At 50.5% G+C, this 57671-nt stretch carries 58 protein-coding genes, 2 tRNA genes and 1 CRISPR repeat array (1 of these 61 running past the window's edge); of the genes, 53 read left to right on the plus strand and 7 right to left on the minus strand.

The features are described 5' to 3' along the window. The 15 genes from BN2106_RS16595 to BN2106_RS05620 form a co-directional block, all read left to right on the plus strand. Window positions 1-206, plus strand: a 206-nt coding sequence (locus BN2106_RS16595) for a hypothetical protein (protein WP_207641701.1), incomplete at its 5' end; no start/stop codon positions are given. Next, on the plus strand, window positions 206-616 hold the full coding sequence (locus BN2106_RS05550; protein WP_050697603.1) for a terminase small subunit: 411 nt from the start codon (window positions 206-208) through the stop codon (window positions 614-616). The genes BN2106_RS16595 and BN2106_RS05550, both read left to right, overlap by 1 nt. After that, complete coding sequence (locus tag BN2106_RS05555; protein ID WP_050697604.1) at window positions 603-1838, plus strand: PBSX family phage terminase large subunit; 1236 nt, start codon at window positions 603-605, stop codon at window positions 1836-1838. The genes BN2106_RS05550 and BN2106_RS05555 overlap by 14 nt, the downstream gene beginning before the upstream one ends. Next, window positions 1835-2044, plus strand: coding sequence for a hypothetical protein (locus BN2106_RS05560; protein ID WP_050697605.1), 210 nt, complete (start codon window positions 1835-1837; stop codon window positions 2042-2044). Before BN2106_RS05555 ends, BN2106_RS05560 begins: the two co-directional genes overlap by 4 nt. Next, window positions 2041-3642, plus strand: a complete 1602-nt coding sequence (locus BN2106_RS05565) for a phage portal protein (protein ID WP_050697606.1) — start codon at window positions 2041-2043, stop codon at window positions 3640-3642. Before BN2106_RS05560 ends, BN2106_RS05565 begins: the two co-directional genes overlap by 4 nt. Beyond that, on the plus strand, window positions 3643-5415 hold the full coding sequence (locus BN2106_RS05570; protein WP_050697607.1) for a phage minor capsid protein: 1773 nt from the start codon (window positions 3643-3645) through the stop codon (window positions 5413-5415). 344 nt (window positions 5416-5759) lie between these two features. Next, on the plus strand, window positions 5760-6317 hold the full coding sequence (locus BN2106_RS05580) for a phage scaffolding protein (protein ID WP_050697609.1): 558 nt from the start codon (window positions 5760-5762) through the stop codon (window positions 6315-6317). Window positions 6318-6340: 23 nt separating this feature from the next. After that, on the plus strand, window positions 6341-7216 hold the full coding sequence (locus BN2106_RS05585) for a hypothetical protein (RefSeq protein WP_050697610.1): 876 nt from the start codon (window positions 6341-6343) through the stop codon (window positions 7214-7216). Between the two features lie 123 nt (window positions 7217-7339). Further along, on the plus strand, window positions 7340-7690 hold the full coding sequence (locus BN2106_RS05590) for a head-tail connector protein (protein WP_050697611.1): 351 nt from the start codon (window positions 7340-7342) through the stop codon (window positions 7688-7690). Then, window positions 7690-8067 carry a hypothetical protein gene (locus tag BN2106_RS05595; protein ID WP_050697612.1) on the plus strand — a complete coding sequence of 126 codons (378 nt, stop codon included), beginning with the start codon at window positions 7690-7692 and terminating at the stop codon, window positions 8065-8067. The genes BN2106_RS05590 and BN2106_RS05595 overlap by 1 nt, the downstream gene beginning before the upstream one ends. Beyond that, window positions 8064-8531, plus strand: a complete 468-nt coding sequence (locus BN2106_RS05600; RefSeq protein ID WP_050697613.1) for a minor capsid protein — start codon at window positions 8064-8066, stop codon at window positions 8529-8531. The genes BN2106_RS05595 and BN2106_RS05600 overlap by 4 nt, the downstream gene beginning before the upstream one ends. After that, on the plus strand, window positions 8528-8989 hold the full coding sequence (locus tag BN2106_RS05605; RefSeq protein WP_154666435.1) for a hypothetical protein: 462 nt from the start codon (window positions 8528-8530) through the stop codon (window positions 8987-8989). The genes BN2106_RS05600 and BN2106_RS05605 overlap by 4 nt, the downstream gene beginning before the upstream one ends. Next, on the plus strand, window positions 8977-9501 hold the full coding sequence (locus tag BN2106_RS05610) for a hypothetical protein (RefSeq protein WP_050697615.1): 525 nt from the start codon (window positions 8977-8979) through the stop codon (window positions 9499-9501). Before BN2106_RS05605 ends, BN2106_RS05610 begins: the two co-directional genes overlap by 13 nt. Before the next feature lie 12 nt (window positions 9502-9513). Next, the gene (locus BN2106_RS05615) at window positions 9514-9933 is read left to right on the plus strand and encodes a hypothetical protein (RefSeq protein ID WP_050697616.1); all 420 of its coding nucleotides are present in this window, start codon (window positions 9514-9516) and stop codon (window positions 9931-9933) included. Then, the gene (locus BN2106_RS05620) at window positions 9933-10481 is read left to right on the plus strand and encodes a Gp15 family bacteriophage protein (protein ID WP_242846299.1); all 549 of its coding nucleotides are present in this window, start codon (window positions 9933-9935) and stop codon (window positions 10479-10481) included. Before BN2106_RS05615 ends, BN2106_RS05620 begins: the two co-directional genes overlap by 1 nt. 45 nt (window positions 10482-10526) lie before the next feature. Here BN2106_RS05620 and BN2106_RS15540 read toward each other — a convergent pair whose 3' ends face one another. Beyond that, entirely contained in the window at window positions 10527-11339 is an 813-nt protein-coding gene (locus tag BN2106_RS15540) for a DUF4352 domain-containing protein (protein ID WP_195891792.1), read from the minus strand. Window positions 11340-12279: 940 nt separating this feature from the next. On the opposite strand from BN2106_RS15540, the gene BN2106_RS05645 reads away from it, so the two are divergent. The 12 genes from BN2106_RS05645 (at window position 12280) to BN2106_RS05700 (ending at window position 24470) form a co-directional block, all read left to right on the plus strand. Continuing rightward, on the plus strand, window positions 12280-14502 hold the full coding sequence (locus BN2106_RS05645) for a hypothetical protein (RefSeq protein WP_050697622.1): 2223 nt from the start codon (window positions 12280-12282) through the stop codon (window positions 14500-14502). A 2-nt stretch (window positions 14503-14504) separates the two neighbouring features. Then, a complete protein-coding gene (locus BN2106_RS05650) occupies window positions 14505-14897 on the plus strand; it encodes a hypothetical protein (protein WP_050697623.1) in 393 nt (130 codons plus the stop codon). Further along, window positions 14894-16354 carry a hypothetical protein gene (locus tag BN2106_RS05655; RefSeq protein ID WP_050697624.1) on the plus strand — a complete coding sequence of 487 codons (1461 nt, stop codon included), beginning with the start codon at window positions 14894-14896 and terminating at the stop codon, window positions 16352-16354. The genes BN2106_RS05650 and BN2106_RS05655 overlap by 4 nt, the downstream gene beginning before the upstream one ends. A gap of 2 nt (window positions 16355-16356) precedes the next feature. Next, complete coding sequence (locus tag BN2106_RS05660) at window positions 16357-16833, plus strand: hypothetical protein (RefSeq protein WP_050697625.1); 477 nt, start codon at window positions 16357-16359, stop codon at window positions 16831-16833. Window positions 16834-16848: 15 nt separating this feature from the next. Beyond that, on the plus strand, window positions 16849-17331 hold the full coding sequence (locus BN2106_RS05665) for a hypothetical protein (RefSeq protein ID WP_050697626.1): 483 nt from the start codon (window positions 16849-16851) through the stop codon (window positions 17329-17331). Window positions 17332-17335: 4 nt separating this feature from the next. Next, window positions 17336-18700 carry a hypothetical protein gene (locus tag BN2106_RS05670; RefSeq protein WP_050697627.1) on the plus strand — a complete coding sequence of 455 codons (1365 nt, stop codon included), beginning with the start codon at window positions 17336-17338 and terminating at the stop codon, window positions 18698-18700. 11 nt (window positions 18701-18711) lie between these two features. After that, window positions 18712-19032 carry a hypothetical protein gene (locus BN2106_RS05675; RefSeq protein WP_050697628.1) on the plus strand — a complete coding sequence of 107 codons (321 nt, stop codon included), beginning with the start codon at window positions 18712-18714 and terminating at the stop codon, window positions 19030-19032. Beyond that, window positions 19025-19444, plus strand: coding sequence for a carbohydrate-binding protein (locus tag BN2106_RS05680; protein WP_050697629.1), 420 nt, complete (start codon window positions 19025-19027; stop codon window positions 19442-19444). The genes BN2106_RS05675 and BN2106_RS05680 overlap by 8 nt, the downstream gene beginning before the upstream one ends. After that, entirely contained in the window at window positions 19441-20211 is a 771-nt protein-coding gene (locus BN2106_RS05685) for a peptidoglycan recognition protein family protein (protein ID WP_050697630.1), read from the plus strand. Before BN2106_RS05680 ends, BN2106_RS05685 begins: the two co-directional genes overlap by 4 nt. Window positions 20212-20227: 16 nt before the next feature. Continuing rightward, window positions 20228-20722 (plus strand): phage holin family protein, encoded by a 495-nt coding sequence (locus tag BN2106_RS05690; RefSeq protein ID WP_050697631.1) that lies wholly within the window; start codon window positions 20228-20230, stop codon window positions 20720-20722. A 54-nt stretch (window positions 20723-20776) separates the two neighbouring features. After that, on the plus strand, window positions 20777-22798 hold the full coding sequence (locus tag BN2106_RS05695; protein ID WP_050697632.1) for an SGNH/GDSL hydrolase family protein: 2022 nt from the start codon (window positions 20777-20779) through the stop codon (window positions 22796-22798). Window positions 22799-22940: 142 nt separating this feature from the next. Beyond that, a complete protein-coding gene (locus BN2106_RS05700; RefSeq protein ID WP_050697633.1) occupies window positions 22941-24470 on the plus strand; it encodes a hypothetical protein in 1530 nt (509 codons plus the stop codon). A gap of 197 nt (window positions 24471-24667) precedes the next feature. Next, window positions 24668-25236: direct repeats of the CRISPR family, unit length 33 nt; unit sequence GAATTGACCTACGTAAAGCACGCAGAGGTTCGG. Window positions 25237-25301: 65 nt separating this feature from the next. On the opposite strand, the gene BN2106_RS05705 is transcribed toward BN2106_RS05700, so the two are convergent. Then, complete coding sequence (locus tag BN2106_RS05705) at window positions 25302-26012, minus strand: DUF4367 domain-containing protein (protein WP_050697634.1); 711 nt, start codon at window positions 26010-26012, stop codon at window positions 25302-25304. Then, window positions 26009-26584 carry a sigma-70 family RNA polymerase sigma factor gene (locus BN2106_RS05710; protein ID WP_050697635.1) on the minus strand — a complete coding sequence of 192 codons (576 nt, stop codon included), beginning with the start codon at window positions 26582-26584 and terminating at the stop codon, window positions 26009-26011. Before BN2106_RS05710 ends, BN2106_RS05705 begins: the two co-directional genes overlap by 4 nt. 557 nt (window positions 26585-27141) lie before the next feature. On the opposite strand from BN2106_RS05710, the gene clpB reads away from it, so the two are divergent. The 3 genes from clpB to BN2106_RS05725 all read left to right on the plus strand — a co-directional run bounded on the left by clpB (window position 27142) and on the right by BN2106_RS05725 (window position 32238). Further along, the gene (clpB, locus tag BN2106_RS05715; protein ID WP_050697636.1) at window positions 27142-29754 is read left to right on the plus strand and encodes an ATP-dependent chaperone ClpB; all 2613 of its coding nucleotides are present in this window, start codon (window positions 27142-27144) and stop codon (window positions 29752-29754) included. Between the two features lie 152 nt (window positions 29755-29906). Continuing rightward, window positions 29907-31076 (plus strand): 5-bromo-4-chloroindolyl phosphate hydrolysis family protein, encoded by a 1170-nt coding sequence (locus BN2106_RS05720; protein WP_050697637.1) that lies wholly within the window; start codon window positions 29907-29909, stop codon window positions 31074-31076. A gap of 25 nt (window positions 31077-31101) precedes the next feature. After that, window positions 31102-32238, plus strand: coding sequence for a toxic anion resistance protein (locus tag BN2106_RS05725; RefSeq protein ID WP_050697638.1), 1137 nt, complete (start codon window positions 31102-31104; stop codon window positions 32236-32238). A gap of 175 nt (window positions 32239-32413) precedes the next feature. On the opposite strand, the gene BN2106_RS05730 is transcribed toward BN2106_RS05725, so the two are convergent. Then, on the minus strand, window positions 32414-33151 hold the full coding sequence (locus BN2106_RS05730; protein WP_050697639.1) for a MerR family transcriptional regulator: 738 nt from the start codon (window positions 33149-33151) through the stop codon (window positions 32414-32416). Window positions 33152-33286: 135 nt separating this feature from the next. Between BN2106_RS05730 and BN2106_RS05735 the strand changes: the two genes are divergently transcribed. From BN2106_RS05735 to BN2106_RS05745, 3 genes are all read left to right on the plus strand, one after another. Then, window positions 33287-34207 (plus strand): helix-turn-helix transcriptional regulator, encoded by a 921-nt coding sequence (locus tag BN2106_RS05735; protein WP_050697640.1) that lies wholly within the window; start codon window positions 33287-33289, stop codon window positions 34205-34207. 102 nt (window positions 34208-34309) lie between these two features. After that, window positions 34310-35017 carry a zinc ribbon domain-containing protein gene (locus tag BN2106_RS16925; protein WP_050697641.1) on the plus strand — a complete coding sequence of 236 codons (708 nt, stop codon included), beginning with the start codon at window positions 34310-34312 and terminating at the stop codon, window positions 35015-35017. 70 nt (window positions 35018-35087) lie between these two features. Then, complete coding sequence (locus BN2106_RS05745; RefSeq protein WP_050697642.1) at window positions 35088-35504, plus strand: secondary thiamine-phosphate synthase enzyme YjbQ; 417 nt, start codon at window positions 35088-35090, stop codon at window positions 35502-35504. A gap of 356 nt (window positions 35505-35860) precedes the next feature. On the opposite strand, the gene BN2106_RS05755 is transcribed toward BN2106_RS05745, so the two are convergent. Beyond that, on the minus strand, window positions 35861-36694 hold the full coding sequence (locus BN2106_RS05755) for a deoxyribonuclease IV (RefSeq protein ID WP_050697644.1): 834 nt from the start codon (window positions 36692-36694) through the stop codon (window positions 35861-35863). 147 nt (window positions 36695-36841) lie between these two features. After that, on the minus strand, window positions 36842-37267 hold the full coding sequence (locus tag BN2106_RS05760; protein ID WP_242846257.1) for an Hsp20/alpha crystallin family protein: 426 nt from the start codon (window positions 37265-37267) through the stop codon (window positions 36842-36844). Window positions 37268-37569: 302 nt separating this feature from the next. Here BN2106_RS05760 and BN2106_RS05765 point away from each other — a divergent pair, with 302 nt between their 5' ends. The 11 genes from BN2106_RS05765 (at window position 37570) to eno (ending at window position 48808) form a co-directional block, all read left to right on the plus strand. Then, window positions 37570-38772, plus strand: a complete 1203-nt coding sequence (locus BN2106_RS05765) for a phosphopentomutase (protein ID WP_456236312.1) — start codon at window positions 37570-37572, stop codon at window positions 38770-38772. A gap of 37 nt (window positions 38773-38809) precedes the next feature. After that, window positions 38810-39523, plus strand: coding sequence for a purine-nucleoside phosphorylase (gene deoD / locus BN2106_RS05770; RefSeq protein WP_050697647.1), 714 nt, complete (start codon window positions 38810-38812; stop codon window positions 39521-39523). 95 nt (window positions 39524-39618) lie between these two features. Further along, window positions 39619-40704 (plus strand): BMP family ABC transporter substrate-binding protein, encoded by a 1086-nt coding sequence (locus tag BN2106_RS05775; RefSeq protein ID WP_050697648.1) that lies wholly within the window; start codon window positions 39619-39621, stop codon window positions 40702-40704. A 215-nt stretch (window positions 40705-40919) separates the two neighbouring features. Then, window positions 40920-42461 (plus strand): ABC transporter ATP-binding protein, encoded by a 1542-nt coding sequence (locus BN2106_RS05780; RefSeq protein WP_050697649.1) that lies wholly within the window; start codon window positions 40920-40922, stop codon window positions 42459-42461. After that, the gene (locus BN2106_RS05785) at window positions 42445-43572 is read left to right on the plus strand and encodes an ABC transporter permease (protein ID WP_050697650.1); all 1128 of its coding nucleotides are present in this window, start codon (window positions 42445-42447) and stop codon (window positions 43570-43572) included. The genes BN2106_RS05780 and BN2106_RS05785 overlap by 17 nt, the downstream gene beginning before the upstream one ends. Further along, complete coding sequence (locus BN2106_RS05790) at window positions 43562-44482, plus strand: ABC transporter permease (protein ID WP_050697651.1); 921 nt, start codon at window positions 43562-43564, stop codon at window positions 44480-44482. The genes BN2106_RS05785 and BN2106_RS05790 overlap by 11 nt, the downstream gene beginning before the upstream one ends. Before the next feature lie 36 nt (window positions 44483-44518). Next, window positions 44519-45184 carry a deoxyribose-phosphate aldolase gene (gene deoC / locus BN2106_RS05795; RefSeq protein WP_050697652.1) on the plus strand — a complete coding sequence of 222 codons (666 nt, stop codon included), beginning with the start codon at window positions 44519-44521 and terminating at the stop codon, window positions 45182-45184. Window positions 45185-45225: 41 nt separating this feature from the next. Continuing rightward, window positions 45226-45672, plus strand: coding sequence for a cytidine deaminase (locus tag BN2106_RS05800; RefSeq protein WP_050697653.1), 447 nt, complete (start codon window positions 45226-45228; stop codon window positions 45670-45672). Next, complete coding sequence (locus BN2106_RS05805) at window positions 45659-46990, plus strand: pyrimidine-nucleoside phosphorylase (protein ID WP_050697654.1); 1332 nt, start codon at window positions 45659-45661, stop codon at window positions 46988-46990. Before BN2106_RS05800 ends, BN2106_RS05805 begins: the two co-directional genes overlap by 14 nt. A 220-nt stretch (window positions 46991-47210) precedes the next feature. Continuing rightward, window positions 47211-47474: a DUF6514 family protein gene (locus BN2106_RS05810; RefSeq protein WP_050697655.1), complete on the plus strand. Its 264-nt coding sequence runs from the start codon at window positions 47211-47213 to the stop codon at window positions 47472-47474. Between the two features lie 53 nt (window positions 47475-47527). Further along, window positions 47528-48808 carry a phosphopyruvate hydratase gene (eno, locus tag BN2106_RS05815; RefSeq protein ID WP_050697656.1) on the plus strand — a complete coding sequence of 427 codons (1281 nt, stop codon included), beginning with the start codon at window positions 47528-47530 and terminating at the stop codon, window positions 48806-48808. Window positions 48809-48858: 50 nt separating this feature from the next. Here the strand turns inward: eno and BN2106_RS05820 are convergent, their stop codons facing one another. Next, on the minus strand, window positions 48859-49404 hold the full coding sequence (locus BN2106_RS05820; protein ID WP_050697657.1) for a glutathione peroxidase: 546 nt from the start codon (window positions 49402-49404) through the stop codon (window positions 48859-48861). Between the two features lie 295 nt (window positions 49405-49699). On the opposite strand from BN2106_RS05820, the gene BN2106_RS05825 reads away from it, so the two are divergent. From BN2106_RS05825 to BN2106_RS05865, 9 genes are all read left to right on the plus strand, one after another. Further along, a complete protein-coding gene (locus BN2106_RS05825) occupies window positions 49700-50371 on the plus strand; it encodes an RICIN domain-containing protein (RefSeq protein ID WP_050697658.1) in 672 nt (223 codons plus the stop codon). Window positions 50372-50533: 162 nt separating this feature from the next. After that, window positions 50534-51271, plus strand: coding sequence for a DUF2238 domain-containing protein (locus tag BN2106_RS05830; RefSeq protein ID WP_050697659.1), 738 nt, complete (start codon window positions 50534-50536; stop codon window positions 51269-51271). A gap of 140 nt (window positions 51272-51411) precedes the next feature. Beyond that, window positions 51412-52086, plus strand: a complete 675-nt coding sequence (sdaAB, locus tag BN2106_RS05835; RefSeq protein ID WP_050698432.1) for an L-serine ammonia-lyase, iron-sulfur-dependent subunit beta — start codon at window positions 51412-51414, stop codon at window positions 52084-52086. Then, complete coding sequence (gene sdaAA, locus BN2106_RS05840; RefSeq protein ID WP_050697660.1) at window positions 52086-52961, plus strand: L-serine ammonia-lyase, iron-sulfur-dependent, subunit alpha; 876 nt, start codon at window positions 52086-52088, stop codon at window positions 52959-52961. Before sdaAB ends, sdaAA begins: the two co-directional genes overlap by 1 nt. A gap of 161 nt (window positions 52962-53122) precedes the next feature. Beyond that, window positions 53123-54130: an alpha/beta fold hydrolase gene (locus BN2106_RS05845; RefSeq protein ID WP_050697661.1), complete on the plus strand. Its 1008-nt coding sequence runs from the start codon at window positions 53123-53125 to the stop codon at window positions 54128-54130. Between the two features lie 223 nt (window positions 54131-54353). Continuing rightward, window positions 54354-54427, plus strand: a tRNA-Gln gene (locus tag BN2106_RS05850). A 1-nt stretch (window position 54428) separates the two neighbouring features. Continuing rightward, a tRNA-Pro gene (locus BN2106_RS05855) sits at window positions 54429-54505 on the plus strand. A 601-nt stretch (window positions 54506-55106) separates the two neighbouring features. Next, the gene (locus BN2106_RS05860) at window positions 55107-57362 is read left to right on the plus strand and encodes an ATP-binding cassette domain-containing protein (RefSeq protein WP_050697662.1); all 2256 of its coding nucleotides are present in this window, start codon (window positions 55107-55109) and stop codon (window positions 57360-57362) included. Window positions 57363-57438: 76 nt separating this feature from the next. Continuing rightward, on the plus strand, window positions 57439-57671 hold the beginning of the coding sequence (locus tag BN2106_RS05865; protein WP_050697663.1) for a type 1 glutamine amidotransferase family protein. 385 nt of this gene lie beyond the right edge of the window; the window shows 233 of its 618 coding nt (coding positions 1-233); it begins with the start codon at window positions 57439-57441; its stop codon lies off the right edge, out of view.

Raw genomic sequence — 57671 nt, forward strand, 5'->3', positions numbered from 1 at the left:
CGGTGGATTACAGGAATGTGATAGCAGAATATGAAGCTGAAATAGCACTGATGGATGATAAATTATCGAAACTGAAGACCGGCCGCCAAGATGTGAACGCTTACATCATGCAGCTCATTTGTATGCGGGGAGATTTGTGCCAGCAACTCCATGAAGCGAGAGCTGCTGCAAGCAGAGGCCGGCCTCCGGATAGGGGGGATGATTGATGGCACGGCCATTGAAATACAAGACAGCGGAAGAGCTGCAAAAAGCAATTGACGCTTACTTCTTAGCATGTGAAGGGGAGCTGTTGAGGGACGATGACGGGAATCCGGTTTTAAACAAATGGGGAGCCCCTGTTATGGTTGGACAAAAGCCGCCTACGGTTACTGGGTTGGCACTCGCGTTAGGATTTACATCGAGACAGGCTTTATTAAATTATCAAGGACGAAAAGCATTTGTTGACACGGTTATGCGCGCAAAATCTCGATGTGAGGCATATGCAGAAGAAAGACTATATGACCGTGATGGCGCAATGGGTGCGAAATTTAGCCTTATAAACAATTTTAAAGGCTGGAGGGACAAACCAGAAGGACAGCAGGAAGACGAGGGGGTGCAGATCATTGACGACGTGTAGGCTATCGGAAATTCTGTCCCCGGCCTTCTATGAGCCGCACAGAGCGGTAAAGACGGGAATCAGGGAAATGGTCGCCACCGGCGGGCGTGGCTCTTGCAAGTCCTCCTGGGCGGGGGTAGAGACCGTTCTCCAGCTCCTGCGGTACCCGGATTGTCACGCGGTGGTGCTGCGAAAGATAGGGAACACCCTCCGGTCTTCCGTGTATGCGCAAATCTGCTGGGCCATTGCGGAGTTGGGCCTAACAAGAAAATTTCGCTGTACAGTTAGTCCCATGGAATGCACCTATCTGACCACCGGTCAGAAGGTGCTTTTTTTCGGGTTGGACGACCCAGGAAAGCTGAAATCCATCAAAGTTCCATTTGGGTATGTAGGTATTGCCTGGTTCGAGGAACTGGACCAGTTTGCCGGGCCGGAGGAGGTCCGCAACGTGGAGCAGTCTCTGTTCCGTGGCGGACCACACTCCATTTGCTTCAAGACCTTCAACCCGCCGGCCATGGCCCGGAACTGGGCGAACCGGTATGCGCTGGAAGCAAAAGCCGGGAAGCGGGTCTACCATAGCACCTATCTGACCACCCCGCCCGAATGGCTGGGACCGCGGTTCCTGGACGATGCCGAACATCTGAAAGCAACCAATGAGACGGCCTACCGACATGAGTACCTGGGTGAGGTTGTAGGCAGCGGTACGCAGGTGTTTGAAAATCTGCGTCTGGAGCCTATCACAGATGAGCAAATTCGGCAGTTTGATCGAATTGCTTCCGGTGTGGACTGGGGTTGGTATCCGGATCCCTGGGCCTGGAACCGGATGCACTACGATGCGGGCCGCCGGACCCTGTACCTGTTCGATGAGCTGACTCGACACCGGACCGGCAACCAAGAGACAGCGGAGCTGTTGCGAGAGCGCATTCCTGAGAATGAGATTGTCATTGCGGACAGCGCGGAGCCTAAAAGCATTGGGGACTACCGAAGCGCCGGGATACGTTGCAGAGGTGTCGAGAAGGGGCCAGGAAGCGTAAATTACAGGATGAAGTGGCTTCAATCTCTGCCGGCTATTGTCATTGATCCAGTGCGGTGTCCGGACACGGCGAAGGAATTCAGTGAGTATGAATATGAGCGAGACAAGAAGACCGGAGAAGTGCTTGAGGGTTACCCTGATTTAAATAACCATCACATTGACGCAGTTTCCTACGGGATGTTCCAGACCTGGAAACGGAGGGGAAAATGACAAAGATTAAAAACTGGCTTTTCGGCAAGTTCCTGCCCGCATGGTGCCGGGACGATCTGCTGGAGACGAACAGGCATCTTGTGGATGTTATTTCCGATTTGAAGCAGGAGAACGAACGCTTGAACGCCTACATAGACGGAATTCACGCTGCGGTTCGCCGCCAACCTCGCATAACCATAAACTGCGGGGAGGTGCATAAGACGTGAGTGTGTTTTCTGCGCTCTTTAATAGTAGCAAAGTGTATAATTTTGAACAGGCATTCGGTGTGAAGGATATAACCACTCAGGAGATGCGGACAGCTATACAGGATTGGGCGCTGCTGTACTATCAGACGGAAAGTACAGACAAGGAAGACCCCTGCCAGCGGTTGCCGGTGGCCATTGTATCCAAGCTGACCAAGACGGCCTTCTCAGAATACGAAGCGGCCAGCGACAATGAATATGTGACGAAGATCCTCCAAGCGTTGGAGGTGTGCCGGAAGAAGGCCATGCAGCAGGCGCTTATTGGAGGCCAGTGCTACCTGAAGCCTATCTTCACAGCAGGCGGCCTGTGTTTCAGCGTCGTATCCAGAGGAAACTACATGGCGCTGGGCCGAAACGAACGGGATGAGCTGACAGATATCGGTACAGCAGAACGAACCGTTCAAGGCAAAACCTACTATACGCTGCTGGAACGCCGCCAGGTGGATGCTGCCGGATATCTTACCATTGAGAGCAAACTGTATCAGTCCGATACCGAGAATGTTCTGGGTACACCGGTGCCGTTGGTAGCACTAGACAAATATGCAGCCCTCCGGCCGGTCAATGTCTTGCCGCAACCTGTTCACTCCCTGGGACTAATCCCCTTGCGAACACCCCTGGAAAACTGTGTGGACGGCAGCCCGGACCCGGTGAGCATTTACGCGCCGGCGGCGGGCCTTATCCACAACATCAACCACAACGAGGCGCAGATTAATGGCGAGTTCGAGCGAGGGGAATCCCGCATCATTGTTGGCGGCGACATGATGGAGATGGGAGAAGACGGGAAGCGCCGCCGGCTGAGGGACCATGTATTTACTGCTGTCGACGAAGACCCGGATGACATCGGAATCACCATCTTTTCCCCGGCATTCAGAGAGCAGTCGTTCCTTGCACGGAAAACAGAATATCTCCGCAATGTGGAATCCCTCATTGGTCTCAAGCGCGGCCTTTTGTCCGAGGTCGAGGCGGCAGAGCGGACCGCGACGGAGGTTACTTCCAGCGAGGGTGACTACAACCTCACAATTATTGACTTCCAGCAGATGTGGGAGAATGCAGTCCGGGAAGCAGTCCGGGTGTGTGAGATTCTGGGGCGAATGTACCAAGTATACAACGGCCCGGCTTTGGATCCGGAAAGGGAAGTCTCCATCGATTGGGGCAATGGTGTTCTCTATGATCGTGACAAAGCATGGATGGAACGAAAGGAGATGGTAGCGGCAGGGATGCTCAAACCCGAACTGGCTCTGGCATGGTACTTCAACCTTCCCTGCAAGACTTCTACACAATTAGCAAAGATCCATCGGGACTACATGCCAGAGATACAAGCGCTGCTTGGAGAGGACCTGCCGCTGGATGGATCACAGCAAGAAAGCAATGAGGACGTAGTAGACACCGCCGAAGACGTGGCCGGAAAAACGCTCAACGGAGCTCAGACGCAGTCTCTCATATCCGTTATTGCACAGCTGCAGGCCGGTCAGCTTACTGAAGGACAAGCTGTTAACATCGTTTCGGTGGCGATCGGCGTCAGCAAGGAAGAGGCTAGGCGGATTATCGAGGGGGCGGAATAAGTGCTGACGCCGGAGCAAATCGCGGCCCTCCAAGATGTCGCCAGTCATATTACGGACCCAATCAACGACTTCCTCATTGAGGACATCGCGCGCCGTATCTCAGAGGCCGGGCAGCTCACCAGCACAGCGGCATATCAGGTATGGCAGGCGCAGCAATTGGGTGTCAGCCAGCGGCAGCTGAAGAAGGAGCTGCGCAAGCGTCTGAAAGTCTCTCACCGGGAACTTCGGAAACTTCTTACCCAGACGGCGGAAGTGGGTTATGATTTTGACATCAAGCGTCTGCCGTTCGTGCAGGCCGTGCCATTCCACGCCAACGAGAGCTTGCAGCAGATCGTTGCGGCTGCGGTTGCGCTGGCGGGGAAGGACCTCGACAATATGACAAGGACCCTCGGAATGGTGGATCCATTTGGCAGGGCGCTGCCTTTGCAAGATGTGTATCGCTCCTGCACTGACTTCGCGTTCAAGCAGGTGTTAACCGGCGCCGCGGATTACAATACGGCCATCCGCACAGCCTGCGCCAATATCGCGAAATATGGCGTGCGGACGATCAACTATGAGAGCGGCGTCCATACCTCCCTGGAAGCTGCAGTCCGACGCAATATCATGGGTGGTCTGGGTCTCATGAATGAACAGATCGAGCAGCAGAACCACGACGACCTTGGCTGCGACGGCTGGGAGATTTCAGCGCACGCCAACAGCGCGCCGGACCACGAACCGATCCAGGGTAAGCAATACAGCGATGCGGAGTACACGGCACTGAACAACAGTCTTGTTCGCCGGATCGGCACGTTAAACTGTGGTCATGTAGCGTTCCCGATCATTCTGGGGATAAACAGCCCGCAGTATACCGCGGAGCAACTCCGGCAGTTTCGGGAAGACAACGAGAAAGGGATTACCTATCAAGGCAAGCATTACACGGGCTATGAGGCCACGCAGATGCAGCGGAAAATCGAGCGGTCTATCCGCGCGCAGAAGAACCGCATCCTGGTTGATGAGACCACAGGAGATGCCGAAAAACTTCAACCTGACCGGATCAGACTGCAACAGCTGAATGCGGAATACAAGCGGTTCTCCGCAGCCGCCGGTCTGCGCACGGAGCCTGAGCGGGCGCAGGTGGCTGGGTTTGGCCGCGGAGAGGCAGCGAGAGCCACGGCGGTCTATCGGCGGCAGGAAAGTATTGTGAGTTCTTTCAAAAGGAAAATGCAGGAGGCCGGTATATCTATAAAAGGATTTGATTCCTACGCTGGTGACGCAAGAATTCTGGAAGAAATGCAGACAGCATTCTCAAGGCTATCTGGACAATACCCAGAGGTGGCAGAAGGTCTTACCGTTGTTCTAAGTCACAGTACGGACAACACCACAATTGGATGGTATGACAGGAAGACACAATCTATTCATTACAACCATTCTTTGCTGAAAAACTGGGGTGAACTTCAGGAAGAATATGCAGAGTTGATGGAAGCTGGACATTTTCCTACGGGGACAGATGCCCGTGCATTCTTCTATCATGAATATGGTCATGCCGTGTGGGATACGAAGGAAATGGGGAGCCTGCGCAAACCGGTAGACAAAGTATTGCTACGACTTGGTTATGGGCATGTAAATGTTGGGCAACGAGAATTAGCGTTGAGACGGGAACTTTCCGCATATGCCACAACTGACACACGACCCGCATATCAAGAAGTAATTGCAGAGGCTTTTTCGGAATGGTATACTAGTAATAAACCAAGACGGTTTTGCCAAGAATTTTTAAAGGAGATGGGGATTATATGAGTTTATCTGATCACATTGTGAAGATGACATTTTTCAAGTCAAATCCGGAATGGGTTTGGTACGACGAAAATGAATTCCCTCATCTGACGGAGAAAGCGCCTTCTGAGGCAATAGAGTCCTATGAGTACTGGAAAAAGCATTATAAGAAGGCTCAAGAGACAGGAAATATCTTTTATTAAACCACCAACCTTCGGGACGGTAGTTTTTTCATATTCATTTTGATTCAGGACATCCGAAAGGGTGTCCTTTTTTATACCCAAAATTGACCGGCCCGACGTCGTAAAACTACGGGGCTGTAGGGGACGCGACCCCCGTCACCAAAGCGTAACAGAGAAAGGAACACAATGAAACGGGAGTTTCTACAGAATTTCAAGGTGGGTGACCAGACCCTGACCAAGGAAATTATCGACGCCATTATGGAAGAAAACGGCAAGGATATTGAGGCAACCAAAAAGCCCCTCGCAGACTATGAGGATGTCAAGAACCAGCTGGCCAAGGCCAACGAGACCATCAACGGCTTTAAGGACATGGACATTGAGACCGTGCGCAAAGAGGCCGAAGACTGGAAACAGAAGGCGGAGCAAGCTGAAAAGGACGCTGCTGCCAAGATTGCCAATATGGAGTTTCAGGGATTGCTGACTCAGGCTATCACCGCTGCCAAAGGCAAGAACGCAAAGGCCGTCACCGCCCTGCTGGACGTCGACACGCTCAAGGCCAGCAAAAACCAGGAAGCGGACATCAAGACCGCGCTGGAGGCCCTGAAGAAGGACAGCGGATACCTGTTTGAATCCGATCAGATCCCGCCGCCCTACGCCGGAGGGACCGGAACACAGAAGCTGATCGCAGGGCCAGACGCTGCGCTGCGCGCGGCTATGGGCCTGCCGGAACCCGAGACAAAATAATAAATTGAGAAAGAGGTAATTATATGCCAAACGCAATTGAACTGGCAAAAAGATTTGTAACAATGCTGGACGAAGTATACAAACTTTCTAGCCTGACAGGCGTGCTGGACGGTGCGTCTGATCTGGCACAGCAAGGTGCAAATGCAAATGAATTGGTCATCCCCATGCTGAGCATGCAGGGATTGGGCGACTACAGCCGCAACGACGGCTACATTAAAGGCGACGTCACGCTGACCAATGAGACGGTGAAATGCAACTTCGACCGCGGCCGTATGTTCAACGTGGATACGATGGATAACCTGGAGACTGCTGGTCTTGCCTTCGGCCGTCTGGCCGCGGAATTCATCCGTACCCAGGTGGTGCCTGAACTGGACGCCTTCCGCTTTGCTGCTTACTGCGGAAAAAGCGGTGTATCCAAGAAGGAAGAGACCATGGCGGACGGCGCCGCTCTGCTAGCCGCAATTCGTGCCGCGGTGAACGCAATGGACGAGGACGAAGTGCCCCAGACGGAGCGCTATCTGTTCATCACACCGACGCTGCTCGGTATGGTTCAGGACTTGGACACCACAAAGAGCCGCGAGGTTTTGCAGAACTTTGCGGGAACCGTGAAGGTTCCGCAAACGCGCTTCTATACTGCGATCAAACAGCGCAGCGGCAAAGACGCAGAGTCGGCCGGCGGCTACACGAAAGCGGAAGGCGCGGCGGATATCAATTTCATGATTGCGCATAAGCCCGCCGTGATCCAGTTTGAAAAGCATGTTGCGCCGAAGATCATCACTCCGGAAGTGAACCAGGACGCCGACGGGTACAAGTTTGGCTATCGCAACGTCGGCATCGCGGACCTGTATACAAACAAACTGGCCGGCGTTTACGTCAGCCATAAGCCTGCAAGCGCGTAAGGGAGGGGTATCTGATGGCAAAAGTAATCGGTTACATTCCGCCGAAAAAAGAGGCGCCCCGTCCCGTGGACAAAGCGCCTGAAGGGGAACAGAGACCGAAAAAATAAGGAAAGGGGCGCCGCTATGGTAGACTATCCATTCTACATAGACCGATACTGCGGAGACAATGCGATTCCCTTTGAGGAATTCTCCCGGCTGACCGCGCGAGCACAAGCTCAGCTGGACCGGTATAAGCGCATCTACACCGTGACGGCCCCGGATGCTGACAGCGAGAACATGGCGGTTTGCGCCATGGCGGACGCCCTCTACTATTACGAGACGGCTCAAAGTGGGGAGCTGGTTACCAGTTCCTCCATCGGGTCTGTGTCCAGCAGCCGGCAGGCGCCGCAGATAGACATCAGCCCCAAAGCGCAGGCTCGGGAGTTGTACCGGTGCGCGTGTCTCTATCTGGACATTAGCAGGGGGTGTGGCTGATGCTGAGCGTGCGAAAAAAGGACGGGCCACCGGTGGATTACTCCAAGTGCAACCAGATGGTGACGGTCTACCACTGGGACGGGAAAGAGACCTATACCCGAACCGTGCATGACCGTGCGTTATTGGATTTTCGCAAGACGCGGAATGTAGACAAGACCGGGAGCAGGGAAGCAAACACCTTCCTGCTGGTCATCCCCTGCGATTCTCAGCCGGTTTTTGTGGGGGATAAGGTGATTTTAGGGGTTGGCCCGGAAGTCGCCACACGTGAAGACTGGGCGGCTTTTATCCCCGCGAAGGTGCCGGGCCTGGTGGTGGTCCAGTACGTGGACTCGAAATATTGGCAGGGCCAAATGGTCCATGTGGAGGCGGGCGGGTGAATTTAGTTGGCAGAATATCGGTAAATATGCGGCCTGTGAACCAGATTTTGCAGGCCAAAGGGCTGACGGCGGGCGGGGACGTACAGCGGTTCCACACGGCGAACGTCCTGCGACGCATCGTGAAGTACATGCCATATAGAGAAGGCATGCTCATCAAACAGACGGTAGCATCAAGCCCCATATCTAAGCCGTACATTGTGGTGCCGGGTCCAGCGGCCCGGTATCTCTATTATGGCAAGGTGATGGTTGACCCGGTGACTAAGGCAGCGGGCTTTTTGGATCAGGACGGGCAGTGGAAGAGCCGAAAAGGTGTACCCAAAGTGCTGAGTAACAGAAACATAAAATACACCAAAGGCAAGAATCCTCTGGCAGGCCCTTTCTGGGACCGCCGCCTGAAGGCCGCCGAAGGGAAAGTATTGCAAACAGAACTGCAAAGGTACGTAAACAGAAAGGCGGGAAGATGATGACCGCGTTAGAGACAATCCGAAAGTGGATTTCAGCATACCCCGGATATGACATCCTGCATGATTTTCAGGTGGACTACACGGACCAGATTCCGGGCAACGGCGGCATGTACCCTTCCGGATTGGTGGAAGTGGACCGGCGGAAAGACATCATGGGCAATGTCACTGTGACCAACCAATACAATTTCGGCCTGTACTATGTATTCGAGAAGGCCCCGGGGGACGATACTGGCGCCGCGATCAACGCCGACTGGATCATGGACTTCCAAATGTGGGTGCAAGAGGAGTCCGTGATGGGACGCGCTCCGGTTTTCGGGGATGTGCCCCAGAATGAAAGAATCATGGCGCAGAACGGCGTCCTGTACGAGGCGGACGAGGAAGGCACGGCCACATACATGGTCCAGCTTTCCGCCCAATTTACTAAAAAATATGAGGTGATAAACAAATGGGTGACATGACTTTTAATACTGCTGCGGGAACCGTGGCGGAACGCAAACTGCTGATCCTGTACCTGAATACCGGAACGGAGGCGGAACCGGTTTGGAGCGCGATCGGTAAGCGCGTAGAGGACAGCTCTATGGAATACGACTGGGGCGAGGAATCCAAGACGGATATTTTCGGGATCAACTACACGACCATGAAGAAACCGACGATTACACAGACCTTCGACCCGTGTGAGCTGGATGCGGGCGATCTGGCGCAGCAGAAAATCTGGAATCTGGCGGTCAAGGACCAGGATGCCGCGGCGCTGGCCAACCAGGACTTGCTGGTAGTGCATTGCTATGCCGGCGCGTCAGAATCCTCTGTGTTTGCTGAGCGCTACAAGTCCTGCATGGTGAAGCCTTCAGGCTTGGGAGGCAGCGCGAACATTGGAATGCCGATCGACGTGACCTTTGGCGGAGAACGAGAGACCGGAACAGCGGCTGTTTCCAACGGGACGGTTACGTTCACAGCGACCACAGCGGCGTAAGGGGGCGGTGAGATGGCAGAATTAAATTTTGACACCGGCGTGGTCACGTTTACCGTGAACGGGAAATGTGACATAACTTTCAATCCGACAGACAGCGCCTTTGTCGAGCGTCTTTTCAACGCATTCGATACGCTGGACAAGAAGCAGGAATCCTACAAGGCAGAAATTGAGCGGATGGTCGATAAGCGGGAAGTTTTTGAAATCGCGCGCCGCCGCGACAAAGAAATGCGCGAGATTGTCGATGGTGTGTTTGGCCAGCCGGTGTGTGCTGCATTGTTTGACACTATGAATGTTTATGCAATGGCGGATGGCTTGCCCGTCTGGTGCAACTTTATGCTTGCGGTCATGGATGTCGTAGACACCACATTTGCACGGGAACAGAAGGCGACGAATCCCCGTATTGCCAAATATACCAAAAAATATCACAGATGATGTACGATTTGCCTGTGAGCGTGGAAGTTTGCGGTACAGAGTATGCGATCCGGTCGGATTACAGGGCGGCGCTCGATATTTGCGCCGCTCTCAATGACGCTGAGCTGGACGATCAGGACAGAGGGCTTGTCGTTCTGGATATTTTCTATCCAGACTTCACAGGTATGCCGCCGGAACACTACCAAGAAGCAATTCGGCAGTGTTTTTGGTTTCTTGGTTGTGGGGAGCAGCCAGCGGATCGCAAGGCACCGAAGCTGGTGGACTGGGAACAGGATTTCACATACATCGTGGCCCCGATAAACCGCGTGATGGGCCGGGAGATACGCGCCGTGGAGTATTTGCACTGGTGGAGCTTTATCGCTGCATATTACGAGATCGGGGATTGCACCTTTGCGCAGATCATCCGAATCCGCAGCCTAAGGGCGCGCGGGAAGCCTCTGGACAAATCTGACCGGGAATGGTATCAAAAGAACCGGCATCTGGTTGACATGCGGACAACGTATACCGCGCAAGAAGATGATTTGTTGAGGCAGTGGGTTGGTGGGTAAAAAGAAAACCGCCCTCCGTGGGGAGGACGGTTGCAAGGCTAAAGTTTATTCGTGTATAGCTTTAAATGTGACCTCGCTACTAAAGAATGACAGTACGTCAGGGTTTACTCGAATCTCGATTTCCTTCCAGTCCTTTGGAACTTCATAGGCAATTGTACCCTTCATTTTTTTGCCGGCCGCGACAGAACCGTCAAGCTGATCTATTTTCCCACCGTCGCTATTCAACAATCCGGTTATACTCTGTGATGTGCTATAACCATCCACGTAGGTTTCAAAACAGAGAATTGAACTAATGGAAAGATCTTTGTCGGAACTGTTATCAATTTCAAAGTTGCATTGCAAAAATACATATCCATCGTTAGGTTTTATGTACTTACTTCCTGCACTTTCGGTAATGCTCATCAGAGTCATTTTTACACCGCCGGATTCAGCGGTTTCTCCAACGCCAAAAGATTCCTTTTTTTCCTCGGAAGACGAAGGTGCTTCTGAAGAAGGTGTGCTGGAAGAAATTTGAGAACTTTCGTTGGTCGAAGAAACATTTTTATCGGGATCAATATTCCCTCCTCCGCCAAAGATTGAGCCAATTACACCAAGCACAACGATAACACCCAAAACAATAAGCCCGACTTTTAAGCAACCGCCTTTTTTCTTAGGCGGTGTGGTCTGATAAGGTACATACGGCGTAGGGGCAGGCGGAACTGAAGGCGAGGGAGTATGAGGCTGTGGAGGTTGGTATGTTGGCTGCTGATCGGGAGATGGAGTTTCATTTTGGCTTGAGATTGCCTGATCTGCCGCCGCTCCACAATAAGGGCAAAATTTTGAACTGCTAATATTTTTACCGCATTTCGGACAATACATAAATTCATCCCTCCTAAAATTCATTATTTGTTCACATTATATCCGGTTTAGACAATTTCTGCAAGGAAAAAATTTTTCCGGAATCTCTTGACTTGTTGTGTACACGGTATTATAATAAACGTGTACACAGAAAGAGAGGTGATAAGATGGCCCCACGTACAGGGCGCCCTCCCGTAGAGAATCCGAAAGACATACAATTGAAAATCAGAGCGGATAAAAAGACCATCGAAGATTTAGAGGCTTGCTGCAAAGCATTGCACACAACAAAGAGCGATGTTGTCCGCTTGGGAATCCAAAAAGTAAAAGCAGATGTAGACGCAAAAAAATAGCAATAACGCCGCACGACCAAGCACAAACGTTATTGCTATCACACCAGAGGTTTCCCATCTGATAAATCCATTATATCAGATGGGCCGACCTCCTGCAAGACAAAATGAAGGAGGCAAGATATAATGGCAGACCGCGTCTCGACGACATCCCGGTTGACCCTGGAGGGAAAAGGAATCATAATCCCACTCAAAAAATACCTACATAATGATGGCTTGGAGAGATCTATAAAAATGACACAGGAGATAATACGAGAGGCAAGGAGGGCAAGAGAGAGATATGGCGAACCGGGAGCGTACATAAAATCCCCGTGAGATTCACACCTAAAGAAGGCTTGTTATATTTCTCCTATGGGTTGCATCCATAGCAAAGTTAAGGTATGATAAAAATGAAAATTAGCGAATAAGCCAATATTCTGTGAAAATTGCACCAGACGCGAATGCGTTGTTTGGTGACTTTTGCTGTCAGGCTCCGCGTGAGCCTGTGGATTGAAACAATCAGTTTATCGACTGGGTGAACGACAAACTGGGTCAGGCTCCATGCAAGTCTCAAGAAAACCGCACTCCTTCGGGGGCGCGGTTTTCTTATACCCATTTTTAAGGAGGTGGTATTTATGCCGAACGGATCTTCGGATGGGTCTATTACAATCTCAACGCATCTTGATAATCAGGAACTCGAAAGGGAATTGAACAGCCTGACGCGAAAAATTGAAACCATCAAAGAGCGAATCAGTCGTATGCAAGCGGAAAGAACACCATTAGCGGAGCAATCCGCACAGATGGCTGCCAATTTGGACGAGGAAAAAGCACGTCTCGATCGGATGAAAAACGGGCCAGAGTATTTCTCAAGAAGTTCTATCCGTGAACAGGAAAGTGTAGTCAGGCAATTGCAAGCAGAATGGGACCGCGTACAAGGCCGAGTGGAAAGGTATGACACAAACATCCAAAACGCAACCCGGGAGCTAAATCGACAGAGAGAACGAGCAGGGAGCCTTTCACAACAACTTGCGGAGAGCGGAAGACAGTCGGATGTGATGGGCAATGCTATGAATAGGGCAAGCAAATACATGAACCAGTTTCTCAATCGCGTGAAAGCTCTTGCCCGTCGTGTGTTTATTTTTACTTTGATAACCACTGCTCTGCGGTCTTTAAGAACATGGATGTGGGAGACGATAAAGACCAACGAAGACGCGACAGCCGCAGTCGCCCGACTGAAGGCAGCTCTGCTCACACTGGTTCAGCCACTGGTAAACGTGGTTATTCCGGCCTTTATTGCTTTTGTCAATCTGTTAACGGATGTTGTATCAGCGATTGCCAAAGTGGTGGCGTCTCTGTTCGGCATGACATTAGATGACTCAAAACAGGGAGCGAAAGATTTGTACGATAAAAAGGCCGCTCTTGAAGGGGTCGGTTCAGCAGCAGAAAAGGCTGAAAAAAGTTTAGCGTCATTTGACGAAATCAACCAGTTGTCCAATTCTAGTAATTCTGGAGGAACTGGCGATAACGGAGCAAATTCTGAGATTGCGCCAGACTTTGAGTTTGATACAACAGGTGCAGATAATCTGCTTGGTATCATCGAGGCGATTGGTGCAGCATTACTGGCATGGCAAATCAGTTCATCGCTCGGGCTTGGACTAAAAGGTTTTTTGGGTATACTTTTGGCAATTTACTCAGCGGTGACATTTATTAAGGCAATGTTTGACGCTTGGACAAATGGTGTGACTTGGGACAACCTAAGAGATATGCTTTTAGGGGCTACAGGGCTTGCAATTGGTTTAGGGATCGCATTAGGGCCTGTGGCAGCAGGTATTAGCTTGATTATTACGGGTATCCTGATGCTCGCGACAGCCTTCGCCGATGCTGATAAAAACGGATGGAATATGCAAAATACATTGCTTGCAATTGCTGGCATTTTGGCGACGGGACTGGGGATTGCACTTGTGGTTGGCTCATGGATACCGTTGTTAATTGCAGCTATTGCCGCTCTGCTGCTGGCTATTGTGACGACTTTTGGCGATGGCGAAAAATTGATAGATGGAGCTAAAATGATTCTTGATGGATTCAAAGATTTTTTTGTCGGTATTTTTACTGGGGATATAGAAAAAGCCATCGGAGGAGTTGGAAAGATATTTGAAGGACTAAAGACTATATTTTTTGTTGTTATAGATGCGGTCAAAAATATGTTTATTAGCTTTTTGGACTGGTTTGACGAAAAGACCGGAGGAAAATTCCATGGTATCATCGAAACAATAAAAAGTATGGTGTCAAACTCGGCAGAGGCGATCAAATCAGTTATTGGAGATATGATCAATAACCTGAAGCAAATTTTTGTTGGAATAGTAGAGTTTATATCTGGTGTATTCTCAGGCGATTGGGATAGAGCTTGGCAGGGTGTGCAAGAAATATTCAAAGGAATTGTCAACAGCATGATCTCTTTATTTGAGAGGTTTGTTAATTTTGCTATCGATAGTGTCAATAGCATTATAAAAGGACTTAATTCTGTGGTATCTGCGGCAGGTGACTTTTTAGGGCTTGATTGGTCCATACCAACAATAGACCGGGTTCATATCCCCCGTTTGGCTGCTGGCGCCGTTATCCCTCCGAACCGCGAGTTCATGGCCATCCTGGGCGACCAAAAGAGCGGTACAAACATAGAAGCTCCCATGTCCACGATTGAGCAGGGCGTGGAAAACGTCCTGCGCAGGATGGGTGTCACGGGCGACTCCGGCGATACCACCGTGATACTGGAATTGGACGGCCAGCAGTTCGGGAAAGTCACCTACAAAGCGTACAACCGTGAAAACCGCCGCGTCGGTGTCCGTCTGGTGGAGGTGTAGCCTTGAATTATTGCAGGATAAATGGACAGGCGTTTGACGTCACCGTTGCCATATCGGACATCGAGGAGACCTTCAACGTCCTGGACGGGGAAAATGCCGGGCGTGTCATGACCGGCCGCATGGTGCGTGACATCATTGGGACGTACATCGGCCACAAGGTCACGTTTTTCAGTAGCAAGAGCCAGAAGGACTTCGACGCGCTCTGGGATTACCTGGTAGCCCATTCAGTAGACGATTCCGTGCAGCTGGAAGCCGCGGACGGCCAGAAAAGTATCTCATATGAGGCGTACTACACGTCCGGAACCAGAACACTGAAGAGCGCCGCGGACGGGGTGAACATTTGGGATGAAATTGAAATCAACTTTGTACCAATGGATGCGCAGGTGAAGCCATGAGTAAGACAACAGTCCTATACAAAGACATAGCGCCGGGGGCAGCGGAGGATGCGGCGGTTTCCACGTCCGCGGCCTCCACGTTTTCCGTTCCCGCGCGCTTACCGGAGGGCGTAACTCCGGAACCTATCATCAGCGGGGAGCTGAATCATTGGGGGCTGACCGGTGAGTTCGTTTCTTTGGACAGCCAGAGCCAGAAACTGGCGTTCTGGTCGACCGGTCAGAGCAACAGCAATTGCCAATTCTCCAGCCCGCCGGTAATCACCATCCGGTTCAGCCAGCTCTATTCTTCGGTAGGCGTCACGTTGGTCTTCGACCGCGCCGCCGGGGACTACTGCACGTCCGTCAACGTCAAGTGGTATCAAGGGGATACGCTTAAGGTAGACAAGCTGTTTGCACCGGATGCACCGTCCTATTTCTGCGAGCAGACCGTGACCAGCTACGACAGGATCATCATTACCCTGTTGGGAACCAACCTGCCGTACCGGTACGCGAAGCTGGAACAGATCCTTTTCGGGGTCTACCGGTACTTCGGCATGACTGAACTCCGGCGGGCTTCCATTGTCAATGAAATGAACCTGATCGCGGCGGAGCTGCCGGTCTCGACGATGAAATGGACGCTGGACAGCCGGGAGGACGTGGATTACATGTTCCAATTGAAGCAGCCAACGGAGGTTTGGAACGACGATCACCTGATCGGCGTGTATTATGTGGACGGTTACCGGCGCACAGCGAAATCGGTTTACGACATCGACTGCTATGATGCGTTCGGCGTACTGGGTGAGAGCCCCTTTACCGGCGGCGTCTACTCCGGGTATTCGGCGAGACAGTTGTTGCGGGACATCGTGGGCGCGGATTTTGAACTGGTGTTTGAAACAGCGGACACGAATCTGTCCGGTATCATCCAGCCATGCACACGGCGCGAAGCCATGCAGCAGGTCTTGTTTGCGTGGGGTGCCTGCGCGTCCACGGATGGGCGCGAAAGCATCCGCGTGTTTGTGCCCGGCGGTACCGCCGTGGAGATCGGGCAGGATCATGTCTATACCGGTGTAACCGTTGAGACAGCAGCAATCGTAACAGAGGTGCGGGTGACCGCGCACGAATATGTGGCGAGCAGCGACGGTAATGTAGAGTTTGGCGGTGTGAAGTATCAGGATAACCAGTCGGTATTTACGGTGACGAATCCCAATGTGACGGCGAGCGACAAGCAAAACGTCGTGGAGATCACCGACGCAACGCTGGTTTCGCCGGCCATAGGGCAGGCGGTAGCTCAGCGGGTATATGATGACTACACCCGCCGGAGCACAAACAAGGCAAAATTGATTTGGCGTGGCGAGCGGCTGGGAGATTGCATAACCGTCCCGAACGCTTGGGGCGGGACAAACACCGGGGAGATCGCCAGAATGGAGATTGCCCTGTCCAATACCGTTGCGGCAAGCTGTGACACGATAGGGGTGTAGATATGGCAATCATTGACGAGCTGGTAACAGACCGCACAGAAGGGGACATCGAACGCTGGCGGCTGCTGCACGGGAAAAGCTTCTCTGCCATGACGGCAGCGGAACGCACGGAATGGATAGCCGGCATGAAAGGCGCATACAACGCTGTGGACTTGAACCGGGTTGGGCAGGCCATGCAGTATATCGCGGGTCGTCTGCACGGGTACGGTTATGCCGTGGAAGTCGCCCCGAAAACAGACTGGGTGGTGACCGACATACCGAGTAAAGACCAATTGGACCGGTATGCGCACGACATTGCGGCGCTGCGGCAGGCGGTAGCTGTTTACGCTTCCACGCCGGGCGCGCCGGCGGATATGGAAAAATTAACATATCAAGAAGCAAATGACATTGAAAAAATACTGGTTGATCTGGACGAGATCATTACAAAAATCGCCGCTGCATGGTATTACAGCGGCGATTTTTATGCAGGGGAGGTATGACTTATCAAAGACAGGGTGCCAACCTATCCGGGCCGGGTGAAACTCACGCCGGTGACCGGGAAAAACGATACCTATGATATGACGAGGGCGGACGCCCCGACGGAGACAGGCACGCCGGTCAACAAGGCGACGCTGCTGCAAGACAGCACAGCGGCGCTGTATGGGCTTGGTGGTAACGCGGTGCCAGACGACGCCTTCCGCGCGGTGTATGAACAGAAAACCGACAGAAGTAGAACCATCACCGCGACTCTGAACCATGCTCAGTGGCAGGGGAGCAGCCCCCCATATACCTATCGTTTGAGCATTACAGGGGTGACCGCAACCAGCAATCAGGACATTGTGTTTTCGTCCAGTATCACCGCCAGCCAGCTTGCGGCGGCACAGGCGGCGAACATCCAGGACGGCGGTCAATCGGCAGGCGTCATCACGCTGAAGGCGTGGGGGTACAAGCCGGTTTCGGATATCCCGGTGCGCGTCATATTGAGGAGGGATACGTAATCATATGGCAAATATCATACACATGGGCGGCGGTGGAAGCGGAGGCGAAGAAGTCCACATGAATATCTTCTGCCAGCCGGATGAGCCGTCCAAAAAAGATGGCATCTGGATTCAGTGTCCAAACAGCGTGATACCTCTAAAATACATTGTCAAAAAGTATTTTGCTCAGTTCGGTAATTTTCTCGGCGACAAAGAAACGAAATATCGCTCAGTTGTTTTCAATTCCGACAATATAACGGATACCTATTGGTTTGAGGACCGGTTCTTGTGGAGGCCCTTTGTAGGAAATACGTCCATCTATTTCGTGGGGGCGGAAGTGAAGATCGGAAGAGATGACAATTATACATGGACGGAAAGCTCTCAATTGAATACCTTCTCAAAAAGCAGCCAGTCATTTACCAGAACATCAATACTGAGTGGTGGTTATACTGGAACAAATAGTTTGTATGGCGTGGAAGCCGGCACAAACGCGTTTGAAGTAAACGGATATTTTTATATCTATTCGTATTATCAGTCTTTCAGGGACGGGAACCCCTCCTCCAGTTCCTATGTTGCAAGAAAATATGACAAAGCGGGTATTGTTGATTCATCCACGAATTCCCTTCATAGCTTTCCTCATGATTATTTCGTCATAGGCAGTGTCAGAGAAGAGGTATATGCAATTGATTATGATAGTTTTCAGAATAGCACGACTTGCGGAGGCGTTATAAATAATGCTTGGTTATATAAGGTAGCACTGAATGGATTTATTCCATTGTTCACCTATACAGATAGGATTTCTTCACTTCCAACAACGCAAAGAGGGATTACGACCTATGATAGTAATTTCTATTTTGCAACAAAAAGCGCTTTGATAGAATACGATACAGTAACAAAAGAAGAAACAACCTATAGCTTTGCAAATGGGTATTCCAATGTTCCCAGCATAATAACTGTTGGATCACAGATTTTCGTTACGGATATGTCTCTGTCTTCAAAGAGAACTCTGCTGTTTGACATAAATACAAAATTGTTAACCCAAATTCCTCATAGCGACAGTCATTCTTATGCGGCAGAATGCTTTATGTGCCAAAATGATGACAGGGTTCTTATCTTCCCGGGCAGATACAAAGAAGATCAAGATAAGAGCTATAGGGATTCGGCGGACATGCAGGTGACTTCATTCGACATTACAAAGGATGTTCTGGAAAACAACACGGTTGCAATAGAGGACAATCCCATATATGATGCAATCTTCTATGAATCGGAAAACGGGGAATTGTATCTCCGTGGTCTATTTGGGGAGGTATGGCTTTACGAAAACGGCGACTATCAGGACTATCCGACCTATGTTGGGAACGGAAAAATCTGGAGGAAAGTAAAGAATTAAGGAGAGAGAAAATGAGATATACATACCGCATTTGGGACAAGGAATCAACGGTCAACGGATTTCCGGCTGATAAAGTGTTGCAGTCATTTGGCATCGATAAGGATGACCAGGTTTACATTTTGGTGGATTCGGATGGAGTCGACCGCGTGGTTCAGAGCATGCGAAGCGCTCCGTACCCGGGCACGACCATCGAGGAAAGTGCGCAGAATCACATTGATGCAATTCTGGCCGAGGACGAAAGGCAGCAAAGGCAGGAATTGACCATGGCGCAGACGATAGCCGCGCAGGAAGAAGCCCTGAAAATTATTACAGGAGGAACGAACAATGGATAAAGTTGACAAAGATCAATTGCTTGTGGAGGCCCGCCGCGTCCGCGCCGGTATCGAGGCCATGAGTGCCTTCGCACCGGACGCGCTGGCAATCCAGCATCCGACCTTATTCCCCGCGTGGATCAGCGACAGCCACGACTACACCATCGGCGACCGCGTACAGTACGGCGGGCTGCTTTATCGCTGCCTGACTGCTCACACGTCGCAGGCCAGCTGGTCGCCGGATGCGGCCCCGTCCCTCTGGGTGCGTATCGACGATCCGGCGATTGAGTGGCCGGAGTGGAGGCAGCCGACCGGCAGCACGGACGCCTACGCCAAAGGTGCCAAAGTCAGTCACAACGGTAAGCACTGGACCAGTGACGTGGACGCCAACGTGTGGGAGCCGCCGACACAGTGGACGGAGGTAACTGAATGAACGTTGTAAAAGATCTGCTCACGATCAACCCCTATAGCCGCCCGGGGACCAAGCTAGGCAAAGTGACCAAGATTGCCGTGCATTACGTCGGGAATCCGGGGACCGCAATGCAGGCCAATAGGGATTATTTTGAGAGTCTCAAAGTAGGAAAACGCAACAAAGCCGGTCAACTCATTTACGCGTCGTCTCATTACATAGTTGGTCTCTATGGTGCGGTCATCCAGTGCATCCCCGAAACGGAAATCAGTTACGCGACCAACCAGGCCAATCCGTACAGCATCAGCATCGAGTGCTGCCACCCTTCCGCCGATGGCAAATTTACAACGGCGGCGGAACGGGCGCTGGTTGTCCTCTGCGCGGATCTCTGCCAGAGGTACAAGCTTGATCCGCTACGCGACATCATCAGGCATTACGATGTGACAAAAAAGGTCTGCCCCAAATACTATGTTGATCATCCGGAGGCCTATGAGGCCTTCCGGCAGCGTGTGCGGGGCTTGATGGCTATCGGAATAGATACCACCATGGACGTTGTCCGGCGGCACGGAGACTGCTACACGGTGGCCATGCAATGCGCGGACAAGCCGGTGATCTATCCCGGCACCGCCGGTGTTGTGACGGTCTGCCCACCCTATCCCTACGACGGCGGTTGGCGAGCGAACATCGTCGCGATCGGCAAGGCCGGAGAGAGTACGGGGATTTACACGCGCCTTCCGGATCAAGATGATTCAGCAGGCGCGCTCAGGTTTGAGTTTAAAATTGTAGAATGAGAAAGGGTACATAATTATGAACGAACATATTGTGATTGGAATCAAAGCAACCATCACAGCGGCCTGCGCCGCCTTGTCCGCTTGGCTGGGCTGGTTTGGGTGGCTCGTCATTGCCTGGGCCGCCTGCATGGTGGTGGATTACATCACAGGCAGCGCGGCCGCATGCCGGGCGGGGGAGTGGAGCAGCGCGGTTGCCCGCGACGGTATCTGGCACAAGACGGGTGCAATCGTCGCGGTGGTCGCCGCAGTACTGACGGACTGGATGATCGGCCTGGTTGTAAATAATATACCGGCAGTCATCCTGCCGTGGGACTACACGGTGCTGCTGTGTCCTGTGGTCTTGGCGTGGTACATTTTGACCGAACTGGGATCGATTGTGGAAAACGCCGGCAAGCTGGGCGCGCCCGTCCCGGCATTCCTGGCCAGGATCATTGCGGCCTGTAAGGGCAGTGTGGACGCAGCGGGGGACAAGCTTGCGGGTGGAGACAGCGATAACAAAGAGGACCAGTAAAAACAAAGCCCTGCTTCTCATGAGGCAGGGCGATTTTCTATATGGAGGGATACCATGATTGTTTTAAACGAAGACTGGACGTTTACCTCAAAAGGAGGCAGCACCTCACTCGGATATGTAGGAGAAAACGAGGTCTGCACCCTGCAAATCCAAAAGCTTGGCACGGAGTTTATGGACTGGGATATCGTGTTGGATGTATCCCAGCCAGGTAAGAAGAACATATGGGCCGTGGAGAAAACAGAAGAAGCCGGTAATATGGTCCTGTCAGTTCTGATCAAACGTGAGTACATTGCTGCCGCCGGGAGCATCACGATCCAGCTGCGGGCTACGCATGAAGACGGTCGTGTGAAAAAGTCCGCGCAGCTCACGTTGTCCGTCAGTCCAAGTATCAACGCTCCGGATGTGGTTCCGTCTCCGTTACCATCGGAATTTGCGGAATATGAGCTGCGGATTCTGGACGTCAAGGAAGCGGTGGAGGCGGACGCGGACCGCGCCGCTAAGGCTGCGCTCTGTTCGCCGCAGATCGGCGAGAACGGCAACTGGTATACATGGAACAGTACAACGGGGGAACTGAGCGACACCGGGATTCCGGCCAGTGGCAATGCCGAATGGAACTTCTTTGGAACGACGCCCTGTCGGGTATCAGGTCCGTCCATCAGCGGGGTGAAAATGGTATCCTCCACGGAGTGCAGTTACCGGCTGTACTCCGATACCGTGAAGGATATGGACAGCGCGGGCCGGACGATGAACTGGCTATCGGAAAACCATTCAAATGGTGTTTATGTGTTTACCGTCACCATTGTAAATAATAAGCCCAGCGGGTGGTATCAGGTCTTCTGGTCCATGAAGTTCACCGGGCTGGAGGTAGGCAAAGCCTATAAACTGTACATCGATACAACAGGCCTTACGCCGGATTCGACCACGACAGGCATGTATTTTGGCCGTTTCCTTCTGGCCAGTGCGGTGGGTGGCTCAAAGGGCGAAACAATTATCAATACCACAGAAGTTGACCACGCCAGATTGAATTCCTGGGAGTTTACCGCGACAACGCCGGATGTGATCCTGGAATATTACGCGGGAAAGGAAATCTCGCAGCTGGTAAATGGATACAGCGTGCGTTTCAAGGATTTGTATATCAACTACGCGGACGCGGAGAGTGGACATGCTGCGATATACAGCGACGCCGGCACATTTACGGGCGAGAAAGTCTTCCTGGAATACACAGACGGCTTGAATTATACGGCGGACCCAGCCTGCTCCGTCTATTACACTGAGGCAAAGTCCAAGGTGTTTACCGTAAACGGTACGGAGCCGGACGATGAGGGAAACGTCAGTCTGCCGATCAGCCGCCTGCAGGGCAGAACGCTGGTCTGCATGGGCGATAGTATCACAGGTATGTTTGCACCGCCCGCAGATTATCCATCCGTTATTGCCCGGCTGACCGGTATGACGGTGCATAACTTGGGCATGGAAGGCTGCCGGATGTCATATCATCCGGATCGATATTATGACGCGTTTTGCATGTATCAGCTTGCGGAGGCAATTGCGTCCGGGGATTATGCGTATCAGGAGGCCGCAGTCGGTCATGTTGGCAGTTATGCCGCGGAGCGTGTCGCTGCTCTCAAAGCCATCGACTGGAGTAAAGTGGACTATGTGACCATCTTTTTTGGTACCAATGATATCCAGGGCGGCGTCGCACTGGACAATGCAGATGATCCGGATGGTTTCACTGGAGCCTACCTGAGCGCCTGCAGGTATGCGCTCAGGACCTTGTGGAATGCATACCCAAATCTCAAGATCATGCTGATCACGCCCATGTATCGTTGGTGGCCGGACGAGCAAACTGACAGTGACAGCAAGATGTTCGGCAGTCACCATTTTTATGATTTTGTGGATGGGCTGCTGGACGTGGCAAAGGCGTATAAGGTACCGGTTTTGGACTTGTACCGTACAGCGGGGATCAACTGGTTTAATCGGCTCTACTACTTCCCGACCATCGACGGCACGCACCCCAACGACTTGGGCCGCAAGCTGCTGGGTGAGAAGATCGCTGGGAAGCTCCTAAGCGAGTTATAATGGGGATAGAAAGACGAAAGCGCAGCCGTCCTTAATGGATAGCTGCGCTGCTTTTGTTATTAATAGCCAAAATACAAAATTTCTATTTGAAAATACTAAGCAGTTGTAGTATACTGTCGATAAAGAGAGGAGGAGACAAATTATGGCAAAAAAGTCAGATGATTCAACGTGCGTTCTGACGCTTCCTCTAATTATTGAAAAATGGCAGGCAGACAAAATCGACCGGCGTCTGGAAGCCGGTCGGCAGATGTATAACGCTTTGGTGGGAGTGATGCTAAAGCGCTACCGTAAACTTCAGCACACTCCTGAGTATCAAGAAATCATGCAAGGAATAAAGGATAATAGTAAAAATAATAAAGAGTTATGGAAAAGGCGGGATGGACTCCTGAAGGAATGGGGATTTGTATTAAGAGCAAAAGCTGGATTACCCAGTTTTGAATCAGAAATCGATCCCATGCGAAGACACTTTACCTGTATTCAGTCACATGTAGGTCATAGGATAGCCGCATCGGTGTGTGAAGCTTTTAAAGAGTTGCTAGAAGGAAAGGGCAGAAAAGTTCATTTTAAACGAAAAGGTGAATTGAATTCATTAGAAGGAAAGAATAACGAAACCAATATTAGATATGCCGATGGGGTTGTACAATTTAACGGACTACAATTAAAAGTAAAATTGGATAGTAAAAATATTTATGAATCAGAAATGCTGCAAAAGCGAGTAAAATATTGCAGAGTATTGCGTCAAAGAATTCGTGGAAAAAATAAATATTATATTCAGCTTGTTTTAGAAGGAACTGCTGCGGTGAAAAGAAAAAAGTCAGATGGGTCTTTTTCTCATATGAAAGGAAACGGACGAGTGGGTTTAGACATCGGCACGCAAACACTGGCAATCTGTTCCGATAAAAAGGTCGCATTAATTGAGCTTGCGGACCGGGTGGGGAACATTGAGGCTGAAAAGAGGCGGCTACAGAGAAAAATAGACAGAAGTCGAAGATCCTGCAATCCGGAAAACTTCGCAGAGGATGGACAAATTAGGCGGGGAATCAAATTGGAATGGAATCCATCACAACACTATAAAAAAGCAGTAGATGAATTGCGAGAGTTACAGCGTAAACAAGCAGCAATCAGGAAATATCAACACTATTTACTTGTAAATGAGATTGTAAGTTTGGGAACAGAAGTATATGTTGAGGATATGGACTTTGCTGCATTGCAAAGACGTGCAAAAAAGACTGAGAAAAATACAAAAGGACGATTTAAACGTAAAAAACGATTTGGCAAATCTCTTGCAAATAAAGCGCCTTCCATGCTGCTTACTATGTTGGATAATAGGCTGAAAGCGATAACAGGCCATGCCCACAATAAAGTTGATAAATGGGAATTTAAGGCCAGTCAATATGATCATTTGAGCAAAACATATAATAAAAAGAGTTTAAGTAAAAGAATTCATTGTTTAGAGAATGGAGATGTACTCCAGAGAGATTTATACTCAGCGTTTCTTATTATGAATGCATCGGAAGATTTGAAGTCACCAGATTCCGAAAGGTGTGAACGTACTTATACTAATTTTAAAGTAATGCATGACAACTATATAGAAATGTTGGCAAAATCAAATATTCATACTCTTTCCAGCATGGGAATCAATCAAATAACCAACGGTGCGAATGTCCAGTGAACATGAAAATGTAGGAGGATTCGCACCTAATATATGGGCTTTGAACCGGCCCACGCTGTCGATAACAGGTGCAAAGGTGTCTGCGGCAGTAAATTGTTTGGGGAAAACAGTCAGTGCTGTGTCCTGTTGAGACACAGAGAAGCTGTTGTACGTAAACACTGCATAGTTCTTGCTGGTTAGTTTTGTGTGTTTTTGCCGAATTGACCTACGTAAAGCACGCAGAGGTTCGGTCCCCTATAATGTGGATGTATTTATTGTTCTTTGGAATTGACCTACGTAAAGCACGCAGAGGTTCGGCCAAATTTAGAAGGTTGAAGTGGTGACGTGAAGAGAATTGACCTACGTAAAGCACGCAGAGGTTCGGGGTCTTTGGCTTTATCCCAATTATTCAGGCCACGGGAATTGACCTACGTAAAGCACGCAGAGGTTCGGGATTATGTACCTGCTTAGTAGGTCCATCTCGATGAATTGACCTACGTAAAGCACGCAGAGGTTCGGTCATTATCTGAACAATGAATATGTTGCACGGCAGGGAATTGACCTACGTAAAGCACGCAGAGGTTCGGGTATCCGTTTTAGAGCTTGTGATAGGTCCATATTGAATTGACCTACGTAAAGCACGCAGAGGTTTGGTATAAGCGCAAGCGTGAACACCTGCAAAACTGAGAATTGACCTACGTAAAGCACGCAGAGGTTCGGGTAGTGGCCGATGATTTTTACCCTATGATCGTGCGAATTGACCTACGTAGAGCACGCAGAGGTAATATTTCAATCGAATACATAGACAAAAAATATAACCGATAGGCCGCTATAGCCTATCGGTTATATTTTTTATCTCGGTGCGACACTTTGCGCCATGTCGATCATTGTTTCAGCACTCAGATCTCCTCCAATACTGAATATGATACCGTCAGCCTGCCACATCAGTTCGCATGGGTATTTCGGATCCGGTACATCATCGGCGTAGTAATATGTTTGCCCGTCGACAATGATCGGTGATTCGAGCGTGGATTCATCAACAGATCCGCTGCGCTGTTTGAAAATCATGCGCTTTGTCTGAGATCGGTATTCTATCTCAAACGCCTCCCCAGGCTCTCGATTTAATGGACCATACAGGGTAGGCATATATCCATGAGGGAGTTCGTACGGGACGTAAATGTCCCCAACGGTCATAGATCGTATGAACATCTCGTTTTTATCTATATCAGAAAAGATCGGTTCTTGTACGTCCGAGATGCTGAAATACAGGCCGTCATAATATTTGATGATCGCCTCACGGACAGCGGTGACTGTCATAGCAGCGATTAAAGCAGCAAGCAGAGCGGCGATAATGGCAATCGCTATGCGTTTGCCTACCTTCCTTGCTGTTTTGACAGGTCTTTGCAATATGTATTGTTCAGCTATGTAATCAATTCTGGCCATCGTTTCCGGGGATGGCTCAAAATCATCGCAAGCACCGGGAGGTATGGCGGCCAGGCTGTCGAGGAGCAGCATGTGCTGGTACTTTTCAAGCACGTGGATAGCATCGGACTTTTTATTCATAATCTGCCTCCCTTCATGCGGCTTTTAAGGTCTATACCGCAGTCGTCAAAATAAACACACATCTTTTTCAGGCCGCGTTCCCATTTTCGCTGAATAGCCTTTGCATTTTTGTTCAACAGGTGAGCAATTTCACTGAGCTTATATCCGTAGGCGATTTTTAGCGTGAAAATGTCCCTCGTTTCACGCGGCAGTGACAGCAGAAAGTCTCGAAAGAGCATCTTAAAATCCATATCGTCTTCTGATTCATTTTCCAAAATATCAAAGAAATTGTCTCCATCAGAGTCAATGGGAATTATTCTTTCGTGTTTTAAAACATCTTTAGCTAAGTTCCTGGCAACTGTAGCTATAAAGTTTTTAAGATGATCTTCAGATTTACAATGGTCGAAAAACTTATCAGGTGAGCTCATCATTTTTTCAAATACGGCTGCGGCAACTTCCTCTGACTTTTTGGAATCGTTTAAGATGGAATTTGCTGTATGTACAGCGAGGTTAAAGTACCGTAAAAATGCTGATTTTATTTTATCTGCATACTGGTTGGCCGAATCCGAGGGGCCAGTCAGCAAAATCCACAAAATAAGAACCTCCCAATGTGATATCAGTCTGAGTAACGATATCATATTGGGAGGTTCTATCATGTAAATGGTGTACAATTATCACAGGTAATATATGTCACGATTACACAATTATGGAATTTACTATAGGATGAACAATCTTATTCACTGCAACTGTCGTAAATCCGCATGGCGTCGATACACACGGCTTCTTTAAAATCTGCACCTGGTTCCTGCGGGGTGCATCCGCAATTATTTTCATCCATGGTAAATCCTCCTAACATCTGAAATAAGGTGTTTGTTGTGCGATAAGACCTTGTTTCTCTTTAACATTTTATGGAAGTGTGTTCTTTTTGTTACAGGAATTTTAGAAAAGAAATAGCGTGGCAGGGGTGCAGCGGCGTATAACGGAAATCTCTTTGGGTGAAACTTTTATCGGTTTACATAAAAGACTACGATTGTTCATATTGTATTCATAATTACTGTTTATAATTTTAGCAGTCTCAATGAAAGAGTGCTAAAAACGAAGCTTTGGCCCGCATGGGCGTTGAACGTTTTACAGATAGGAGGGGCAGAATATGAATGCTCAGAAGTTTACTCAAAAATCCCTGGAGGCGATCCAAGAGGCACAAAACCTTGCCATATCCAACAACAATATGCAGATTGAAGAGGAACACCTGGTTTGCGCGCTGTTGCAGCAGCAGAACGGACTGATCCCGCAGCTGCTGAAGAAGATGGGAATTGACAGCTTATCGGTGCAGCAGGCGGTGGAAGAAAAAATTTCCCGGATTCCGGGCGTCACAGGGCCGGGCCGTGAAGCGGGGAAAATCTATGTTTCCGGCGATGTGGATGCGGTGCTGATTGCGGCGGAAAAAGAAGCCGACCGCATGAAGGACGAATATGTTTCGGTGGAGCATATCATACTTGCCGTTCTGAACAGACCCAATCAGGCGATGCAGGATGTGTTTCAACGGTTCCATATTAAAAAGGATGCCTTCCTGACGGTATTGTCCTCTGTACGCGGAAATACCCGTGTGACAAGCGACAGCCCGGAGGAGACATATGATGCGCTTTCCAAGTATGGGCAGGATCTGGTAGAGCTGGCAAAAAACCACAAGCTGGACCCCGTGATCGGCCGTGATTCGGAAATTCGCAACGTGATTCGCATTCTTTCCCGGAAAACGAAGAATAATCCGGTGTTGATCGGCGAGCCCGGCGTCGGTAAAACGGCGATTGCGGAAGGCTTGGCGCTGCGTATTGTGCGCGGCGACGTGCCGAATAACCTGAAGGACCGCAAGCTGTTTTCCCTTGATATGGGCGCACTGATTGCCGGCGCAAAGTTCCGTGGTGAATTTGAAGAACGATTGAAGGCGGTCTTGAACGAGGTCAAAAAGAGCGAAGGCCGTATCATTCTGTTTATCGATGAGCTGCACACGATTGTAGGTGCAGGCAAGACAGAAGGCTCCATGGATGCCGGCAACCTGCTCAAACCGATGCTGGCACGCGGTGAGCTGCACTGTATCGGCGCCACAACACTAAATGAGTACCACCAGTATATTGAAAAGGACCCGGCACTGGAACGCCGTTTTCAGCCCGTCATGGTGGATGAGCCGACGGTGGAAGACACGGTTTCCATCCTGCGCGGCTTGAAGGAGCGCTACGAGGTGTTCCACGGTGTCAAAATTCAGGATCAAGCGCTGATTGCCGCCGCGGTTCTCTCCAACCGCTATATTTCCGACCGGTTCCTGCCGGACAAAGCGATTGATCTGGTGGATGAAGCCTGCGCGATGGTGCGCACGGAGATCGATTCCATGCCGACGGAGCTGGATGAGATATCGCGTAAAATCATGCAGCATGAAATTGAAGAAGCGGCTTTGAAAAAGGATACTGATCCGCTAACGCAGGAGCATTTGAAAGAGATTCAAAAAGAACTGGCAGATCTGCAAGAGCAGTTTAAAGAAATGAAGGCCAAATGGGAAAACGAAAAACAGGCGATCAGCAAGGTGCAAAAGCTGCGTGAGGAGATTGAACAGGTCAACGCAGAGATTGAGAAGGCGGAGCGCGAATACGATCTGAATAAGGCCGCGGAGTACAAGTATGGTAAGCTTCCTGACTTGCAGAAGCAGCTTGCTGAGGAAGAGCGTATCGCGGAGGAAAGCCAGTCTTCCGATGCAAGCCTTCTGCGCGACAAGGTAACCGACGAGGAAATTGCAAAGATCATTGCGCGCTGGACCGGTATTCCGGTTGCAAAGCTGATGGAGAGCGAGCGCGAAAAGCTGCTGCATCTCGACGATATCCTGCACCAGCGTGTGATTGGACAGGATGAGGCCGTGCAGAAGGTCAGCGAAGCGATCCTGCGTTCCCGTGCGGGCATTCAGGACCCGAACCGCCCGATCGGCTCGTTCCTGTTCCTGGGTCCAACGGGCGTCGGCAAAACGGAGCTGGCGAAGGCGTTGGCACAGTCGCTGTTTGACGATGAACACAATATTGTGCGCATCGATATGACCGAGTATATGGAGAAGTTCTCTGTATCCCGCCTGATCGGAGCGCCTCCGGGATACGTTGGCTATGAGGAAGGCGGACAGCTGACCGAGGCGGTGCGCCGCAAGCCGTATTCCGTTGTGCTTTTTGACGAGGTGGAAAAGGCGCACCCCGATGTGTTTAATATCCTGTTGCAGGTGCTGGACGACGGACGCATTACGGATTCTCAGGGCCGCACAGTGGACTTTAAAAACACCATCATTATCCTGACTTCCAACCTTGGTTCCAGTTATATTCTGGAAGGAATCGGGGAGGATGGACAGATCAGTGAGACGGCCAAGGAACAGGTCAGCAACTTATTGAAAACACAATTCCGACCGGAATTCCTCAACCGTTTGGATGAAATTGTGTTCTACAAACCGCTGACCCGGTCGGAAATTTACCACATTGTGGACCTGCAGATTGCAGACTTGCGCCGCAGGTTGGAGGATAAGCAGCTTGGCGTCGAGCTGACCGCCGCGGCAAAGGATTATATTGTGGACCAGGGCTATGACCCGGTTTACGGCGCCCGCCCGTTGAAACGCTATATTCAGAGCAGAGTGGAGACGCTGATTGCAAAATTGATCATTCAAGCCGAGTTGAAACCCCGCACGGTGCTGACCGTTGATTATGATGGAAAGCAGCTGACGGTTTGCCCATCCGACCGATAACAGCCATATTTTTGCCCTCGTCCTGCGCCGGGTGCGCAAGGCGGGGGCATTTTTCATCTAACGCCAAAAGGGAATTGCTTGTACATTCCACGGGAATGCGATATAATAGGACTTACATTCGATTGCTGTGAAAAGCATCACGGAGGAATGTCATGAAAGATAAGCAACCTTTTGAGGATTTAGAGAGACAGCTTTCCGACCTGGGGGACCAGATCAATCAAACCGTAAAAGACGCACTGCACTCCGAAGGGTTTGAAGAGCTCAAAGGCTCTGTCCGCTCTGTTGGAAAAGAGGTCGGCCGGTCCGTAAAGAGATCGGTACGGGAGAGCAAAAGAAGAAAGCCCTATGTGAAAAATACGCCGGTTCCGATGGAGCCGCAGCCTGTGATGCGTGTGATGCGCAAACCGGCGGGAAATGTTTCCGGCGTTTTAATGCAGGTATTTGGCTTGTTGGGTGCAATTCCCACAAGCATTGCGCTACTTGTTTTTACGGCATTGTTTTTTGCCGTTCCCATGGGGGCTGTTTCCTATGCCATTGCTGCGTCCTGTACGGCGCCGGTGTGCCTGGGGAGTATTGTACTGACCGCCTGCGGTAAAAGCAGGCGCCGCCGCGCGCAGCGGTTTATGCGGTATCAGGCGCAGTTGGGCAGCGATCCGTATTGTTCCATTCAACAGCTGGCCGCTTCCGTCGGGGAGTCCAAGGACTTTGTCGTAAAGGATCTGCGCAAGATGATCCAAAGGGGAATGTTTCCCGAAGGGCATATCGACGAGCAGCAGACTTGCCTGATGGTGACAAACGAGACTTACCAGCAGTATTTACAGGCGCAGGAAAGCGCCAAACGCCGTTTGCAGGGTGAGGAGCAAAAACAGGAGTCTGCGGCGCAGGACGGCGATCTGGAAGCCGCGATCGCCGAGGGGCGCGATTATATCTGGCAGATCAGGGAAGCGAACCGGGCCATTCCAGAGCCTGAAATTTCTGAAGAGTTGGACCGTCTGGGGGAGATATCCTCCAAGATTTTCAGCCATGTGGAAAGTCATCCGGAAAAGCTGCCGGAAATCCGCAGGTTTATGCAATATTACCTGCCTACGACTTTGAAGCTGGTAAAAGCATACCGCGAGTTCAACGAGCAGCCGGTTCAGGGGGAAAATATCTCCAACACCAAGCTGGAAATCTGCCGCGCACTGCACACCATTAATCGGGCGTTTGAAAACCTGCTGGACAGTTTATTCCAGAACGAAGCTCTGGATATTTCAACGGATATTTCCGCGCTGAAAACAATGCTGGCGCAGGAGGGGCTGACGGAAGATCAGTTTCATAAATGAACCAAAATGATCGGAGGATAACACCATGGATGATATGCTGCAGGAAACCCCTACATTGACTTTTGAGCCCTTCAAGGAGGAAACCCCGTCTGTGCTGCAGAAGGCCCCGGAAAAGGAGCCTGCGCCCGTGTTTGACGACAGTATGCTGACCCCGGAAGAGCGCCAGATGGTGGATAGCTTTGCATCGCAGATCGACCTGCACAACACCAGTATGATTTTACAGTTTGGCGCGGGTGCACAGAAAAAGATGGCCGACTTCTCCGAAACCGCGTTGAACAAGGTGCGCACCAAGGATTTGGGCGAGGTGGGCGAAATGCTTTCCAGCGTTGTCTCCGAGCTCAAAAGCTTTGACGTGGAAGAGGAAGAAAAGGGCGTCTTTGGCTTCTTTAAACGCAGTGCCAATAAGATCAATGCAATGAAAGCCAAGTATGACCGCGCCGAAGTCAACGTGGAAAAAATCTGCCATGTTTTGGAGGGGCACCAGGTCCAGTTGCTCAAGGATGTCGCCATGCTGGATAAGATGTACGAAATGAACAAGGTCTATTTTAAAGAATTGTCCATGTACATTCTGGCGGGCAAAAAAAAGCTGGCGCAGGTACAGGGAGAAGAGCTTCCCGCGCTGGTGGCAAAGGCGCAGCAGTCCGGGCTTCCGGAGGATGCGCAGGCGGCGAACGATCTTGCTTCCCTCTGCAACCGGTTTGACAAAAAGCTGCACGACCTGGAACTGACGCGGATGATCTCCATCCAGATGGCGCCGGAAATCCGCTTGGTGCAGAACAACGACACGCAGATGTCGGATAAAATTCAATCCACGCTGGTCAACACCATTCCGCTCTGGAAGAGCCAGATGGCGTTGGCTTTGGGGATCGCGCATTCTCAGCAGGCGGCGCAGGCGCAGCGTCAGGTCACCGATATGACGAACGAGCTGTTGCGCAAGAATGCCTCCACGCTGAAAATGGCGACGGTAGAGACGGCGAAGGAATCGGAGCGCGGTATTGTCGATATTGAGACTCTGCGCGCTACCAATGAAAGCCTGATTTCCACATTGGACGAGGTGGTTCGCATCCAGGAGGAAGGCCGCCAGAAGCGCCGCGAGGCGGAAGTGGAAATCGGACGTCTGGAAGGCGAGCTGAAACAGAAACTCCTGCAGATCAGGGGATAAAAGCAAAAAGGCTTGAATTGACAGAAAGTAGGCCTGTCATAATTGATAGAATGCATGAGAAATCAGCTAAAAGAGCGATCCCCCCGCCGAAGGCGGGGGGATCGCTCTTATACTGCCAAATATTTATGCAGAATTGCGTTGTAACCGAACCTCATTTTACTGTATGGAACTCTTTTCAACGGGAGCAGTAAACACGGATGGCTTCTGCAATAAATTGAGTCAGGCTATCGCCGTATCGGTCAATGTTCTGCTGGAACCGGGTGTCCGCGAGATACATTTCACCCAGCCCCATCAGCGTTTCGTTGTCGCACGCATAAAAATTGCGGGAAAGGTACGACTGGTAAGCCGCAACGGTTTCCTGTACGGCGGGGCTGTCGGGAGACTGGTCCATATTGGCGGCAAATGCCCGGAAAAGCGATTCCATTTCCTGTTGTACCCGATCCCAATCCTTCTTGGTATAAGCTGCGGTTTTGCGCTGGCTTTCCTGATAGGCTTCCGTATTTCCCCAGCGTTCCTTTGCCTCCTGCGCGTATTCCTTTTGTGCCGCTTCGATCGCGTTGTTGTCAAATTCTTTTAAGCTCATATCTTTTTCTCCTTTCAAAATACTGTCGATCAGGCCAATCAGTCCTTCTAAACGTTCCTTTTTCATGTGGAGCAGGGAACGGTGACGGGCCAGCGCCTGGTTTGCGTCAAAGGAGGGACAGTCCAAAATAGATTGGATTTCCTGCAAGGGAAAGTCCAGTTCCCGGAAAAACAGGATCTGTTGCAGGCGGGCAATTTCTTCCGGTCCATATAGACGGTAGCCGGCTTCGGTGGTCTCCGCCGGATGCAGGAGCCCTATTTCATCGTAATAATGCAGTGTGCGCACACTGACGCCGCAGAGCCGGGAAATTTCCTTGACGGTTTGTTTCATCTGATCCACTCCTTTGCTGCACTCAGCATAATCGATGACGTAACGTCAGAGTCAAGCATTTTTTTAATATGACAGAAGTTGTCTGTTTTTTCTGTTATACTTATAGCAGGAGAAAAAGAGAAGGGAAATATTTTTATGCAGATACATCGCCTGTTTGAAATCGTCTATTTGCTGATGGAGCGCGGCTCTATCACGGCGGCAAAGCTCGCGGAACATTTTGAGGTTTCCACACGGACGATCTATCGGGATATCGATACGTTGTCCGGCGCGGGCATCCCGATCTATGCAAGCAAGGGACGCGGCGGCGGCATTCAGCTTCTGCCGAATTTTGTGCTGAATAAATCGCTGCTGTCTGAATCGGAGCAAAATGAAATCCTGTTTGCGCTGCAAAGCCTGCAGGCCACAAATGCCGTACAGAGCCAGCAGACGCTTACCCGCCTCAGCGGCCTGTTCCGTCGAAGCAGCGTGGACTGGATCGATGTGGACTTTTCCCGTTGGGGCGGCGGCGAATGGGAGAGGCAGAAATTCGTCTCTTTGAAAACCGCGATTTTGGAAAGCCGTGCAATCGAGTTTGTCTATTATAACGGGGCCGGAGAGAAAAGCAAACGGAAAGCGGAGCCGGTCAAGCTGCGGTTTAAAAACGATAGCTGGTATTTGCAGGCATTTTGCCTGTCCAAGCAGGCGTTCCGCACGTTTAAAATCAGCCGCATGCAGGATGTGCGGGTGCTGGAGCAACCCATTGAACCAAGGGGCATGCCCGTTCCGGATTTGGAAATGCAGGAAACGGCGTGCGGCAGTTTGGTCCAAGTGGAGCTGGTGTTTTCTCCCAAGGTGGCGTTTCGCCTGTTTGACGAATTTGCGCCGGACCAGATACAGAAAAGGGAGGATGGGAGCTTTTATGTGACGGTTCAATATCCGGAGAACGACTGGATTTGCAGTTATCTGTTGTCCTTTGGAGCGCATGTGAAGGTACTTTCACCGTCCTACCTGCAAAAACTTTTGCAGGAGCAAGCCAGGCGCATCATCGGCCAATATCAAACAGAACAAAAGTTTTAACTCTTTTTCTATATGACATCCTGTTGTCCAGTTATGTGGACTATACTACAGACAGAAAGCGGGAACGCCAGTAGGTTTCCCGGGAAAAGAGAGGAAATTATAATGAATTATGAAGTCGTAACACTGCAGGAGAAAACATTGACGGGCATTTGGGTGCGCACTGATAATGAAGAGCCGGAAATGATGGAGAAGATCGGCGGCCTTTGGCAGCGCTTTTTTGGGGGCGATTTAGAGAAAATCCCCAACCGAAAGGGAGAGGCGGTTTACGGTTTGTATACCAACTACCAAAAGGACAATACGAATGTCTACGATGCGGTCGTCTGCTGTGAAACGGATGGCGTACAGGAGGTTTCCGGCGCGTATAAAAGTGTGGTGGTTCCGGCGGGAAAATATGCGAAGTTTACCTTCCACGGCGATGCGGAAAAGGATACAGGGGCCTTTTGGATGGAAGTCTGGAATACACCGCTCGCACGCAGCTTTACCTGTGACTTTGAAGAGTACCTGCCCTGCGCGGACTGCCACAACGCGGAAATTGCGATCTATGTGGCGCTGGCGGATTTATGCCAGAGCTGCGGCATGCCGATGACAGAAGCGGAGCACTATGGCACCAACGCGGACGGCAGCAAAAATGGGGAGTACTGCTGCTATTGCTACAAAGATGGTGCGTTTACTGCGGACTGCACCATGGAGCAGATGGTCGATTTTTGCTTGAATATTGGCATGGAATCCGGCATGTATGCAGACAGAGAAGCGGCAAAAAAAGAAATGATGCTGTATTTTCCCACACTGAGTCGTTGGAAGAACGCATAATTATGGAGCTTGCATAAGTGCTTCAGCCGTGGTAAGATGAAAAAAACGGTTCAGGAAAGGAACGCTGCAAATGAAATCTTACCGAAAAGAGCTGTGGTTCCATGTTCCTTCCCGCAGAGGGTTGGTCAACATCACACCGCAGGTGGAAGAAGCCCTGCGGGAAAGCGGGATCAAAGAGGGACTGATTCTGGTCAATGCCATGAACATCACGGCGAGCGTTTTTATCAACGACGACGAGTCCGGACTGCATCACGACTATGAGGTATGGCTGGAAAAACTGGCGCCGGAAAAGCCCTACAGCCAATACCGCCACAATGGCTTTGAGGATAATGCGGACGCGCATCTGAAGCGTACGGTCATGGGCCGTGAGGTGGTGGTGGCAGTTACCGAAGGCAGGCTGGATTTTGGAACCTGGGAACAGATTTTTTATTTTGAGTTCGACGGCAAGCGCGACAAACACGCGTTAATTAAAATCATTGGCGAATAAAAAACGGTTCAGCAGAGGAACGCCTCTGTTGAACCGTTTTTGTTGGCTGTGGCGTATTTTTTGGGAGAAATACCAACCTGTTTTTGGTTGTGGTATCTTTTTCACATTGTTTAAGGATCATAAAGAGCATGTTCTCCGGCTGGCCATTGAATAAAAAATCCAGCATCTTAATTTCTTTTTCGGTGGGTAAAGTAAGCTAAGACGCAGGCGACTCCAGTGCCAAGCGCTACCCATGGAAAAGCCGCACAGGCAAAGTCGAACATAATAACAAATTTCCCCTTTCCGTGAAATCCTGTATCCAGCAGGCTCTGTCGCTTCGTCAAAAATGAGTGCTCCAAAGACGCGTTTGTATCGATTTACCCCAGGTACAAACCGCGAAGCAGCTCAATTTCTTTTGCATGGCCTTCCGTCTCGTTTGGCGTTTCCAAAATAAACGGCAGGTGGCAGAGCAGGGGATGATTGATTATGCGCACAAGAGCATCCAGTCCAATATATCCCTCGCCAATGCGCGCATGGCGATCCTTATGGCTGCCGATGGGATTTTGACTGTCGTTCAAGTGAATCACCTTTAGCCGGTCCAGGCCAATCACCTGATCAAATTGTTTCAGCACACCGTCCAGATCGTTGACAATATCGTAACCGGCATCAAAGATATGACAGGTATCGATGCAGACCCCCATCAGATCAGAAAGTGTCACGCGGTCCAGTATGGCGCGCAGCTCTTCGAAGGAGCGTCCCACCTCGGTGCCCTTGCCGGACATCGTTTCCAACAGGACCGTCGTTTTCTGATCCGGCCGCAAAATTTGGTTTAACGTCTCTGCAATTCGTTCAATGCCTTTTTCAGATCCTTGCTTTACGTGGTTGCCGGGATGAAAATTATATAAATTGCCGGGAAGCAAGTCCATGGTGGCGAGGTCTTCCTGCATGGCGTTTCTGGCAAATTCCCGCAAGCCCTCGTCGGCTGCGCACGCGTTAAGCGTATACGGCGCATGTGCCAACAACGTGGCAAATTGATGTTCTTGGGCAAAAGAGACAAGCGCCGCGATATCTGCGGGGTTTACCGCTTTGGCGCGGCTGCCGCGTGGGTTTCTCGTAAAATATTGAAAGGTGTTGGCCCCAATAGAAAGGGCGGTTTTTCCCATGTTCAAGTATCCCTTGGCAGAGGAAAGATGGCACCCAATGTTCAGCATAGCGAACCTCCGTTGTATTGTAATCGATCTTATTATATACTATTTTACTATAGATTTCTACAGGAAAGAAAAAGATGTCGCAATGTAAAAAAGCCGGACCCAAAGAATTGGGCCCGGCTCGACTGAAAAATATAGGAGCAGGATCAATTATTTGATTTCAATGCGGCGGCTTGCCGGAACAGCCTCCTGCTTCTTGGGCAGAATAAGCTCCAAAACGCCGTTTTTATATTCCGCCTGAATGCTGCCTGCGTCAATGGAGGAAATGTCAAAACTGCGGCTCATGGAGCCGTACCGGCGCTCTCGGCGGATAAAGTTTTTATCCTCATTTTTGGTTTCTTCCGTATGCTCCGCGGAAATGGTAAGGCGGTCTCCGTCAATATCAATATGAACATCCTCTTTGCTGAAGCCCGGCAAATCTGCTTTCAGCAAGTACTGATTGCCCTGGTCAATAATATCGGTATTGCAGGGGGCGAATTCTTTTTCTGCTTCGCCAAAGAAATTGCGGGACATCTGGTCAAAATAATTAAACAGGTTGTTGTTTCTGTGTTCAAAAGGAATCAGGTCAAACATCATAGCTACCTCCATTTCAATTGCTTGTTCGTATAATTGAATAAGCTTGTGGTATATTGCAAGAAAGGCTTTTCAAGCGCAACCACCTTCTTTCTTATGTTGTCTTTCTTGCCTTTTGTAATTTTTAGTATATAGAAGGAGTGTGACAAAAACGTTATAAAAATAAGAATAAAATATTAATTTTAGCACTTGGTCAAAGCGAGTGCTAAATAGGCGAGAGCTGAAATTCTTATGCTGTTTACCCGTTTCATGTGATGGAAAAAGCACAGTGGATATACTATAATAAAAACAGGAACGGTTATAAAATGTATCAAGTCCGTTCAGACAGGAGGGATCCGTTGAAACGCGTTTTTTTAATTGTGTTGGACAGCGTTGGAATCGGAGAAATGCCGGACGCCGCACAGTATGGCGACCAAGGCAGCAATACGCTGGCTGCCGCGGCATCAAGCGAATATTTTTCCATGCCGAATATGCAGGCACTGGGCCTGTTTAACATAGACGGCGTGACCTGCCGCCCCGGGGCGGAGCATCCCAAAGGGGCGTTTGCCCGCATGACTGAGCGCTCCAAGGGAAAGGATACTACAATCGGGCACTGGGAAATTGCGGGCATTGATTCACCCAAACCTCTGCCCACCTACCCGGAGGGTTTCCCGGCCTCTTTGCTGGAGAAATTCAGCAGCCGTACGGGCAGGCGTGTGATCTGCAACAAACCGTATTCCGGCACGGAGGTCATCAAGGAGTATGGAAAAGAACATGTGGAAACAGGCGCTCTGATTGTTTACACCTCGGCTGACAGTGTGTTCCAAATTGCCGCGCATGAAAGCGTTGTTCCCGTGGAGGAACTGTACCAATACTGCGAGATCGCGCGGGAGCTGCTTACCGGGGAGCATAGCGTTGGCAGGGTGATTGCGCGGCCCTTTACAGGAACCTATCCGGATTTTACCCGCACTTCTAACCGGCACGATTTTTCTTTACTGCCGCCCGGCGTGACCATGCTGGACCAGCTTTCCAATGCCGGGCTGGACGTGATCGCTGTAGGGAAAATCAACGATATCTTTGCAGGGCGGGGAATCACCCAATTTACACGGACCAGCGGCAACAGCGAAGGGCTTGCTCAAACGCTGGAATGGACAAAAAAGGATTTTCATGGTCTTTGTTTTGTCAATCTGGTGGACTTTGACATGCTGTACGGACACCGCAACGATGTGGAGGGCTATGCGAAAGGTTTGACAGAGGTAGACCAGGCGGTTCCCGGTTTGCTGGAAAACCTGCGGGAAGAGGATCTGCTGATGTTTACAGCAGACCATGGCTGCGATCCCAGCACGCTTTCCACAGACCATTCCCGCGAATATACCCCCTGGCTGATTGCAGGTCCTGGCGTCAGAAAAGGGGCGAATCTGGGTACGCTGCCGTCATTTGCGGACATCGGCGCAACGATTCTGGACTATTTTAATGTGAAGCAGGAGATTACCGGGATTTCCCGGCTGAAAGATATTCTCAAAAAATAAAGCAGTGCCAAACTGTGGAAAGAACAGGAGCTTGCATATGGCTACAACACCAACGCCGCACAATGCGGCGAAACCAGGCGACCTTGCGAAAACCGTTCTGATGCCCGGCGACCCGCTCCGTGCAAAATTTATTGCGGAAACCTATTTGGAACATCCGGTATGCTTCAATACGGTGCGTAACATGCTCGGTTATACGGGCGAGTATCAGGGGAAACGTGTTTCCGTCATGGGGAGCGGTATGGGCATGCCTTCCATTGGCATCTATTCCTATGAGCTGTATCATTTTTACAATGTGGAAAATATTATCCGCATCGGCTCCGCGGGAGGGATAGCGGACGGCGTAAAAGTCCGCGACATCGTAGTTGGAATTGGCGCCTGCACCAATTCCAATTATGCCGCGCAGTATCATTTGCCGGGCCCATTTGCGCCGATTGCTGACTTCGATCTTGCGCAAAAGGCTGTACAGTATGCCAGAGAGCACGGAATTCACACAGTTGTCGGCAATGTGCTGTCCTCAGACACATTTTATGACGACGATGTCAACGCCTTGGCGGCTTGGAAAAAGATGGGCGTACTGGCGGTGGAGATGGAATCCGCCGCGCTCTACATGAACGCGGCGCGCGCGGGTAAAAAGGCGCTCTGCCTGTTGACAATTTCTGACTGCCCATTTACGGGAGAATCGCTTTCCGCCGAAGAACGGCAGACCAGTTTCCGCGATATGATGGAAATCGCACTGTCTATCTCTGAATAATCGGGCCGCGTCATGGGAACGAATGTGATATACCGCCTTTTTCTGCTGGTTTGCAGGGGATGGGCAAAAATCATAAAGTTTAGGAGATCGTTTCCATGAAAAAGATCGTTGCTTTTTTACTTGCAGGGACAATGGCATTCGCCATGACAGCCTGTGGCTCCGGGGAATCCTCCAGCGAAGGTGCTTCCCAAACTTCCTCCGGCTCAGTGGGAGAATCCAAACCGGAAAGCCGCCCGGCAAACGGTTTTAGAATTTGTATGGTGACCGATGCCGGCGGCGTAAACGACCAATCCTTTAATCAGTCTGCGTGGGAAGGCCTGCAAAAGCTGGAACAGGAGCAGGGTGCAAAGGTAAGCTATATTGAATCCAAGCAGGAAGCGGACTACGCGACCAACCTGGATAAGGCGGCCGACGACAATGCGGACCTGATCTGGGGTGTGGGCTTTGCCATGGCGGATGCCGTCACCGTCGCGGCGATAGCGAACCCGGACATTCACTATGCCATTGTGGATAATGCCTACGACGAGGCAACAATGCCCGAGAATATCACAGGCGTTATGTTCCGCGCACAGGAACCTTCTTTTATTGTCGGCTATATTGCGGCAAAGACCACAAAGACCAATCGGGTCGGTTTTGTAGGCGGCGTGACCAGCGACATTGTCGACCAGTTCCAATATGGTTATCAGGCGGGCGTCGCCTATGCGGCAATGGAGTTGAATAAGACCGTCACCGTCGATGTGCAGTATGCAGAAAGCTTTACCGATGCGTCCAAAGGCAAAGCCATTGCGTCCAAAATGTTCTCCGACGGCTGCGATATTGTGTTCCATGCGGCGGGCGGCGTTGGAGTCGGCGTAATTGAAGCGGCAAAGGATGCCAACAAGTTGGCAATCGGCGTAGACCGTGACCAGGCATATCTTGCGCCCAAGAATGTTCTGACGTCCGCTGTTAAACTGGTGAACGTCGCGGTAGAGTCGGTTTCCAAAGAGATAATCAGCGGCGAGAAAACCAGCGGCAAAACCTACACGTACGGGCTCACAGAGGGTGCGGTCGGGATCCCGGAGGACTACACGCTGATGGGAGAAAAGACGTACCAGGACGCGCTTAAAGTAGAAGAATTGATTAAAAGCGGCGATGTCATTCCACCTGCCAATGCGGAGGAATATACGCAGTTCATCGGATAAGCCGGGCCTGCGAACCGGATAAAGCGTTGTGGCGGCGGGCGAAAGCTGTTTCACAATGGACAGAATACGCAAAATTCGGCTGTCTTTGATTGTTTCCCTCCCACGCCTTTGGCAGGGGAGGGAAACAACTCTTATCCTGTCAATATTTTGCGTAAAACGTCCATTGTGATTTAGGACCGTTTTCTGCAACAGTGCATTGCGTGGGAGGGCGGAAGATGGAGATTAAAAAAGAATATGCGGTGCAGATGCACGGGATCACCAAGCGGTTCGGCAGCTTTTATGCGCTGGACGGAGTGAATCTGGACGTTGAAAAGGGAACCATTCATTCCCTCCTGGGTGAAAACGGCGCGGGGAAAAGCACGCTGATGAATATCCTGTACGGTTTGTATCAAGCCGACGAGGGCGAAATATACTTAAATGGGGAATTGGCTGCAATCAAAAACCCCAATATTGCGATATCGCATGGGATCGGCATGGTGCATCAGCATTTTATGCTGGTGGACAATTTTACAGTGACGCAGAATATTATTCTGGGAAAAGAGCCTGTTCGTGCGGGCGGAATTCTGGATATGAAAAAGGCCCGCGAGCATGTCCGGCGAATTGTGGAAAAGTATGGTTTGCAGGTTGATCCGGACGCTAAGATAGAAGATATTTCCGTCGGGATGCAGCAGCGTGTGGAGATTTTAAAGGCCTTGTACCGCGGCGCGGACCTGCTGATCCTGGATGAGCCAACCGCCGTTCTGACGCCGCAGGAAATCGATGAGCTGATTCGGATCATGCATAACCTGGTTGCGGATGGAAAAACGATTATTATCATTACGCATAAGTTGAAGGAGATCAAGGCGAGCTCAGATTTCTGTACGGTGATTCGCAGGGGCAAGGGGATCGGCACCGTTTCTGTGCAGGATGTAAGTGAAGAGGAGCTTGCGAGTAAAATGGTGGGGCGCTCTGTCCGGCTTGCGGTGGAAAAAACGCCGGCCCAGCCGGGGCATACCGCGCTTGAACTGGACCGCGTCACCGTTGCCGGGAGCCGCGGCGTGGATGCGGTAACGGAACTTTCTTTGCAGGTCCGCAAGGGAGAAATTGTCGGTATCGCCGGCGTGGACGGAAACGGACAAAAGGAGCTGGTGGAGGCAATTACCTGCCTGGCCAGATGCAAAAGCGGGATGATCCGGATAAACGGTGCAGAGGTGCAGAATACGACGCCGCGGAACGTGGTTGACCACAAAATTTCCACCATTCATGAAGACCGCCAGCGGCGCGGCCTGGTGTTGAATTTTACGGTGGCGGAAAATGCAGTATTGGAGAAATACCGGGAAAAACCATTCCAAAAACACGGCGTGCTGGACCGCGGTAGGATTCTCTCTTTTGCAAACGAATTAATACAGGAATATGATGTCCGCCCGGAGGATTGCGCGCAGCAGCCTGTGCGGGGGCTTTCCGGGGGTAACCAGCAAAAGGTGATCATCGCGCGGGAGGTTGCCAATGAACCGGATGTATTGATTGCCGTACAGCCGACGCGCGGCCTGGATGTGGGAGCGATCGAATATGTGCACCGCGCCCTGGTGCGGGAACGTGACAGGGGCAGGGCAATCCTTTTGATCTCTTTGGAACTGGATGAGGTGCTGCACGTCTCCGACCGAATCGCCGTGCTTTATAACGGACAAATCGTCGGAGAATTTCAGCAGGAGGAAGCCGACGAAAAGACGATTGGTCTGTTGATGGCGGGAGGGAAGCGGTATGCAGAAAACGGTTAAACTATTGAGAAAGCCCATCACCTCTACCGTCATTGCCATTCTATTTGGTTTTCTTGTAGCTTCAGTAGTTCTGCTGGCTGCCGGATACAATCCGGCGGAAGCTTTTGGCGCGCTGTTCAACGGTGTCTTTTCAAAGCCAAAGTATCTTTCAAATGTGATGATCAAAGCTGCGCCGATCACACTCACGGCGGTCAGTGTCGCGTTTGCCTATCGGGCGGGCCTCTTTAACATTGGGGCTGAGGGGCAGTATATTGTGGGGGCAATCGCCTCCACGCTGGTGGGGTACCTGCTGCATCTGCCCGCCATTTTGCAGGTCCCGCTGGTGATCCTGTCCGGTATGGCGGCGGGGGCGCTTTATGGCGGTCTGATCGGGCTGCTCAAAGCCCGGTTTGGCATCCATGAAGTGCTGACCAGCATTATGCTGAATTGGGTTGCCCTGTATCTTTCCAATTTTGTGGTGCAAAGTAAAACGTTTCACCAGCCGAACAGCACTGCGACTTATCCGGTTCAGCAGAGCAGCTATACGATGCTGCTGCCCAACTGGAAGTTATCGGATGAAGGGCTTGCGTTTTTGCGGCAGCACAAATGGCTTTCAGAAATTTTACTGAAAACGGACGTCAATTTTGGATTCCTGGCGGCGGTTGTTGCAGCGTTGCTGATCTGGTTTTTGCTGTATCGTTCCGTAAAGGGCTTTGAGTTCCGTGCGGTCGGTTCCAACCATGCAGCGGCGGAGCTTTCCGGTATCCCGGTGAAACGCAACATGGTTCAGGCCATGCTGATCGCGGGCGCGCTTTCCGGATTAGCGGCTGCCATGGTGATCACTGGGACCAATCCGCACCGCATATCCACGTTGGCCGCATTTGAAAACAACGGCTTCAACGGGTTATCGGTCGCATTTATTGCGGGAAGTTCCCCCATTGGCTGTATCTTCGCCGGCCTTCTGTTTGGCGGCCTGCTCTACGGTGGGCAGTCAATTCAGGCGGAGGTTGGTGCGCCGACGGAGGTTATCAATATCATGATCGGTACCATTGTCTTTTTTGTGGCGCTGACCAGAATTGTACCGGCGTTGGCGGACAGGCTGGAAAGGAGGGGGATTCGTCATGCTGAATGATCTTTCTCTGTTGATCGGCATTACGCTGATGTATTCTGCTCCACTGATTTTTGGCGCCCTGGGCGGCGTGATATCTGAGCGCGCCGGGGTGATCAACCTGGGAATTGAGGGAATGATGACCATCGGCGCGTTTGCCGGCGCGGCGGTGGGTTTCTATTCTCAAAACCCCTGGCTTGGCCTCTTGGCTGCTGGCGCGGCGGGCGGCGGTATGGCGCTTTTGCATGCGGTGGCTTCTGTCACATTCCATGCAGACCAGACCATTTCCGGCATCGCATTGAATTTAATCGGTCCCGGCCTGGCACTGTTTATTTGCCGATTGTATTTTGACGGTGCAACAATGACGCAGCCGGTTGCACATAAGTTACCTAAAATATTAGGAGATAATCAGTTTAATAGTGTAACACAGAATATCAATGTAGATGTGACGGTTCCCTTGGCTTTAGTTGCTATGCTGATTTTGTGGTTTGTTCTTTACAAGACCAAATGGGGCCTGCGCATCTGGGCAGTCGGAGAGCATCCGGCGGCAGCGGATACGATGGGAATTCATGTGCGCGGAACGAGATATATCTGCGTGATCCTCTCCGGTATTCTGGCTGGGTTTGGCGGCGCTTCCATGACGCTGGCGGTGATCCCGCAGTTTACGCCGGTGGCGATCAGCGGGCAGGGATTCATTGCGCTTGCAGCCGTCATTTTTGGCAAGTGGACACCGCACGGCGCGTACGGGGCTTGCCTTTTGTTTGGTTTTGCACAAGCGCTGACGGTATTTTTAGGCGGCGGCAAAGCGCCTGTTCCGTCTGAAATTCTTGCCATGCTGCCGTATCTGCTGACCATTTTGGTACTGGTCTTATTTGTAGGGCGGTCCGCAGCGCCAAAGGCGGACGGGGAACCGTATGAAAAGGGCGTGCGTTAATTAAATGTAAAAATGAGATCGAAAAGGAAGATGAAAATGGAACAGGAACAATTGCTTAAAATGGTAGACCACACGCTTTTGACGCAGACCGCCACCTGGGCGGAAATTCAGCAAATCTGTGACGATGCGATTTTGTATCACACGGCGTCCGTCTGTATTCCCGCAAGCTATGTCAAGCGCGTGAAGGAGTACGTGGGAGACCGCATGGCGGTTTGCACCGTTATCGGTTTTCCAAATGGTTACACAACAACGGCGGCAAAGGTTTTTGAAACAAAGGATGCGATTGCAAACGGTGCGGATGAGATCGATATGGTGGTAAACCTTGGATGGATCAGGGACGGCCTGTATGAGCAGCAGCTGGAAGAAATCCGGGAGCTCAAAGCGGCCTGTGGAAACCGGATTCTCAAGGTGATCATCGAGACGTGTTTGCTGACGGAACAGGAAAAAATATGTATGTGCCAGGTGGTGACGGAATCCGGCGCGGATTATATCAAGACATCCACAGGCTTTTCCACGGCAGGTGCGACCTTTGACGATGTGGCGTTGTTTCAGAAGCATGTTGGCCCTCCTGTAAAGATCAAGGCGGCGGGCGGCATCTCTTCCCTGGAAGATGCGGAGCGTTTTGCTGCATTGGGTGCGTCGCGGCTGGGAACAAGCCGGATCGTCAAACTGATCAAGAAGGAAGAAGCGCACGGCTATTGACTTAGCAAGATGCGTTTCTTTCTTTGGTAAGGAGTAATGGAATGGAACACAAAAAACTGGTGACGGCGGCGCTTGAAGCGCGTGAAAACGCGTACACGCCATATGCGAGGTTTCAGGTTGGAGCAGCGCTCCTGGGAAAATCAGGGAAGATTTATCCGGGCTGCAATGTGGAATGCGCGTCGTATTCTCCCACAAACTGTGCGGAGCGCACTGCATTTTTTCGGGCGGTCAGCGAGGGAGAGCGGTCCTTCACGGCCATTGCGATCGTGGGAGGACCGGAGGGAAAGCCCATTGAATCGCTGTGTCCGCCCTGCGGCGTGTGCCGCCAGGTTATGATGGAATTCTGTGATCCGGACACATTCCAAATACTATTGGCGGACAGCCCGGATCACTGGCAGGTACATACCCTTCGGGAGCTGCTTCCCTTGGGATTCGGGCCTGCGAATGTATTAGAGCGAAAGGAGGGAACATCTCATGAGAATGTATGACGTCATTGCGAAAAAGCGGGATGGCGCTGCACTTTCAGATGCGGAAATCCAATTCTTTGTGGATGGCTATGTAGCAGGCGACATTCCGGATTATCAGGCGAGTGCCCTGCTGATGGCCATTTATTTTCAAGGCATGACGCCGCGGGAGACCGCGGCCCTCACTCTGTGTATGGCGCGCTCTGGGGATATGGTGGACCTTTCCACGATCGACGGGATCAAGGTCGATAAACACAGCACCGGCGGCGTGGGGGATAAAACCACTTTGGTGATTGCGCCGATCGTTGCTTCATTGGGTGTACGTGTGGCGAAGATGAGCGGGCGCGGGCTGGGGCATACGGGCGGCACAATCGATAAAATGGAATCGATTCCGGGGCTGCGGACCGCACTGGATGAGCGGGCTTTTTTTGATATTGTGCGCAAGGTTGGTGTGAGCGTCGTCGGACAGACCGGCAACCTGGTTCCCGCAGATAAAAAATTGTATGCACTGCGGGATGTGACGGCGACTGTCAACAGCCTGCCGCTGATTGCGTCCAGCATTATGAGCAAAAAAATCGCGGCGGGTTCAGACCGTATCCTGCTGGACGTTAAAACGGGCAGCGGGGCGTTTATGAAGACTGTGGAGGACTCCATAGCACTGGCACAGGAAATGGTCTCTATCGGGAAGCAGGTGGGCAAAACCACCGTTGCCCTGATTACGGACATGGACCGTCCGCTCGGTTGTGCCATTGGCAATGCGCTGGAAATTCAGGAGGTTTGTGAAACCCTGCGGGGCCGGGGGCCGGCGGACCTGACGGAGGTTTGCCTGGCGCTTGCCTCCAATATGCTTTCGTTGGCTGGAAAAGGTGATTTGGACACCTGCCGGGCTCTGGCACAGCGTCAAATAGAGAACGGCGCGGCGTTTACCAAGCTGAAGGAAATGGTCGCGGCGCAGGGCGGAGATGTCACCGTGTTAGAGGATTTTGAAAAATTCCCCAAAGCGGCTGTTTGCCAGACTATTGCTGCACAGAAGAACGGTTATCTGTATGCGATCGATACGGAACGGTGTGGGATTGCCGCGGTAGAGCTTGGCGCGGGCAGGGAAAAGAAAGAAGATGCGATCGATTTCAGCGCGGGAATTGTGTTGCGGAAACAGATTGGAGAGCCCGTCCGGAAGGGGGAGCCAATTGCAGATTTTTATACCTCGGAACTGGAAAAAATCCATGCCGCGGAAGAATTATTCCAGGAATCTATATCAATAAAAGAAGAATTACCGCCGCAAAAGCCGCTGATTTACGCACGTGTGACTGCCGATAAGATAGAAAGAATAAAATCGTTGTAGAAAAATAAAGAAGTTCCTTGTGCAATTTGTAGAAATTCACAGGAACTTCTTTCTTTTATTTGATAGAATACGCTGTACATATTCCTTTAAATAGAGTCATATTTTCAGTCTGGTTTGTGAAGTGAAACAAAAAATTGAAAAAATGGCAAATGATGGTTGACTGTGCAAGCTTTATTGTTTATCATGACGATATATCATATCAGTTCAGGGAGGTATTTGAGTGAGTGGCTACAAGACGATATTAGAGCATTTTGAGCATCCTGAATTAGGCTGTTATGACTCTTATGGAATCTTGGGAGAATTTCCAGATCAGATGATAAAATTGAGCGACGTTTCTATTTGCAAAGAAAAAGTGGAGAAAGCGGTTGCTGTGTTAAATGCCTATCAGGTATCCTATTTGCATTTGATGGATATTATCTCAGATTTCTGTGGGACGGATGAACTCCTGGAGCTTTATGGCCAAATGATTGGTCAACGGGTTTAAAATGGCAGCATACGTGTAACAATAAAACATGAATTCTATTTGGAGGTGGAATCATGTTGGATTGTAGGATTGCAAAAGTCAGAGGCCGAGAAATTTTGGATTCCCGTGGGAATCCGACGGTGGAAGCGGAGGTTGTGTTGGTTTGCGGTGCATGCGGCAGAGCAAGTGTTCCCTCCGGTGCTTCAACGGGGATCTATGAGGCGCATGAACTGCGTGACGGTGAAAAGAAACGCTATGGCGGCAAAGGCGTTTTGAAAGCCGTGCGCAACATCAATGAAATCATTGCGCCGGCATTGGCAAGAATGGATGCGCTGCATCAAACGCTGTTGGATCGTAAACTGTTGGAATTGGACGGTACAAAGAACAAGTCAAAATTAGGGGCAAACGCCATTTTAGCCGTTTCGCTGGCAGCGGCACATGCGGCGGCAGAAGCGGCGTGCCTGCCGCTTTACAGCTATATCGGCGGCATGAAGGCACATAAGCTGCCCGTTCCAATGATGAATATTTTAAACGGCGGAGCGCATGCGACCAATAATATCGATATACAGGAATTTATGATTATGCCCGTCGGCGCAAAAAGCTTCCGGGAAGCGTTGCAATGGGGCAGCGAGATTTATCATATGCTGGGTCGTCTTCTCAAGGAGCATGGCCTTGCAACTGCGGTGGGAGACGAGGGCGGCTTTGCGCCGAATCTTTCCTCAGATGAAGAAGCGATTGAATGGATCATCCGGGCGGTGCAGGAAGCGGGCTATACCACCGAGGATATTAAGATTGCGCTTGATGCCGCAAGCAGCGAATGGTATCAGGACGGCGTTTACACCTTGCCCAAACGGGGAAAGACATTGACCAAAGAGGAACTGGCGGCATATTGGAACGCGTTGATTGATCGGTATCCCATTATCTCCATTGAAGACGGCCTGGGGGAGCAGGACTGGGAAGGCTGGACCATGCTGACAAAGTCCCTGCCGATTCAGCTGGTGGGGGACGACCTGTTTGTAACCAATGCGGAACGTTTGCGCGAAGGCATTGTAAAAAAGGCTGGAAACTCAATTTTGGTCAAGGTCAACCAGATTGGTACGCTGACGGAAACGCTGGACGCCATGGAAACAGCCCGTGCCGCGGGTTATACCGCCGTGGTATCGCACCGTTCGGGAGAGACGGAGGATACCACCATTGCAGACTTGGCGGTCGCGACAAACGCAGGGCAGATTAAAACAGGCGCCCCATGCCGTACGGACCGCGTGGCAAAGTATAACCGCCTGCTCCGTATTGAGGAAGAATTGGGAGAGGCTGCCTGTTACGCAGGAAGAGATGCTTTCCCGTTTAAAGTATAATAAAAAGCTGCTCCGCCGATGAAAATCACCGGCGGAGCAGCTTTAATCGTTTATAACAGCTTGCGAATGCAGTCTTCCACTTCCTTGAGGCCGGCGGTCGGCTCAAATCTGGCAACTACATTTCCGTTGCGGTCCACAAGGAATTTTGTGAAATTCCATTTGATATCCGGATTCTGTGCATAGTTAGGATCTTCCTTACTCAGGAGCTCCTCCAATACTTTAGTGAGCGAATGCTCCGGATGGAAGCCCTGGAAGGCCTTTTCATTGGTCAAATACCGGAAAAGCGGTTCGGTTTGCGGTCCTTTGACGTTTGTCTTTGCAAGCATGGGGAACGTTACACCGTAGTTGGACCGGCAATATTCCAATATCTTTTCATTGCTTTCCGGGTCCTGCTCATGGAATTGGTTGCAGGGAAATCCCATAATGACCAAGCCGTGATCCCGATACTTTTGGAACAATTTTTCCAGGTCTTCAAACTGCGGCGTAAAACCGCATTTGCTTGCAGTATTGACAATGAGCAGAATTTTACCCTTATAGTCAGAAAGAGCAAGCTCTTTCCCGTTCATCTGACGCACGTGGAAATCATAGACGTTCATTTGCACGCCTCCTTTCTCGTTTTATTATGGAGGAAAAAAGACGCAATATACGGGTTTGCCCGACGGAATCAGCACTGCTTTGCAGAAACAGCAGGGGCGTCGAGTCCAGGAAAAATGCGGATTTTTCGTTAAATTTCGTAGTGAATGTGTCTGGTTTTCATTTTGGTAACAATTGACTTTTGTCTTCTTTTCCAAAGATTGAATTGATGGAATTTGGCATCGTTGACTTTCGTTTGGTACGTGTTATAATAAATAACATAGAAAAATAAATTTCTGTGGCAAGGGAGCGTTGAACATGAGCGGACAAAAAAAGGAAGCTTTCTCCAATAAAATTTATACCATTGTTTCGAAGCAGAGCGGGAAAGTGTTGGAAGCGGAACTTGACGGTGAAAGCCGTAAGGTACAGATGAATCAGCAGACCGGTGCGGAGAACCAGCAGTGGCAGTTTATTGACGGGGGCGATCAGTATTATAAGCTGATGAACAAAGGCTCCGGCAAAGCACTGGACATTATGCTGGGCGGCTCTGAAAATGGCACATGGCTGCACCAGTGGGATGTGGTGGGATCCGACAGCCAGCTGTGGTTTGTGGAAGCAGCCGCGGAGGGTTGTTATAAAATTAAATCCAAGGTTTCCGGCAAATGCGTAGACGTTGTAGGCATGTCCCAGGAGAACGGTGCAAATGTGCAGATTTGGGAAGACCTCAACGGCGACAACCAGCAGTGGAAGCTGATTGAGATTGCAGCAGAAACGCCTGTGGCGGCTGAGCCGGAAGAAACGGCCATCGTTGTGGAAGCGCCCAAGGAAGTCGTTAAGGCGGAGCCGAAAAAGACGACCAGAGCAGCCAGGACAAAAGCGGCCGCGGAGAAGAAAGTGGAAACAACGGCGGTAACGGCCGATGAAACGCCGGCGGAGAAACCGGCTGCAAAAAGAGCGCCGAGAAAAAGAACGCCCAAAGCGAAGAAATAATTTTTGGCGGATACAGGCCCATAGATGGGAAATCCATCTATGGGCCTTTTGCTTTTATGTAATGCTTCTCATAATGCAGGTAAGACGCGGACAAATGTGATAAAATGGGAATATTTCCGGTTAAGCTTGTTTAAAATGGTAAAAATGGATAGGAGGAGTTTTATGAACCCAAAGAAATGGAACTGGAGCCGGTTGATTACCGTTTTTGTGTTTTTAACACTGCTGGTTTCTGCTGTTTTTGTCGCAATTCGCTTGGTGGTTGCGCCGGCACATCCGGAGGAAGGCAGTTTTGGACGCCTGAAAAGCGACTATATCCTGATGTTTGCACAGTGTATTCTTGGCATGGTTGTGATGGTTCTCCCGGGCGTCATTTCTAAAAAGCTGAAAATTGAAATACCGTCCGGTATGATGATTTTATTTGTAATCTTTTTGTACTGCGCAATTTATTTGGGAGAAGTCAAAAGTTTTTACTATAACATCCGCTCCTGGGATACGGTTCTGCACTGGTTCAGCGGCGCGATGATCGGTGCCCTTGGCTTTTCGTTTGTGGCGCTGTTTAACAATGCGGAGAAAATTCCTGTCAATTTAAGCCCGTTCTTTGTGGCGGCGTTTGCCTTCTGCTTTGCAGTGACGCTGGGCGTGTTCTGGGAGTTCTATGAGTTTACGTTCGATGGACTTTTGGGATTAAATATGCAAAAGTTTGCATTGGAGGATGGAACCCAACTTGCGGGCCGTGCTGCATTGATGGATACCATGAAGGACCTGGTGGTCGATGCGGTGGGGGCGATGGCGGCGAGTATGATCGGCTATATTTCATTAAAGTATAAAAAAGGCTGGATTGAAAAATTTCAAATTACCCGGAAAAGACATCAGGAAAACAAAGAACATCGTGCATCATAGCAATGTGGCCGTGTGCAGTGCGGAGAAGCGCTGTACACGGCTTTTTTATATGATAAAAGGATGGCTTGTGATTATAGTGAAAAAAGAATAGAATAATACTATCAATAAATCGGGTTATCGGGAAAAGGTTGGTGAAGGCATTGCGTATTTTTGACATTTTAGGCCCCGTTATGGTTGGGCCGTCCAGTTCGCATACGGCAGGTGCGGTCCGCATCGGTTATATCACGCGGGAATTGCTGGGCGAAGAGCCAACCAGAATAGAAATGCTGCTTCATGGTTCCTTTGCGGAAACCGGGCAGGGGCATGGTACAGATCGCGCGTTGGTTGCGGGGCTGTTGGGAATGCAGCCGGATGATATGCGAATTCCGGAGAGTCTACAGCTGGCAAAGGAGAAAGGAATTCTTGTTAAACAGGGAACGGTCCAATTAAGGGATGTACACCCCAATACCGTTTTGCTGCGTGTGGCGGGTTTGACAGGAAAGGGGTTGGAGGTAATTGCGTCTTCCCTGGGGGGAGGGCGGATCCAGGTTTGCCGAATTGACGGCCTGGAGACCAATTTTAGCGGAGAGCGTCCGACGTTGGTGGTGCACAACCTGGACCAGCCGGGACATGTCGCAGAGGTGACCGGACTGCTGGCGGCTGAAGGCGTGAATATCTCTTCCATGCACCTGTCCCGCGATGTCCGCGTAGGGTATGCGGTGATGGTGTTGGAGACGGACCAACCGATCCCCCAACCGCTTTTAACGGCTTTGCGCAAGTTAGATGGCATTTTAAAAGTGACCTGCATTAACATTGGAACAGAGGAGGCGTTATAATGGCGTTTAAGTCCGTAATGGAGTTGCTGAATTTTGCGGAAGAGCAAAACAAACCGCTTTGGAGAGTTGTACTGGAAGAGGATTTGCGGGAGGGAAACATGGAGGAAAAAGATTCCCTGCGGCAAATGCAGAAAATGTGGCGTGCCATGTGCAAGGCAGACGAAGGCTACTGCGCTTCAGAGCGCTCTTCCAGCGGATTAGTAGGTGGTGACGGCGGAAAGATGCAAACTGCGGTGCAGAAGAACCAGACGGTCTGCGGCGCCTTTATGGGCAGCGTAATCGCCCGCGCACTGAAAATGGGGGAATGCAATGCCTGTATGAAACGGATTGTAGCCGCGCCAACGGCCGGGTCCTGCGGTGTGATTCCAGCGGTGCTGATCACCTATCAAGAGCACTTTGGTGCATCGGAGGAAGAGATGATCTATGCGTTGTATGTCTCCGCGGGGTTTGGACAGGTAATTGCCTCCCGTGCCAGCATTGCGGGCGCGCAGGGAGGATGCCAGGCGGAGGTTGGTTCCGCTTCTGCAATGGCGGGTGCGGCACTGGTGGTTCTCCGAAAGGGAACGCCGGAGATGGCAGCGCACGCATTTTCCATGGCGTTAAAGAATCTTTTGGGACTGGTCTGTGATCCGGTTGCCGGATTGGTGGAGGTTCCCTGCGTCAAGCGCAATGTGATCGGTGCGGTAAATGCCCTGGCAAGTGCCGATATGGCTCTGGCAGGCGTAGAAAGCCGCATCCCGCCGGACGAAGTGGTGGATGCTATGCGTGCGGTGGGAGACAGTATGCCTCTTTCATTAAAGGAAACCGGACTGGGCGGACTTGCTGCAACACCGACCGGGAAACAAATTGCCTGTCGCTTAAAAAACAACATTTAAAATAAGTCTCGGCCGGCAATTATCAATCTGTACATCTGCATGATACAGAGCAACAACAGGGAATTTGTTGGAGGAGACAGAAAAAGGAAAGTTCCTTGACAATTTTCTCTATAAATGGTAGTGTAAATTACAACATGTTTACATGATAAGGAGATGGGTTTATGAAATTAAAGCGTATGGCGTGGATTGTGGCTTGTGCCATACTTTGTGCTTCCCTGGCGGCCTGCGGCACAAATGTACAGCCCGGCGTGTCTTCCCCCTCTAATTCTGAAGTAGTGGATCACAAAACGCCGCAGAGTGGAGATTGGTCCACAATCATGCAGGTCGATTGGAAAGAAAACAGCGTAAAATTGGATACCGGCATCAATATGACATATCTGGTGTGCGGACCGGAGGACGGCGTTCCGGTCCTTTTGATCCATGGCGCGACCGACAGCCGTATTTCCTGGTCTCAGGTTGCTCCGGAGCTGGCAAAGGACGGATATCGCTGCTATATTCCGGAGCTGAGAGGCCATGGCAAAACGGACAAGCCAGAGGCGGGCGAAAAAGGGTACACAGTGGATCAGCATTGCGGCGACATTCTGAGTCTGCTCGATAAAATCGGGTTGGATGAAGTGGTGCCGGTCGGACATTCCTTGGGGTCACTTATTACCCAAGAGCTTTTATTGACGGAGCCAGAAAAATTCCCGAAAGGCGTTTTAATTTCTTCCAGTGCCAAAATCGTGAACAATCCCACATTGGATTGGATTTTACAGGGGGACGGAACGGACTTCCTGGGGGTACGCGGATATGACGAAGCGCAGGAAATTCCGGATGATTTTATTAAATCCTGGACTGAAACCACCAATGAAGATGCCAATTTTAAGAGTGCATTGTATGCGCACGCAAAATCGTTGCCTTATATGGATTGGTATAATATTTTTAATGGCTGCAACGGCTTGGACAACACACAGCGGCTGGCGGCGGTTACCTGCCCTGTAGATATCATTTGGGGCACGGAGGATGTCTTCTTTATGCAGGAGGATGAAGAACTTCTAAAGCAGTCTTTGAGCAATGCAAAAGTGGAGTTTTGCCAAATTGACGGCGCTTCCCATAATATTCACTGGGATGGGAAATCAACTTGTGATGCAGTTGCAAAGGAAATTAAGCGCTTTATAAGCGAAACGTAATCTTTAAAGGATGCAAAGGAATGTTATCTTTCGTTTGAACGGGATCTGTCGAAAGCCTTTGCATCCTTTATCTTTACTCCAAAGTAATATAAAAGAAACTTCATAAAAATCCCAACTTTTTTAAAAAAAGGCTTGCAATTTGTGAAGACTTATCATATAATAACTAAGGCGCTCCGATGAGGGCTTGAAAAAGTTCCAACAAAGCGCTGATTTAATTGAATGTTGCGGAATTGTGTAATGGTAGCACGGCAGACTCTGACTCTGTTTGTGAGGGTTCAAATCCTTCTTCCGCAGCCATCGAGGTGTGGCTCAGCTTGGTAGAGCGCTACGTTCGGGACGTAGAGGCCGGAGGTTCGAATCCTCTCACCTCGACCAGATGAAAACCCTGAAAACTGGCTTGTATGCTGGTTTTCGGGTTTTTTGTTTATGGATTTATATTTCATCATTTATTTTATTTTGATCCATATCTAACAAATGTCTAACAAACTTGTTTTTAAACTCTTTTAAAATTGGCTGTAGAACTTTATGCTCGGAAACTATCGCATTTCTGTTTTGTCCAGGTGCTTATTTGGATATTGAAAATACAGTAAACAAAAGCACAATGCAGGCAGGCGGTAACGCTGCCGGCATTGTGCTTTTTGTTTGATAGTAAAATATATTTTAAATCAATAGCACCTTGCGCCTGTTTTCATTAAAGGTCTCCGGTGGTCCGGTTCCTCTATCTATTTGGTGGCCAAGACGCAAGCATGTACGGAAGTCAGCAAAAAATGTCATGAATATAATGATAGAATCCTGTAAAATGAGACGTATTGCCGCAAATAGCAGATGAAGAAAACCTTGTTTAAAAGGCAAAAGACGTACTGCCATAAGTAAGAAACAGATAGATCCGTTTCATAGGGAACGATCATGCTCCGGTGATTATAACGGCATTACTTATGGCATGATAGAAAAAGAAAGCGAAAAGAGGTATGGACAAATGGCTGATATTCTTGTACAGGGGTTGACCCAGAACAATTTAAAACACGTCACGTTCCAAATTCCAAAAGAAAAAATCACTGTGTTTACCGGAGTATCCGGTTCCGGAAAATCCAGTATTGTGTTTGATACAATTGCGGCAGAATCACAGCGGCAGATGAACGCTACCTACCCGGCGTTTGTGCGGTCGAGGCTGCCTAAGTATCCCAAACCGGCCGTGGAACGAATCGACAATTTGACTGCGTCTGTTGTGGTGGATCAATCTCCGCTGGGCGGGAATGCCCGCTCTACAGTGGGAACCATCAGCGGCTTGTATTCGAGTCTGCGGCTGCTGTTTTCAAGAATCGGACAGCCTTATGCAGGCACAGCGTCCTATTTCTCTTTTAACGACCCCAACGGGATGTGTAAAACCTGTTCCGGCCTTGGAAAAGTCACAAAGGTTGATGTGGAGGCCATATTGGATCTCAATAAATCCTGGAACGAGGGCTGCGTGAAGGATTCTTTATACCGCCCTGGCGCCTGGTATTGGAAGCAGTACGCGCAGTCCGGTCTGTTCGATTTGGACAAGCCAGTCAAAGAGTATACCAGTGAAGAATACAATCTGCTTCTATACGGGTCCCGGGACGGCAAAGGGGCGCCGGAAAATCCAAAAGTAACCGGCTTGTTTCATAAATACACAAAAACACTTTTGAACCGGGATGTCAGCAAAAAAAGTAAACACACACAAGAGAAATCTCAAAATCTGATTACGGAGATGGAATGTGCAGACTGCCATGGAAAGCGGCTGAATGAGGCGGCTTTGAGCTGCAAAATAGGCGGCTATTCCATCGCAGATATGTGCGGGATGGAGCTGACACAGCTTCGTGAAGTCTTGTCGCAAATATACAATCCAACAGTGGAGGTTTTACTATATACTCTGATAGAGGGATTGGACAGAATGATCGAGATCGGTCTGCCATACCTGCATTTCAATCGGGATACGCCGTCTCTGTCCGGCGGAGAGGCGCAGCGGCTGAAGCTGGTTCGGTACATGGGCAGCAGCCTGACCGGGCTGACCTATATCTTTGATGAACCCAGCGCCGGGATGCACCCCCGCGACGTTTACCGTATGAATAACCTGCTCAGGCAGCTTCGTGACAAGGGGAATACGGTACTTGTGGTAGAGCATGACAAGGATGTCATATCCATTGCGGACCATGTCATTGATGTGGGTCCGCAGGCGGGACAAAATGGCGGAAAGATTGTTTTTGCAGGCAGCTACCCGGAGCTGCTCCAAGCCGACACCTTGACGGGAAAGGCAATGCTCCAGTCCTTGCCGGTGAAACAAACGCCCCGCCGGCCGGTGGGAAGCTTGCCGGTTCGGGATGCCTGTCTTCACAACTTGAAGCACGTGGACGTAGATATTCCGTTAGGCATCATGACGGTTGTAACCGGTGTAGCCGGTTCGGGAAAGAGCACCTTGATTTCCAAGGTGTTTGCCAAGCAGTATGAGAGTGATATTGTGATGATCGATCAGGGGCCGATCACGGCAACGAATCGCTCCACCCCGGCATCCTATCTCGGCTTTTTTGATGAGATACGTAAGCTGCTGGCGCAAGAAAGCGGCAAGCCGGACGGTCTATTCAGCTTTAACTCTACAGGCGCCTGTCCGGTGTGTGGCGGAAAGGGCGTGATTGTGACGGAGCTTGCATTTATGGATCCAATTGTTACAGAGTGTGAAGCCTGCGGCGGCGTGCGGTACAATCAGGAGGCGCTTGCCTGTACCTACAAAGGGAAGAACATTGTCGAGCTGCTGGGCCTGACTGCGTCGCAGGCGATGGAAGTGTTTGAGGATGCCAAAATCAGGAAGCATCTGAAGGTGATGCAGCAGGTGGGATTGTCCTACCTGACCTTGGGCCAGCCGCTCAGTACGTTATCCGGTGGTGAGCGCCAGAGAATTAAGTTGGCAAAGAATCTGGGAAAAAAGGGTAGCATTATTGTGATGGACGAGCCGACCACAGGCTTGCACATGTCCGATATTCAAAATCTGCTCAATTTGTTTGACATGATTGTATCCCGCGGGAACACTTTGGTGGTGATTGAGCACAATCTGGACGTGATGAAACAGGCGGACTGGATCATCGATATTGGCCCCGATGGAGGGAAAAATGGTGGCGAAGTGGTATTTGTCGGAACACCGATGGAGATGGTGCGCGGCGCAGATACACTGACTGCGAAAAGTTTGCGGGTCTCCTGCAGACATGAGGCAGAGCAGTGAACAAATTGACAGGAAGCGGTAAGAGAAAGGAAATCTCACTGTTCTGGCAGACGAAATCATATGGGGAGGAGTTTATATGAAAAAAAGCATTTTATTTATGGTGTTAGACCAATATGCAGATTGGGAGGCGGCTTATTTGTCCTCTGCCCTCTATATGTTAGGACAGGGAAAATATGAGGTCAAAACCGTGTCTTTAACGCAGAAGCCGGTTCGTTCGATCGGTGGTTTTCATGTGTTGCCTGATCTTGCAATTGATTCGGTTCCCGCCGATTATGAAGCGTTGATTTTGATTGGCGGGATGTCGTGGAG

The organism is Anaeromassilibacillus senegalensis (genome assembly GCF_001261775.1).
Classification (GTDB): Bacteria; Bacillota; Clostridia; order Oscillospirales; family Acutalibacteraceae; genus Anaeromassilibacillus; species Anaeromassilibacillus senegalensis.

Excerpts from the sequence above, each read along its gene's own strand:
- BN2106_RS05550 (WP_050697603.1), top strand. The coding sequence starts at position 206 with ATGGCACGGCCATTGAAATACAAGACAGCGGAAGAGCTGCAAAAAGCA.
- BN2106_RS05560 (WP_050697605.1), top strand. The coding sequence starts at position 1,835 with ATGACAAAGATTAAAAACTGGCTTTTCGGCAAGTTCCTGCCCGCATGG.
- BN2106_RS05580 (WP_050697609.1), top strand. The coding sequence starts at position 5,760 with ATGAAACGGGAGTTTCTACAGAATTTCAAGGTGGGTGACCAGACCCTG.
- BN2106_RS05585 (WP_050697610.1), top strand. The coding sequence starts at position 6,341 with ATGCCAAACGCAATTGAACTGGCAAAAAGATTTGTAACAATGCTGGAC.
- BN2106_RS05590 (WP_050697611.1), top strand. The coding sequence starts at position 7,340 with ATGGTAGACTATCCATTCTACATAGACCGATACTGCGGAGACAATGCG.
- BN2106_RS05595 (WP_050697612.1), top strand. The coding sequence starts at position 7,690 with ATGCTGAGCGTGCGAAAAAAGGACGGGCCACCGGTGGATTACTCCAAG.
- BN2106_RS05605 (WP_154666435.1), top strand. The coding sequence starts at position 8,528 with ATGATGACCGCGTTAGAGACAATCCGAAAGTGGATTTCAGCATACCCC.
- BN2106_RS05610 (WP_050697615.1), top strand. The coding sequence starts at position 8,977 with ATGGGTGACATGACTTTTAATACTGCTGCGGGAACCGTGGCGGAACGC.
- BN2106_RS05615 (WP_050697616.1), top strand. The coding sequence starts at position 9,514 with ATGGCAGAATTAAATTTTGACACCGGCGTGGTCACGTTTACCGTGAAC.
- BN2106_RS05620 (WP_242846299.1), top strand. The coding sequence starts at position 9,933 with ATGTACGATTTGCCTGTGAGCGTGGAAGTTTGCGGTACAGAGTATGCG.
- BN2106_RS15540 (WP_195891792.1), bottom strand. The coding sequence starts at position 11,339 with ATGTATTGTCCGAAATGCGGTAAAAATATTAGCAGTTCAAAATTTTGC.
- BN2106_RS05645 (WP_050697622.1), top strand. The coding sequence starts at position 12,280 with ATGCCGAACGGATCTTCGGATGGGTCTATTACAATCTCAACGCATCTT.
- BN2106_RS05655 (WP_050697624.1), top strand. The coding sequence starts at position 14,894 with ATGAGTAAGACAACAGTCCTATACAAAGACATAGCGCCGGGGGCAGCG.
- BN2106_RS05660 (WP_050697625.1), top strand. The coding sequence starts at position 16,357 with ATGGCAATCATTGACGAGCTGGTAACAGACCGCACAGAAGGGGACATC.
- BN2106_RS05670 (WP_050697627.1), top strand. The coding sequence starts at position 17,336 with ATGGCAAATATCATACACATGGGCGGCGGTGGAAGCGGAGGCGAAGAA.
- BN2106_RS05675 (WP_050697628.1), top strand. The coding sequence starts at position 18,712 with ATGAGATATACATACCGCATTTGGGACAAGGAATCAACGGTCAACGGA.
- BN2106_RS05680 (WP_050697629.1), top strand. The coding sequence starts at position 19,025 with ATGGATAAAGTTGACAAAGATCAATTGCTTGTGGAGGCCCGCCGCGTC.
- BN2106_RS05685 (WP_050697630.1), top strand. The coding sequence starts at position 19,441 with ATGAACGTTGTAAAAGATCTGCTCACGATCAACCCCTATAGCCGCCCG.
- BN2106_RS05690 (WP_050697631.1), top strand. The coding sequence starts at position 20,228 with ATGAACGAACATATTGTGATTGGAATCAAAGCAACCATCACAGCGGCC.
- BN2106_RS05695 (WP_050697632.1), top strand. The coding sequence starts at position 20,777 with ATGATTGTTTTAAACGAAGACTGGACGTTTACCTCAAAAGGAGGCAGC.
- BN2106_RS05700 (WP_050697633.1), top strand. The coding sequence starts at position 22,941 with ATGGCAAAAAAGTCAGATGATTCAACGTGCGTTCTGACGCTTCCTCTA.
- BN2106_RS05705 (WP_050697634.1), bottom strand. The coding sequence starts at position 26,012 with ATGAATAAAAAGTCCGATGCTATCCACGTGCTTGAAAAGTACCAGCAC.
- clpB (WP_050697636.1), top strand. The coding sequence starts at position 27,142 with ATGAATGCTCAGAAGTTTACTCAAAAATCCCTGGAGGCGATCCAAGAG.
- BN2106_RS05720 (WP_050697637.1), top strand. The coding sequence starts at position 29,907 with ATGAAAGATAAGCAACCTTTTGAGGATTTAGAGAGACAGCTTTCCGAC.
- BN2106_RS05725 (WP_050697638.1), top strand. The coding sequence starts at position 31,102 with ATGGATGATATGCTGCAGGAAACCCCTACATTGACTTTTGAGCCCTTC.
- BN2106_RS05730 (WP_050697639.1), bottom strand. The coding sequence starts at position 33,151 with ATGAAACAAACCGTCAAGGAAATTTCCCGGCTCTGCGGCGTCAGTGTG.
- BN2106_RS05735 (WP_050697640.1), top strand. The coding sequence starts at position 33,287 with ATGCAGATACATCGCCTGTTTGAAATCGTCTATTTGCTGATGGAGCGC.
- BN2106_RS16925 (WP_050697641.1), top strand. The coding sequence starts at position 34,310 with ATGAATTATGAAGTCGTAACACTGCAGGAGAAAACATTGACGGGCATT.
- BN2106_RS05745 (WP_050697642.1), top strand. The coding sequence starts at position 35,088 with ATGAAATCTTACCGAAAAGAGCTGTGGTTCCATGTTCCTTCCCGCAGA.
- BN2106_RS05755 (WP_050697644.1), bottom strand. The coding sequence starts at position 36,694 with ATGCTGAACATTGGGTGCCATCTTTCCTCTGCCAAGGGATACTTGAAC.
- BN2106_RS05760 (WP_242846257.1), bottom strand. The coding sequence starts at position 37,267 with ATGATGTTTGACCTGATTCCTTTTGAACACAGAAACAACAACCTGTTT.
- BN2106_RS05765 (WP_456236312.1), top strand. The coding sequence starts at position 37,570 with ATGTATCAAGTCCGTTCAGACAGGAGGGATCCGTTGAAACGCGTTTTT.
- deoD (WP_050697647.1), top strand. The coding sequence starts at position 38,810 with ATGGCTACAACACCAACGCCGCACAATGCGGCGAAACCAGGCGACCTT.
- BN2106_RS05775 (WP_050697648.1), top strand. The coding sequence starts at position 39,619 with ATGAAAAAGATCGTTGCTTTTTTACTTGCAGGGACAATGGCATTCGCC.
- BN2106_RS05780 (WP_050697649.1), top strand. The coding sequence starts at position 40,920 with ATGGAGATTAAAAAAGAATATGCGGTGCAGATGCACGGGATCACCAAG.
- BN2106_RS05785 (WP_050697650.1), top strand. The coding sequence starts at position 42,445 with ATGCAGAAAACGGTTAAACTATTGAGAAAGCCCATCACCTCTACCGTC.
- BN2106_RS05790 (WP_050697651.1), top strand. The coding sequence starts at position 43,562 with ATGCTGAATGATCTTTCTCTGTTGATCGGCATTACGCTGATGTATTCT.
- deoC (WP_050697652.1), top strand. The coding sequence starts at position 44,519 with ATGGAACAGGAACAATTGCTTAAAATGGTAGACCACACGCTTTTGACG.
- BN2106_RS05800 (WP_050697653.1), top strand. The coding sequence starts at position 45,226 with ATGGAACACAAAAAACTGGTGACGGCGGCGCTTGAAGCGCGTGAAAAC.
- BN2106_RS05805 (WP_050697654.1), top strand. The coding sequence starts at position 45,659 with ATGAGAATGTATGACGTCATTGCGAAAAAGCGGGATGGCGCTGCACTT.
- eno (WP_050697656.1), top strand. The coding sequence starts at position 47,528 with ATGTTGGATTGTAGGATTGCAAAAGTCAGAGGCCGAGAAATTTTGGAT.
- BN2106_RS05820 (WP_050697657.1), bottom strand. The coding sequence starts at position 49,404 with ATGAACGTCTATGATTTCCACGTGCGTCAGATGAACGGGAAAGAGCTT.
- BN2106_RS05825 (WP_050697658.1), top strand. The coding sequence starts at position 49,700 with ATGAGCGGACAAAAAAAGGAAGCTTTCTCCAATAAAATTTATACCATT.
- BN2106_RS05830 (WP_050697659.1), top strand. The coding sequence starts at position 50,534 with ATGAACCCAAAGAAATGGAACTGGAGCCGGTTGATTACCGTTTTTGTG.
- sdaAA (WP_050697660.1), top strand. The coding sequence starts at position 52,086 with ATGGCGTTTAAGTCCGTAATGGAGTTGCTGAATTTTGCGGAAGAGCAA.
- BN2106_RS05845 (WP_050697661.1), top strand. The coding sequence starts at position 53,123 with ATGAAATTAAAGCGTATGGCGTGGATTGTGGCTTGTGCCATACTTTGT.
- BN2106_RS05860 (WP_050697662.1), top strand. The coding sequence starts at position 55,107 with ATGGCTGATATTCTTGTACAGGGGTTGACCCAGAACAATTTAAAACAC.